Consider the following 57,671-nt stretch of genomic DNA (forward strand, 5'->3'; position numbering starts at 1 on the left):
CCGCTTTCGGCTGTGCATTGTGTTCAACAGTTGTTTCCGTAGCGGTTGGAGTAGCTCCTGCACTTTGTGGAGTGACATTGACAACTACATCTACTTCGTCCGTTGATGTGTCTGGATAAGTTACGATAACTTTTCCTTTCTTCGCTCCATGTGTGCCTGTATCTGGTGTCGCATCTGGCTTCCATGCATAACTTGTTCCTGCTGGCAAGGCGTCCTTGTTACCTATGCTATCTTCCGCTTTCGGCTGTGCATTGTGTTCAACAGTTGTTTCCGTAGCGGTTGGAGTATAATCATCTCTCTGTTTTCTCACTTCAACATAAAGAGTCAACTCATTACTTTCTCTTCCTTGGCTATCAGTAGTTTTTAAAGTAACTGTGTAAATGCCAGGAGCTGTTGCTTTTCCTGGTGTTTCTGTTAAACCAGATACGATTTCTATTGTTGATGAGCCGTATGGTTTATTATTCGCATCTGTCGCATTATCTTCTGCATCTGTTACTGTCACTAAATCTTTTAGTAAATCCGCTGTTAATGTCGTACCTGACTCATAAACTTTTCGATTAGCTTCAGTAGTTCCTTCTGTTCCTCTATGTGCTAGAACAGGCGCTGTATTCGTAACATTAGCGACTTTCCAGTTTCCAGCAGCCGTTGGGTCTTGTCCTGCTTCTGGTTGATATTCTACACGCAAACCTAGTCCTTTGCCGTAGGTTGCTGTATTATCCCCGTTAGCAGCTTCTTCTCTAATGTGAAGTTTCTTACCGTTACTTTCTTCATTAAGAGGAATAGTAATAATACTTTCTGCTGGATTAGTAGCGCTTGGAGTAGCTGTAATTGTTCCGACATATCCAGAAGCATCTGTCACCGTTGTATTATCAGCACGAGTTGCATCTGTGTGCCAAGTACCATCTGCGCCACGTACAAGAGTGATACTATTTGGTTTATCTCCTGTTTCCACACTGTTATGGAATCGTAATTCAACTCGTTTGGCATCATGTGGCACTGTAATATCAATATGCTTGCTACCAGCAATTGCAGGTGATACAGAATAAGCACCCATTGCAACTTCTTTTTCATCACTTGTAGTAGAGATTGTCATACCTGCAACCTTATTCTCTACTGTAATACCTGATGGTTTGGCAGTTTCTCCATTTTTAGCAACTGATTGGCGAAGTTTTACAGTGTCTGGAAGTTTAGCTGTCCATTTATCTCCGGTGATTGTCACTTCTCCAGTACGTGCACTTGATAAGACTGTATTATTCTCATCATTCAAATGGACTTCGACTACTTTATTAGGGGCGTCAAATCCACCTAATGTACCGCTTAGTGTACGACTTGTTGAAGTCACTGTTGCAGTATCAAAGGTTGGTTTTTGAGGAGTGACTTGTTCACTGTTGCTATTATTAGAAACTAAAGAATAAGCAGTTGGGACTTGGCTTGTTCCAGTATCCGTTTTTTCTGTTTTTTGATAAGTTCCTGAAACAACCACATTAGCTGTTAATCGTTGACCTAAATCTACCGTTCTCTTGTAATCATTTACAGTAAACGTTGTACTTCCTGTTCCATCTGCTACAGTTTTTTCTGCGACTACATTACCATCTGCATCTTTCAACTGTACTTTTACAGTTGAGCCTGTTGTCAACTGTGCAGTTGTTGGAAGATTGCTCACTGTAATCTCAGGTTTAGTTCCTGCCTTACCTTGGAATTGATTTGCAGTTAGTCTTGGTGCTTGTGGTTTGACAGTTAGAGTGACTTTAATGTCTTGATGCGTGTATAGATAACTACCATCACCGCGTAATTTAGCAACTTCCGACGTGTAATAAACATTAACATTTTCTTCACGCATTCCTATTGTAGTTTGAACTTTAGAAACTGGATTTGCAGAACTACTATATCCATTCCCCCAAGCTATCGCAGTTCTAGGTGGATTAGGTAATTTAGGATCGCTTAATTTAACATAATCACTAGCACTTGTTTTCTCAAATGGACTACCAACTATTGTTTCTACAGAATCCTTTCCATCCTCATACTTCGGTTCATTTCCATAAGTCTTGAACGTAACTGTTTTCTCAACAGTTCCTGCTCCATTTGGATAAGCTACAACGATAGTTTTAGTCGTTGTACCTGCTGTTGTGCTTGGGCTAGCTGGATTTCCATCTTTAAATGTAATAGCTGTACCATCTGGTTTATTTCCGCCTTCAAATTCTACATAAAAGTCCGGTTTAACAGTTGTTGTTCTTCCACCAGTTCCCGTTACAGCAGACGTCAATGGTTGTCCAACTATTTCATGGTATTCTGTCACTTCTTTGCCGTCTACCTTACGAAGTGTCACAGTTGGATATACCGTCACCGGAACATCTACTTCTGTCGAAGTATAACCATTCGCACTAACCATCACAGTTTTAGTCGTATTCCCCACTGCCGCTGTTGTTGGTTTGTTGCCATCTTTCCATGTTGCAGTTAAAGTAACCCCTTTAGGCATTTCCACAAAGTTACTTGGAGTGTCTACATTGTCGATTGTTCCGTCTTTAATCGCATAAATCGGCTTAGCTTTCACAGCAGCTATAGAGATTATTTTCTCAGCTTTATTCCCATTCTTATCTAGGACTCTTACTGTAACATCATGTTTAGCGGCTGAACTTAGTGTTCCTTTTATTGATTTTGTTGCTGAATCATAAGTTAGACCAGTTGCTCCTGTTGGTAAAGTAACCTTGATATTTGAATCGTCTACACCTACACCATCGTCTGATAACCCAAGAGAAAAATCAAATGTTTTTCCAACACCTACAAGCGTATTGTTTAAACCGATAGTTGGCTTATCTTGTTCGCCATTATTAGCATCCGCTTGATTACGATTACTTAAAACATCTTGTGCTGAATCAGTTGAACTCACACTTGTTCTATCTTTAACGATATAATCTTTCAGTGTAATTGCACCTGTATCACCATTTATAGTAACGCCAACTTTATCACCTTTTGTAATCGTCCATTTATTGTTAGCTCCCTTACTAGCAACAATCCTTGTAGCTGTATGCGTAGTTTTTGCGACATTTCCATTATCTTCTAATCGATTTGTGTCCGCTGGAGTGTACATCACTTCCACTTTATTGACATTGGTTTCATTCGCTGGAGTTACTGTAACATCACCGTTAGTTGCTGGAGTTACCGTTGGAGCTGTTGGCTTAACCTTAACCGTCACATCAATTGTCTTAGAAGATCTTACTTGAGTTGCGGCTGGTTGTGCATCATTACCTGATTGAGATACTGGTAACGTTACTCTTACTTTATAAGTTCTTACTCCCGGTGTATTTGTATCTGGAGTGCCTACCCATTCGTAAGTTGTTCCAGATGGTAAATCTTCCGAACCATCAACTTTTTTGACTGCAGCCTCAGCTTGATTAACAGTTAGAGCCGCTCCTTTATCCACTGTAACTCCATTACTATCAGTAATATCAAACACTTTATGAACAACTTGCTCTGTATATTCTAGATTACCTGTTGTTGGACTATTTGTAAAACGACCATAGTTATACTTACCACCAAATTCATAATTCGTCGTTCCAACTGAATCATTTGCAAGAGCTGCTGTGAATCCATCTCCAGGTTTTGTTGCTTTATCACTTCCTTTATAAATCCAAGTCATTCCATCAGGAATAGTTCCTCCATTATGATAATATACAGATGAATCTCCACTACGTGCTGTATCTGGATTTTTAAAATCATAAAGCGTACGAGCAATTGGGAATGTATTTAAAACTTTATAAGTTAAAGTAACTTTTTGAGTTCTATTTTCTCCGAAATTAACAGTCGCTTCTACCGTTTTTGTCTCTTCTTTTCCATTTCTTATACTGTTAGTTTCGAGAGCTGCTGTGACAGTTGCACCTTGTGGTAAATCTTGAAGCGTATTACCCTCTCGAACTTGAATAAATGTCTTCAAGTCACCTGTAGAAATACTTTCCCCACGTACAACATTAATTGTTTGACGCGCAACTAAGTTATATCCAACTCTAAAGAATCCAAGACTTGCACCATCACTGTTATCCTCGTGACTCTTATTACCAGAAGCATCTGTTGTTTTTGCATATACTTCATAGGTTGCTGAATTAACTTCTTTTTTCAAGTTATTAATAACATCCGTTTTTTCAACACCATTTTCGACAATCTGTACTTTAGTGTCACCTTTCTTAACCCACATATTTAATTTATTACGAACAGTATTACTTGAAGGATTTGTTACGTCATCCTTATCGTAGTTATCTGTCACTTTGGCTAAGCCAGCAAAAGAAGTATTATCTGCTAGGCGGCTTGCTTGAGCACTTGTAGTCGCTAAAGTATTTGAAGTCGAACGTTCAACTTGAGGAGCTGTTGGATCAACAGGTACAAAGTAAACATTAATCACATTTGTATTTTCAGCATTTGTAGTTCCACGATCTGCTAGTAATTCATTATTTGTATATTTCGGCATTAGATATAATTGTTTTCTTACAATTAACGAATTACCGTTTTTTCCTTTAACAACATTACTTAAAGTGATTGATGCTGCACCATTTGCTGCAGGTATAGTTTCACTTCCTAGAGTAGTCCCTACAATGTTACTATTATTTATGTCTCTACGATTATTCTCAACAAGCTTATTCGCAGTATTATCTACTTGCTCTCCTCCAGCATAATTTGATGGGTTTACTATATCCATAATATTGACAGGTTTATTGTTGTAATAAAAGTAACCTGTTCTACTATCACGTCTATAATTTTGCTGATTTCGTTCACCATTAACCTTATCACTGCCATTTACTGGATTTAGTGAAGCTTGCCCAGCAGTTTTATTCGCCTTAGGTATCGCAGTGAGTTTTTTCAATATTTCTCCTGTATTAATAATCCCCTCTCTCGAACCTGCTGTTGCATCAAATTTATAAATTAAACTCTTATGATCACTACTCCATTCAAATCCAGGATCTGTAGCTCGGTTAGGCAGTTTTGAATTGTCAGAAATTGAAACATCATAATCGTCACGAATATGTGCAAATCTTGTAACCACACCTGTCTTAGGATCAATTTGCAGTTCTGCGACTTTATTATCTCTTACAACCGCTGTGATTAAACCTGTTGCTGAAATATTAATATCATTAACACTCTTACCTTGTAATACACCATTTTTATTTGCTTCCAAGATTGCATGTTTAATCGCATTTTTTTCAGCTTCTGATAGTACACCGTTTCTATTCAAATCTTGTACTTGTACGATTTTTTTACCTTCAGCTAGATTATTAAGCGCAACTCTTCCAGTTACCCTAGCGCTATTACTACTATTCGAATTTACTGTATAAGAATTTGAATTTGAATTTCCTACTACTTTTACAACTGCATGAACTTGTTGCCCTTCTGTCAAGTTTGAAGAAAAATCTCCAGCAGAAAAAGTTGTCGAACCATTTCTCTCTGATACAGTCTTACTAGCAACTTTCGTATTTCCTTGATAAAGTTCAACCGTTACAGTTGCTCCGCTTTGTAATTGAATAGTTGTTGGAAGATTACTAACCGTTATTTCTGGTTTTCTTCCTGCTGTACCATAAAATTCTGTATTCGTTAATGTTGGAGTATTTGGACGAACGTTAAATTCAATCGTCCTTTCCAAGTAACCTCTTCTTGCTACTGGGCTAGTATCACCTGTTAGATCATTTGGGTTCGTTGGTAATTCTTTAGCCCTAGGATCATCAGGGAAATACGCTCTAGCCTTAACCGAGTGTTTACCAATCTTATCAAAAGAAACTGTTTCACTAAGATTTTTACCGTTTAAATAACGGAATTTCATGCCACTAGGGAAATAACTATCATTATGAACATTTTCTCCATCTGTTGTTCTTAAATAATTATTTGGATCTACACTATTTTCACCCAAACCTAAGACATCCGCACGAGTAGTAGCATTAACTTCTGTACCTCTATTTTCAAATTCTAAATCGACTACTTTCACCTTGAATTTAAGAGTAGCTTTATTCCCTTTATCTACACTTCCTGTCCCATCGTCTGAAACTTTTAATGTCACAACATGCTCACCAAGAGAAGCATCCGCAGCAACCTTTCCACTAATATTAACAGTTGCTTCATGCCCTTCTGTCGCTCCTGTTTTTTTAACAACAGGACCATTTTGCAGACTTACACCACTTGGCAATCCTGAACCTACTGTTAAATTAACATTCCCTTTTTCTCCATTATCAGAAACTTTAAGTGGAACATTAAAAGTAGCCCCTCTAAAAATAGTTACCTCTGGAATGCTAGTCTGATTTTCAGTCAAAACAGTTTCTGCATTATTAGACGGTTGAACAAACTTCACTTTCGGTGGTAATAAATCCTTCGGTTTTACTGTAATAGTTAATTCTTTCGGAGTTGAAGTCGCCGTAGTCCAGTTTTTACGCGGGCTATTATCTCTAGCTTTTATAGTGACTGTAAACCCAGTTGACGGATACTCGTATTCTCCATTAGCTTTTCTATTTAGTTTTAATGTAAGCAGTGCTGTAGCGTCTTGATCTTTTCCACTATAGTTAGTACCAGAGAATATTGTTGAACCATCATTATAACTTCCACCACTAATGCTGTAGTCAACGGTTTTGTTCTCTCCGACTACACTGAACTCACCAAAACCACTTCCACCTTTATTATCTTCAATTTTAACATTTAACTTGATTTCACCATTTACTTGATCTGCTAATAGAGTCAACTCTCCATTTGTGTTTCCTTGTTTCCATGTAGTTCCATCTTTAACACTAATTGTTGGTGGAGTTCTATCTTCATTTTTTGCTGTAGCTTCAGCTTCAACACTCAACGCTTCTCCGTTTGCTCGCGCTTGTGCTTTTACTTTTGTATTGTCAGCAACACTAGTTGCTGGAATAGTTACTAGCCCACTCTTTGAATTGATAGTAATAGAAGAATCGGAAGAAGAATCTTTAGAGACACTCCATATAGAAGTTCCTTCATTCTTGTTAGCAGTTATTGTTTTATTCGTATTTCTTTCATCAGTATAACTAATCCTCAAATAATTAGCGGAACCATTTGGAGTTACCGTTACAGAACCATCTTCTAAAGCATTAACTGTTGGTTTTTCAGTTTGTTTTAAAATATCACGTGTTGTTTCATCACTTGAGTCACTATTTCCAAAGTAAGATTTCGCCTTCACTGGCGTTCCAACTTTGACAGCATCTTTCTTGACAGTGAACGAATTTCCGGAAACTTCAATTCCATTATCATTACTTGACCAAGTTCCATCTTTGTGATTACGCGTTAAAGTTGCTGTCTTCTTGCTTTGATCAGAACCGATGTAAGAAATTTCCACCTTATCTGCTTTTTCGGTATTCGGTGTTACGGTAACTGTACCTACATTATTATCTGAAATTGTCGGAGCATTCGGCTTTTCTTGTAGCCCGTGTACCATGAAGTACATTTTACCAGATGAAAATTCATACGATCTCATACCAGCACCGTAATAAAGTGGGGCAAACTTATTATCTGTATGCGTCCTGTAAGAAATTGTTACAGTACCAGAACCATTATATTTTAAATAATATAATTGGTCACTATGCTCTTTTAACCCATCTATATTTCTAGTTGCTTTATTTTGAATAGCACTGGAAATAGCTGTATCTCTCATAGGTTGTCGAGTAAATTTATGAAAAGTTGGTCCTAAATAATAATATGCTGATGAAGACTGAGTTTCATTTGGTTTTGATTGAACCCTCTGAGTACTACCTATGATATAATTAGTTGCCGTAACGTCAGTTACACTATCAAAAGCTTCAGTAAAATGATGATTTTCAGCATTCCCATAGTCAGCTTCAGTCGCACTCAAATGTTCTTTTATCTTACTACGCCAGTCATCATTTAGTAAACCTCCACCATATGACTTACTACCTTGTGTTTTTCTGGTCACCGCAAGAGCATCTTTCATGATATGTCCCTTAGGCATAGTAAACCAGTAAAGAGCATTTTGATGCTCTTTATTATGTTCATTAAAAGTGACCGTCCAGATGTAGTCTCCTTCGACTCTAGGATCTTTTTTAACAGTTATCTTGGCTTCTTTTAAACCCTCCTCCACTGTTACTTGATTATCTTCTGTAGGTAATCTATCGACAGTACCTCTTCTCATTGCATACAAATAAGTTTCCGCAAGTAGACCAGAGCCATCTCCATTTTGAACAATATACGCTCTTTTTGTAGTAAGTGCTGTAGGGGTAGTTCTCAGGTCCGATCCTTGTTTCATTGGTTTGCTATTTCGCAAATCACGTTTACCAGAGTTTTCACGAGTAAGTGCTAAGGCAAGTTTCTTCTCAGCTTGCTTCCCTTTTTTGAGGAGTTCTTCAATTTCAGCTGGTGTTAACTGAGGTTGTGATACACTAGCTTCAATTGATTTAACAATTTCTTCCACTCCTTCTAAAAGTTTCTTAGTCTCAGGACGTGTGATTTCATTTGCCTGTATCAGATAGGAAGATAAATCTTTTGAAATCGTTTTCAATTTTTCTTTGTTCTGATTATCACTAACTTCTGACTGTGAAAGTTTAGTTGATGGAGTCCTAACTTCTCCATTAGTTGATGCTACAGGATTCTTCTCTAGGACTTTTGTAACAGCTTCCTTTGGAGTTAGTACAGTCCCCTCTGGAGCAGCCAGCCTAGTGTTTGTCAGACCTGCTTTTTCTAAAACTGGAGGAGTTGAAACTTGAGGTGACAAAGCTTCCCTGACCCGGCGAATCAGGTCTTCCATGAGTTTGACTTGCTCATCAACCTGTGCTTGCGTCGCTTTTGGATTCTCTAAGACCGCCTTAGCCTTTGCGAGACCTTCTTCCACTTCAGTGTGGAGAGCCTTCATAGAGTCTAAGGTCAGATTTGCCAACAAAGCTTCTAGGGTGCTTTGTGTCGATTTGGCTGCACTTGTGTCAGCTACTGGCGCTGACACTTCCTGATCCTTTTCCTTCGTCACTTGAGGAACTTCTGCGTTCTCATCTATCTTAGTCTCGGGCTGAGGACTTTTAACTTCAGCTTCTGATTCTTCTTGACTTCCTTCTTCAGTTTTAGCTTCTGGAGCGCTAGATTCTCCTGCTGATTTGAGCTCAACAGGCTGTTCAACTACTGCCTTTTTCTCAGGACTCTCCTCATCTGAGTCCTGTGGATCCCCATCTGAATTTCCAGAAAGTCCAGCAACTACATCACTAGCTGTTACTGGAGACACTGCCGGGGTCTGCGCTTGCACCCCATTCGCAAAGAACATCAGAGCCGCCACCGCAACGCTAGCAGCCCCAAAATGATATTTCCTTATTGAATAACGGTAAATTTTTTCACCATTATCATCACGATATGATTTTCTCATTATCTTACCTCTCGTTTTCCCTTTCTGGAGGTACCAAAAAATACCCCCCCTTAAATATTTTAGGTATTTAAAGAAAGGATATGTTTCTTTTTATTCCCACACTTGTCAAAAGACAAATTCCGAGATAGTATTATTATATCCTATTTTCGCAAATTTGAACAGCAAAACGCGAAGTTTTTAGCGGTCTCGTGGAGACGTTAAAAAAGTAATAAAAAAGCCGATATAACAGTATTTTCTTGCGGTTATATATATATATATATGCATACCCTTATCTATCAACCTTATTATGGATAATATTTTAAATTTAATATAAATAAAAAACAGACCTTATCTATAGAAAGATAAAATCTGACATTTTTTCTATATAAAATCAACAGAAGCATTCTGCTGAAAATCGTGAAATATGATGTAAGTTTCCTAGCACTCTGATAATATTTTGAGGGAAAAGCTAGATACATCCCCTAACTTACAAAAGCGCCTCAAACTCAGCGATAGTCATACCCAGTTGCTGACTGGCAACCTCAGGTACCAGAAGACCTTGACGAACGAGATTTAGTAGCATGAACAAACTTCCTTCAACTTTCCCACGTTCAAGTCCCTGTTCAACTCCCTCAGCTCGTCCACGCTCTAAACCCTCTGCACGACCACGTTCCAACCCTTTTTCCTCAGCTTGTTCCAAGGCATAGTCCTGTGCTAACAAGGCTTGTTCTTCGCGTCTGCGTTGTTCACTAAACATTCTCCTGTCCTCCTCGGACCAGCTCTTGTAGTCCAGCAGTTGGTCTGCCTGGCTGATGGCTCGCTCAGGTTGCTGGGTAAAGGGTTTATTCCCGAAAAACTCCAACCACGGCTTGCGAACCTCGTCTTTGCTGGTTTCTCTATATTTTTTTAATTCCAAGAACGCCATCTTAACCAGATGGTTTTCTTGTCCGTTATTTGTGATAGTTAAAACCTCACCTGTCGTATCTTCTCGCATACTAAAGCTGTGAAAAGCCAAATCGTCCGAGAAGTAGTTGCTATCTACAATTGCGATTGCGTAAACTGGTGCAATGTATTTGTAGCTCTGGTGTGTATCACCTTCTCGTTGACGGATTTTTTCAAGGTTTTGATTAACCTGACTGCACAGGTAAGCCCACAGGCGATTGATGAAAAAATTCTGATGATGAACCTGAATCTCAATGATAACCTGTGTCCCATTGTCCAACTCCGCCAAGACGTCTATACTGGTATAGAAATCCTGCGCTGAATAGGACATGGAAGGCAAGACGTGAATATTGCTTCCCTCCAAAATAGTTACATTTTTTGCTGGCAAGTCCAGCATATCGCGAATAAATTGACAAGTGATCTCTGGATTACTAAAAATCTTCTTAGCAACCAAGTCATTGGTTGGGCTAATGCCCGGATGTCTTAGAATCATCCTTTTCCTCCTTCTATTATAGCACATTTTTTAATCTAGGTTTGCTAGATTCACTGCTACTATCTATTTATTCGGAAAAGAAAGGAGAAAGTTAAAAATTTTTAGACTTCACAGGTTGAAATTTACATAAAAAAGCAGCTGATTCTTTTTTTGATTCTACCATATTTCTAGCGATTACTACTATAAATAGGATACATTCCAGTTTCTAGTAGAAAAGGACTCTGAAAAGCAAATAAAACCCAGTATTAGGAAGAGTTAAATCTTATCTGAAAATGACTAGCTCTCAAGCTATAGTTTTGTGTCTAGATATAAGTATCACTAAGAAAAACTCCATAAGTAAACATACCGAAATTGGATGTTCCTACTATTCGAAAACCTCTTCAAACTACGTCAACTTTGCCTTACCTACAGCTTCAAAAGGACGTTTTGAGTCATCTGCTGGTAGATTTATTCATTGATTTTCAATCTTCTAATACTAAACAAAAATCAAACAACTATAGTAAAATAACATAAAATTTGCATAAATAGATTAGGAAAATCAAAGCAACTTCTAAGAATGCTTTAGCAGTCACAGTGTACTTTCCCAGCCTCAATCCACTATAACTCTGCACATAAAAATGGAGAAGATGGCACTCCTCTTCTCCAAATATTAACTTCTTTACAAACCAACTATAGTTGACAAAGAACCTAAAATCAACTGATAACACAGGGTCAAGTCGGTCAATTCCTTCAATTGAAGCCCTGTCAATTCTTCCCATTTATCAATCTTGTATTGGAGAGAATTGCGGTGCAGATAGAGTTGCTGGGCTGTTTTTGTTAGGACAGCACTATTTTCCCAAAGGGAGAGAATGATTTCCTGAATCTGATCCTGGTCCAAAATCATCTGGTGCAGGCATTCCTTGATTGCCTTCAAGTCCACGAGTCTTTCTCCCATACTCCAAAGATAGAGCTGAGAAAAAGTATGAACGCCTTGGTGACCCTGACGCCACCAAGTCTTAAACAAATCCCGCTCCGCTTTGATTAAGTCTGATAGGGCTTGATGGCTTGTTTGAGACCAAACCTGACCCAACATGATAGAGAGACGCAGTCCAAAGTCATACTCAACCGCTTCAATCGTATCACTTAAAATAGCTCGTACAGATGTGTATTTGTCTTGTTGCAGCACGAAAACATAGTCCTGAGCTCCGACCTGAATCACCGTCTGACAATTGGGAAAAAGAGTCCGCATCATATCTAGCCAAGAAGCTAGATTTTCCTGCTGAAAATAGGAAAGATGGCAATAAACCAACTGAATCTTTTTAAAAGTTTTCGGTGCCTGTCCCTTCCCCTCAATCAGATAAGAATACCAAGGATTGAGCGAACGAGCCTGCTCCTGCTGGGTCAAAAGAGCAACCAACTGCTTTTCACGCTCACTGAGCCCAGCTTCCTCCAGCAAAATCCACTGTTGAGAAGCTAAAGGAAGAGTGAGATAACCCTCTTTCTCTACTGGTTGGTCTGAAATCTGAGCTTCAGGAAACCAGTCTTGTAGTTCTTTTGCCATCATGTCCTAGCCCTCCACTTTTTGGATGCACCACGAAATCAAGCTCTCAAGACGTTCCAGATTTTCAGTCATATGGAGATAGCCCATCACGGCTTCAAAACCTGTGGACATACGGTAAGTCACCACATCGGCATTTTTGGCCTTGGTGTGGCTATTGGTATTACGACCACGTTTGTAGATTTCTTCTTCTTTTTCCGTCAGGACTTGCTCCTCTAACATAAGGGAAATCAGGCGAGCCTGAGCTTTGGCTGAGACATACTTGGTCGCTTCTTGATGGAGTTTATTGGGTTTGGTCATACCTTTTAGAATGAGGTGACGACGTATATACATAGAATACACCGCATCCCCCTCAAAAGCTAACGCAATCCCGTTAATGAGATTGACATCAATCACGTGTCCACCTCACTCCATCTTTGGTGTCAAGGAGCTTAATCCCTTGAGCAGCCAATTGATCACGGATCTGGTCCGCTATTGCAAAGTCACGATTGGCACGCGCTTCTTGGCGTTTTTGAATCAAGGCTTCAATCTCTGCATCCAAAACTTCCTCAACAAAGACAATTCCAAAAACTTCCAACATATCCGCAAGAGCTTGCTTGACACTTGCATCATAGTTGCCGGAATTGATCCACTTGGCCATTTCAAAGACGACTGTGATGCCATTGGCAGAGTTGAAATCCTCATCCATTGCTGCTACAAACTTATCTTTAAAGGCCTGTAACTCTTGAGCATCTACAGTTCCAGTAAACGGTTTCTCGTAAGTATTTTTAAGATACTTGAGATTGGTCTCAGCATCACGCACTGCTTTTTCCGTAAAGTTGATAGGCTTGCGGTAATGCTGAGTCGCAAAGAAGAAACGAAGCACTTGCCCATTAAGAGTTTTAAGGGCATCGTGTACGGTGATAAAGTTCCCCAAAGACTTGGACATCTTGACATTGTCAATATTGACAAAGCCATTGTGCATCCAGTAGTTGGCAAAGGTCTTGCCTGTTTTTGCTTCTGACTGAGCAATTTCATTGGTATGATGCGGAAACTCCAGATCGGCTCCGCCACCGTGGATATCAATGGTATCGCCCAAAATCTCTGTTGACATGACCGAACACTCAATATGCCAGCCTGGGCGACCAGGTCCCCAAGGACTGTCCCAAGAAATCTCGCCTGATTTGGCAGCTTTCCAGAGGGCAAAGTCTACAGGATTTTCCTTACGAGCCGTTTCTTCATCGGTACGACCTGAAGCCCCCAGCTCCAAATCTTCTAAGGTTTTATTGGCCAACTTGGCATAATTGTGGGATTTTTCCACACGGAAATAAACATCCCCTTGACTCTCGTAGGCAAAACCTTTTTCAATCAAGTCTTCCACAAAGCGGATAATGTCAGCCATAAACTCCACCACACGCGGATGGCGAGTTGCAGGCTTCACGCCTAAGGCCGTCACATCCTCACGAAAGGCAGCGATATACTTGTCCGCAACCTCCTGAGGTGTGATACCCTCTTCCTTGGCACGGTTGATAATCTTATCATCCACGTCCGTAAAATTGGAAATATAGGCAACCTCGTACCCACGGTACTCAAAATAACGACGAATAGTATCAAAAGCCACCGTTGAACGGGCATTCCCCACGTGGATATAGTTGTACACGGTTGGCCCGCAAACATATATCTTTACTTTGCCGTCCTCAATCGGGACAAATTCTCGCAAATCACGAGACATGGTGTCGTAGATTTTAATCATAAAATAATAGTCAGGAAAGCCAAAATCCGAGAACAGTTAGTTTCATCACTAAGAGTTCAAGTAAATTTCAGTCCGAATCTCTCTACACTTCGGAATCCCTTGCTCCTTTCTCATTCAGATAAACCACCTGGGTCTGTTTGACAAAGCCAATTTTTTCATACAAACGTTTGGCACCTACATTGCTATCTTCCACTGCAATCTGAAATTCCTTATCATTTTGCTCAATTAGTTGGTTGACAAGGGATTTTGCTAAGTAGCTTCCATAGCCTTTTCCACGTTCAGGTTCCGATATTGCTAAACCGTAGAAGTAATTCGTATCGCTCGATAAATCAACCGTGCAAGTTCCAATAACCTGACCGTCTTTTAATAAAATATATAGGCGGCTTTCTGGATCTTTCAGAGCTTCAGCGACATATCTATCTACAACTTCTCTAGACTCATGTTCCTCTGAGAATGCCTGAAATTTTAATTGACCAATTTGATCCTGATGCGAACTATCTGCTAACAAAACTTCAAGATGGGAAAGCTTTGCTAACGGATAAGGTCTTCTATCCTTACCTAACCAAGTTTCTGTCTCTTCATCCTCGACCAATCCCCAGTTGCTAACAAAATTAGGATGGCGGTCTAGAAAAACACGCTCTGTCTGAAAAGTGACTGAACAAATAGAGAAAGAAGCTGTTTCTCTCTCAAAACTAGTAAACAATGCACGCGCAATTCCCTGACGGCGATAATTGGGATGAACCAGTATCGTCACTTCTACATCTTGATCATCTGCATAGACAGTTAATAAACCAACAAGTTCGCCTTTTTCATAATAAAGGAAAAAGGCGGGCATGTTTGGGTCAAAATTAAGCATGTTAGAAAGATAGGGATCACGATAGGTACCGTCATAGTTTTGGCAACAGTTAATTAGTTTTTTCGCCTCAGATAGCTCCTCTTGGCTTAACTTGTTTCTTGCTTGAATCATATAGGTATCCTCTACAACCCAGACGATCTGTGACTGGCTTCTTTAGCCTGCTCAAGTTTATTGACGTAGTATTCTCGTTTTTCTTCGACTTCGTGAATGACCGGTTCATCCTTTTTACCATGAAGGCGGACAATCTTAGCCGGAATACCGACTACTGTCACATCACTAGGTACGTCTGCCACGACAACTGCTGCTGCACCAACCTTGGCATTTTCACCGATTTCTACAGGTCCAATAACTTGGGCATGGGCTGATATGAGAGCTCCCTTTCGTACAGTCGGATGGCGTTTGCCACAGTCTTTCCCTGTTCCACCAAGAGTCACTCCGTGGTAAAGCATAACACCTTTTTCAACAATAGCAGTCTCTCCGATAACCAGGCCTGAACCATGGTCAATAAAGACTCCAGAGTCGATTTGGGCACCTGGATGAATCTCAATCTGAGTCCAAAAGCGCCAAAACTGACTGTGCATACGAGCCAAGAGTTTGAAGCCATGCTTCCAGAGAAAATGCGAGAGACGGTGGGCCGCCAAGGCCTTGACACCTGGATAAGTCAGCAAAACCTCTAAAGTGGTGCGGGCCGCTGGATCATTTTCTTTTACGATATCAATGGTTTCGCGCCACCATCCCATACATTTCTCCTTTTCTTATTCTGAATCTTTTGGTGTTTCTGTAAATTCTTTCTTAGGTTTGTGATCCTTGTGATGACGTGGGCGGTGAGGACGCTCTGATTTTTCACCTTTTTCATCACGTTCAGGTTTTGGAGGACGAGGAAGAAGGGCTTTCATAGAAGCATCCACACGTCCTTTTTCATCAATCTTGATAACCTTAACATCAACTTCGTCTCCGATGGCTACCAAGTCTTCGACATTATTGGTACGCGTCCAAGCCATTTCAGAAATGTGAACGAGGGCATCTGTCTTGTCAAAGAGGTTGACAAAGGCACCAAATTTCTCGATACGAACGACTTTAGCACGGTAAACTTCATCCACTTTGGCTTCACGAACCAAACCAGCAATAATCTCTTTAGCACGGTTAATAGCATCTTGGTCGCTAGAGTAGATAGACACATTTCCTTCTTCGTCGATATCAATCTTAACGCCTGTTTCAGCGATAATCTTGTCGATGGTTTCTCCACCCTTACCGATGACAATCTTAATCTTGTCCACATCAATCTTGATGGTATCAATTTTCGGAGCAGTTGGAGCCAATTCTGGACGAACTTCTGGAATGGTTGCTTCAATCACATCAAGAATTTCAAAACGGGCTTTCTTGGCTTGGGCAAGAGCCTCAGTCAAGATTTCTGCTGTAATCCCTTGGATCTTGATATCCATTTGAAGGGCTGTAATCCCGTCACGAGTACCTGCAACCTTGAAGTCCATGTCTCCAAAGTGGTCTTCCAAACCTTGGATATCTGTCAAGACTGTATAGTTGTTTCCATCTGAGATGAGACCCATGGCAATCCCTGCTACTGGCGCCTTGATTGGCACACCACCAGCCATAAGGGCAAGCGTTCCCGCACAGATAGAGGCTTGAGAAGAAGAACCATTTGATTCCAAGACTTCTGCCACCAATCGGATAGCATATGGGAATTCTTCCAAACTTGGCAAGACTTGAGCAAGAGCACGCTCACCAAGAGCACCGTGACCGATTTCACGACGACCTGGCGCACCGTAACGACCAGTTTCCCCTACAGAGTATTGTGGGAAGTTATAATGGTGCATAAAGCGTTTCTTATACTCTGGATCCAAACCATCAATGATTTGAGTTTCTCCCATCGGAGCCAAGGTCAAGACTGAAAGAGCCTGAGTTTGTCCACGAGTAAAGAGACCGGAACCGTGCACACGAGGAAGGAAGTCAACAACCGCATCCAAAGGACGGATTTCATCAACCTTACGACCATCAGGACGTACCTTATCTTCTGTGATCAAACGGCGCACTTCAGCGTGTTCCATTTGTTCCAAGATTTCAGCCACATCACGCATGATACGGTCAAATTCTTCGTGGTCCGCATATTTTTCTTCGTAAACAGCAGTTACTTGGTCCTTAACTGCTTGAGTTGCAGCTTCACGAGCCAATTTTTCTTCTACTTGGACCGCTTTTTGGAGGTCGCTGTTGTAGGCTGCGATGATTTCAGCTTGCAAGTCAGCATCCACATGAAGCAATTCTACTTCTGCTTTTTCTTTACCAACAGCTGCAACGATTTCTTCTTGGAAGGCAATCAATTCTTTGACTGCTTCATGCCCTTTAAGGAGAGCTTCCAGCATGATTTCTTCTGACAATTCTTTAGCACCAGACTCAACCATGTTGATGGCATGTTTGGTACCAGCTACTGTCAATTCAAGGAGAGATTGCTCTGCTTGTTCTTGCGTAGGGTTGATAATGATTTGACCATCTACATAGCCCACTTGTACCCCAGCGATTGGGCCGTCAAATGGAATATCTGAAATGGAAAGTGCCAAGGATGAACCAAACATAGCAGCCATTGGTGCAGAAGCATTTTCATCATAAGAAAGCACAGTGTTGATGACTTGTACTTCATTACGGAAACCTTCCGCAAACATAGGACGGATTGGACGGTCAATCAAACGCGCTGTCAAAGTCGCATCCGTTGAAGGACGTCCTTCACGTTTCATAAAGCCACCAGGAAATTTCCCAGCCGCATACATTTTTTCTTCATAGTTGACTTGGAGAGGGAAGAAGTCCCCAGTTGCCATCTTCTTAGACATCACGGCAGCAGTCAAGACAGTTGACTCACCGTAACGCACGACAACAGAGCCATTTGCCTGCTTAGCAACCTGACCAGTCTCTACAATTAACTCACGACCCGCAAAAGTCGTTTGAAACACTTGTTTTGTCATTTTAATCCCCTTTGGATTGATGAAATTATACGCCTTGCCTACAAAAATCAAGATACTAAGGGCGTGAAGAATCCCGTATGAAAATAGGAGATTGACGCAGTGTACCATGTACACCAGGAAATCTATCTTTTTCACTAGGGATTTAGCCCGTGTTCAATTACTCAAGATACAAATCATTAGAAAGGTTTGATGCTAAGCCTTCAGTTTAAATTCATTGTATTATTTAATACCCTCATCTTTGTATCAAGTACGTACAGAGTCTATTTTATCATATTTTTCTTAAAAAGTGCGGTCTTTACCATGAAAAAGGAACCATTCCCCTCACTTGAGAAGAATGGTTTGCTTTTTATTATCCTAGAGACTGATGATTAAACAAGGCATGGGTCGCTTGGTGGATGTATTTTGCTGTATCCGCATTGTTCATGGTGTAGAGATGCACACCAGCCACATCCTGAGTTACCAAGTCCACGATTTGGTCCACTGCATAGGCAAGTCCTGCTGCTCTGAGCGACTCAGGGTCATGCTCATACTTGTCTAAGATGGCTTTAAATTTACGTGGAAGGTGGATATTCTCACAAGTCTTCAAGAGGCGGAGAGCCTGATTTCGATTCAGAATTGGCATAATCCCTGCATGAATGGGAACATCAATCCCAGCCAAGATGCACTTGTCTTGGAAATCATAGAAACGCTCATTGTCAAAGAAAAGCTGGGTTACAAGGCTCGAACAACCTGCATCTACTTTCTTCTTAAGATTTTGAATATCTGAAATCTGATTTGGCGAATCCGGGTGACCTTCTGGATAACAAGCACCAACAATATCAAAGTGAGGAGCTTGTTCCTTGATGAACTCAATCAAGTCAGTTGCGTAGCGGAAATCCTTTTGAGGTTCCACATCAGGAATAATATCCCCACGAAGAGCCAAGATTTTCTGCACCCCAACCTTGTCCAAGTCGGCAATCGTTTCAGCAACCTTGTCCTTAGTCAAATAGATGGCTGGCAAGTGAGCAATAGTCGGAATCGCCAAGTCATTTTGGATAAAGTCAGCCAAACGAACCGTCGTTTCCTTGATATTAAATTTATTATTGCTAGCAGTTACACTGATAAAGTGAGGAGCCAACTCCTGCATATCTTGAAGAGCAGAAATAATGTTATCATTACCCACGGCTGGGTTTGGAGGGAACACTTCAAATGAGAGTGACGGTGTTTGGCGTGACATAGTCATTATCCTTTTCTAGTTGATTTTTTTCGTTAGCTGAATTCCTAGAATCCAAGTGAAACAGGCAGATTGATCAAACAGCGCTTCTTGAGAAATCCTTATCTTACAATTTCTCACGCGCAGCTTTAGCTGCTTCAACAAGGCGGATCAAGCTTTCTTTTGTTTCTGGAATACCACGTGTTTTCAAACCACAGTCAGGGTTGATCCAAACTTTCTTGCTTGGCACTTTAGCAAGGATGGCTTCGATTGTGTGGTCGATTTCGCCTTCATTTGGCACACGAGGTGAGTGGATATCGTAAACCCCAGGTCCCACTTCTGTTTGGAAGTTTTTCGCTTTGAGTTCGTCCAAGATTTCAAGGTTTGAACGACTAGCTTCAAAGGAAATAACGTCTGCATCCATGTTATCGATAGCTGGGATGATATCTGTAAATTCTGAGTAACACATGTGAGTGTGGATTTGTGTGTCTGGCGCTACTGTTGAGTGTACCAAGCGGAAGGCAGGAATTGCCCAGTCAAGGTAGTCTTCGTACCAGTCGCTACGACGGAGTGGCAATTTCTCACGAAGAGCAGCCTCATCGATTTGGATGATCTTCACACCAGCAGCTTCAAGGTCAAGTACTTCATCCTTGATGGCAAGGGCGATTTGAAGAGTAGAATCCTTGATAGAGATGTCTTCACGTGGGAATGACCAGTTGAGGATGGTAACAGGTCCAGTCAACATACCTTTAACAGGTTTGTTTGTACGGCTTTGTGCATAGCTAGACCATTTAACAGTGATAGGGTTGAGACGAGTGACATCACCCCAGATGATTGGTGGTTTCACTCCACGCATACCGTATGATTGTACCCAACCATTTTTAGAGAAGAGGTAACCTGACAAGTTTTGACCGAAGTACTCAACCATGTCATTACGCTCAAATTCACCGTGAACAAGGACATCAAAGTCAATATCTTCTTGCCATTTGATCCATTCATCGATCGTTTCAGCAAGGAAAGCATCGTACTCTTCTTGAGACAATTCATCTTTACGGTAAGCCAAACGTTTAGCACGAACTTCTTTAGTTTGAGGGAATGAACCGATAGTAGTTGTTGGAAGAGCTGGAAGTTTGAAAGCTTCTTCTTGGATGGCTTCACGTTCTGCAAAGGCTGGCAAACGAGTGTAGTCTGCATCCGTCAATCCAGCGATACGAGCACGAAGCTCCGCATTTTCACCAACACGCTCAGTCGCAAAGAGTTCTTTGTTAGCTGCAAGTGCTTCTTCACCTTGACCATTGCGGATAGCATCCAAATCACGAATCTCATCCAATTTTTCAACTGCAAAGGCAAAGTGGTTCAAGATTGCTGGCTCAAATTCTTCATTAGCAGTTGTAAATGGTACATGAAGAAGTGAGCATGAGCTTGTCAATACGATGTTTTCAGCTGGGATTTGCTCAAGAACAGCCAAGCTCTTTTCGTAGTTGTTACGCCAGATATTTTTACCATTGACAATACCTGCATAGAGAGTCTTGTCAGCTGGGAAGCCACCTTTAACGAGTTCAAGAGTTTTCTTACCTTCAACGAAGTCCAAACCGATAGCATCTACTGGCAAGTTTACAAGGTCAGCGTAAACGTCACGAACGTCACCGAAGTAAGTTTGAAGCAAGACTTCAAGACCTTTTTTGTCAGCCAAGAGTTTGTTGTAGAGGTTCAAGAAGAGAGCTTTTTCTTCAGCTGTCAAATCTTTGACAAGAGCAGCTTCATCCAATTGGATACGAGTCGCACCAAGTTCTGCCAATTTAGCAAAAACTTCTTGGTAAGCAGCCACTAAGCTATCTACGAAGTCTTCTGCTTTCACACCTTCTTCAAAGTCTGACAATTGAAGGAAAGTGAATGGACCTACAAGGACAGGACGAGTGTTCAATCCAAGTTCTTTGGCTTCTTGGAACTCATCAAAAATCTTGTGACCTGCAAGTTTAACTTGAGTATCTTTTTCAAATTTAGGAACGATGTAGTGGTAGTTAGTGTTGAACCATTTCTTCATTGGAAGGGCGCGAACGTCCCCTTTTTCTCCTTGGTAACCACGACCCAAAGCGAAGTAGCGCTCAAGGTCAGACAAGTCCAAGTTTTGAACTGAAGCAGGTACCACGTTGAAAAGGAAAGCTGCATCTAGGAAGTTGTCATAGTGAGAAAAGTCATTTGATGGAATTTCAGTGATTCCTTTTTCTTTGACGATGTTCCAGTGTTTAGCACGCAATTCTTTTGCTGCTGCCAAGAGTTCTTCTTCTGAGATTTCTTTTCTAAAGTATTTTTCAGTTGTAAATTTTAATTCGCGGAATTCGCCCAAACGAGGGAAACCGATGATTGTAGTTGACATGATGTGTCCTCCAAAATTTGTTGTTGAAACTATCTTAACAGAAAAGAAATCATCTGTATAATTGTAAAAAATTAGGCTTTGATATAGTTTGAAACTATATCTCTGTTTTAAACAAAAGAAAAAGACTTGAAACAAATGCCTCAAATCCTTTGTGTAGCTTGTTTTTTAACTATATTTCCGTTAGACTGGCCAAACGCGTTATTAGTAATTCTTATAAGTGACTATGACTTGTTATTAGAAAAGACTATAATACTCTTCGAAAATCAAATTCAAACCGCGTCAACGTCGCCTTGCCGTACTCAAGTACAGCCTGCGGCTAGTTTCCTAGTTTGCTCTTTGATTTTCATTGAGTATGAGTCTACTCTAATCAACTCTTTTCCTGTTCGAGGGGGACGACTGCTAGTGTCTTTCCTAAACTGGCTAAAACTTTCAAGACTGTATCCAACTGAGGACTTGTCTTGCCTGTTTCCATCCTAGCTATGACAGGCTGGCTTACTCCACTGAATTCTTCCAGCTTTTTCTGGCTGATTCCTTGGTCATGCCTAGCCTCAATCAGCTCACTCATGATAGCCACTCGCATATCACTTTCAAGAATTTCCTCCTTTGTAAAGAGTTGAGATCGGACATCCTTCCAGTTACTCCCAATAGCACTATTCTCCATCACTTAGCCCTCTTTCTTTTACGTCTATGTATAATGAGCGAATTATGATTCGATAGATTGACCAGCGGGTTTAAAGTTGGAACTAGCTTGTTTCTTAAGCGCTTTTCCTTTTCTAGGATAGAGCAGATCCTGTTTTGATAATCCTAATTTTCCATGATGAATCCAATAGTAAATGGTTGAAATTCCCACGTTAACGCCCTTAGCCATCACCATCATTTCAGGCGAAAATTTTTGGTTATGATAGTGGAGAATCTTTTCCTTTAGTTCCTTGGTCAAGCTTGATTTCTTGACCGAGCGCTTGCGATTATTTTCATAAAATTGTTGAGCGTAGTCGGCAGAGTAAAGCTCTTTACCCCCCTTTCCCAAGACATTTTCGGACTGTCCCACGCTTGATTTCAGTATGGATGTTTGAGGAGCTTTTCCAAATAGAGAGGCAATTTCTCTATTTGATTTTCCTTCTTTTTTCCATCGTTCGATTAAGCAACGACTATCGATTGTCAAATGTTTGCCTTTTGTAGTATAATTGTCTTGCATTTCTGTGCCTTTTAATCATTTCAATCTTAAATTGGACTTTTTTTACTTGGGTTGTACTTAATCTATGAGGAAGACAAGAAAAAGAATATCAATCAAGTAAAGTCACAAAATCACATTAGCTCCGAGCAACCATTGCAAATTGAGGTACTCATACAATGATTAAAACATTTCTTTCTGCCCTTTCTGTCATTCTCTTCGCTATCCCTATCATAGCTTATTCTTTTTTCCCATCTTCTAATCTTAATATTTGGCTATCTACCAGACCTATCTTGGCACAGATTTATGCCTTCCCCTTAGCTACTGCAACTATGGCTTCTATTTTAAGTTTCGTATTTTTTTCCCTATCTTTTTACAAGAAAAATAAACAAATACGGTTTTACTCTGGCATTTTGCTCTTATTATCGCTCATATTACTATTATTCGGAACAGATAAAACCCTTTCTTCCACATCAAATAAGACTAAAACCTTAAAATTAGTAACTTGGAACGTCGCTAATCAAATAGAAGCACAACATATTGAGCGAATTTTTAGCCATTTTGATGCTGATATGGCTATATTCCCTGAACTAGCTACCAATATCAGAGGTGAGCAAGAAAACCAGAGAATCAAACTATTGTTTCATCAAGTTGGACTTTCTATAGCCAACTATGATATTTTTACTTCTCCACCTACTGACAGTGGAATAGCTCCTGTGACTGTGATTGTCAAGAAAAGTTATGGTTTCTATACAGAAGCTAAAACTTTCCATACAACACGGTTCGGGACAATTGTATTACATTCGAGAAAACAAAATATACCAGATATCATTGCTTTGCATACTGCTCCTCCTCTGCCAGGTTTAATGGAAATCTGGAAGCAAGACTTAAACATCATTCATAATCAATTGGCTTCAAAATATCCAAAGGCTATTATTGCAGGTGATTTTAATGCAACTATGCGTCATGGAGCACTTGCAAAAATAAGCTCTCATAGGGACGCATTAAATGTACTACCACCTTTTGAAAGAGGAACTTGGAATAGCCAAAGTCCAAAACTTTTTAATGCAACGATAGATCATATCTTATTGCCTAAAAACCACTACTATGTTAGAGATTTAGACATTGTAAGTTTTCAAAACTCTGATCATAGATGTATTTTTACAGAAATCACATTTTAATTATTTTATACTCTTCGACAATCTCTTCAAACCACGTCAGCGTCGACTTACCTTAGACATATGGTTACTGACTTCGTCAGTCTTATCGTAACCGCCCAATAACGAAGTATATTGAAAAATCTCCAGACTAGAGAACTCACGGATAGTTCCTAATCTGGAGATTTCTTATTTGCACTTTTCTTGTACAACTTTAGTCCATGGTAAATAAGCCTCTAAAACCTCTTTGTTTACGAGAGTTTCCTCGTTTGGAAGACATTCTAGAAGATAGGATAGATATTTCTCGCTATTTAATTGATGACGTTTAGCTGTTTCCAACAAACTCATAATAATAGCTGTTGCTTTAGCTCCTTCAAAACTTTGAGAAAACAACCAATTTTTACGTCCCATAACCAATGATTTAATGGCGCGTTCAGCTAGATTATTGGAAAGGACCAGATGCCCGTCTTTCAAAATGGTCTTAAAGGTTTCTTCATACTTGAGACTGTATTCAATTGCCCTTCCTAGTTTTGAACCAGGTAAAACTGACTGACGCCGACACCAAGCAAAGAAGTCTTCCATTAGGGGTTGGAGCTCTTCTTGACGTTTCTGTAGTCGTTCATCAGCTGGCAAAACCTCCCAGTCTCTCTCCAAGGCAAATAACTGGTCACAATAAGCTAAACCTTTAGCTCCTAAGGATGACTTATCTGCTTGCTTGGGGGTGGATTCAAAAAACTTCCTTCTCACATGCGCCCAACATCCAACAAGTTCAGCTTCTTCCAGTTGACGATAAGCAGACCACATGTCACAATGCACATATCCAGAATAATCTCCTAGGAATTCTTGTACTACTGAACCACTTCGACGCTGATCATGGTGGTACAGCGTGATTGCTTGCTTCTCAGCTTTCCCAGACAAAAAAGTCCAATAGTAGGTCAGATGGCTATCACTCTCTAGCACTCTATAAGAAGTTTCATCCGCATGAAGTAAGGGCTGAGTCAATAGTTTCTCTCGCAAGAGGTTATAGAGGGGCTCCAAATAGTATTGACTCGCCTTGATATGCCAATTAGAGATTTCCTTACGTGTGATTGGTAAACCCATCCTAGCCCAATCTTCTTCTTGGCGATAATTGGGGACCTTCAGATTGAACTTCTGATGGATGGTGTGAGCGATTATAGAAGCTGAGCCAAGGCTATGCGCCAAAGGGGCTTTAGGAATAGGAGCTTTCACAATTTTATCACTCGGATTTTTCTCACTGCATGCTTGGCATTTGTAAGAGTGTTGGATATGATCTATGCGTTTTAATTGCGCAGGAATAAAGACTAATTCTTGGCCTTAAAGACTCGCTCCAATCTCTTTTAGCTCTCCCTGACAGTCAGGGCAAATGCAATCCTCTAAGCGATGATGGAGTTCTTCTGAATCGAATTGGGCAAGAAGAGCTTGACGTTTCCCTTTAGCTTTCTTACGTTTATAGGTGATTTCTTCTCTTTCAACTGGGAACATCTCCATCTTCATCAGATGAAACTTCCTCCTCAAAAAGGCTGACTTGTCCAGATGGACAAACACTTTTCTCAGAGGATTTTCCATAGAGCTTTTGCGTTAGATAAGCCACTTGTTCACGCAGAAGGGCAAGTTCATTGGTGAGACTATCAATTGTAGCACTCTGTTGTTGAATGATTTTTAATAAGTCTTTCATCATCTTCCCTCTCTGTTTTCTAACTTTATTATACTAAAAAGAAAGTCCTCATTTCAATAGAAATCACGACTTTCTGATGAATTTATTTTTGGAGTGATAGAAAAGCCCTTCATCAGCCAGTCTACTTGTTCAGGTGTGAGAGCTTTGACATCCTTTTCTGTACTTGGCCAAGTCAACTTACCGTTCTCAAAGCGTTTATATAGTAGCCAAAATCCTTGACCATCCCAGTAAAGAGCTTTAAAGCGGTCTTTACGTCCACCACAAAAGAGAAAGACTTGACCTGAGAAAGGATCCAATTCAAAGTGGGTTTTAATGAGATAAGCCAGTGAATCAATGCCTTGTCTCATATCCGTTTTCCCACATACGAGATAGACCTGCCCTAGACTAGATAGATGAATTGTCATAGAGCAACACCTTATCCAAAAGCTGCTCTATCATTTCGAGATTGAGAGATTGAAAAAAACTTACTTCAAGCTTGCCAATACGAATTTTAAGCAGAATATCATTTCTCTTTTTAGAATCAAAACGACGAGATTGTGGAATCTCTACAGGAACAATAGGTTGTGGCATTAAAATATCCTCCAATAGTTTTACTTTACTAATAGTATACAGGAGGTCTTCCATGAATGATAGATACCTTGTTATGACGCGCTTACACTGTTTTGAGCTGACTTCGTCAGTCTTATCTACAACCTCAAAACAGTGTTTTGAGCAACCTACGGCTAGCTTCCTAGTTTGCTTTTTGATTTTCATTGAGTATTATATAAAATCACCCCTCTAGTGTTCATAAACTAGAGGGGGAATTTGTATCATACTATCGTTTAACGCACTTCTGCGTTCACTTTTTCTTCAAGTGATGCTTGGATTTTTTCCATGTAGCGTGCGACTTCTTCGTCCGTTAAGCTGTCTTCTGGATTTTGGAAAGTCAAGCTATAAGCCATTGACTTCATACCAAGTCCCAATTTTTCGCCTGAGAAGACGTCAAAGAGTTTGATATCTGTCAAACGTTTCACACCGGCAGCTTGGATAGCATCTACAACTTCTTGGTGAGTCACTTCTGCCTTGAGAAGGAGGGCAACGTCACGGCTAACTGCTGGGAATTTAGTGATTTCCACAAATGGAGCAGCAGGTTGAAGAGCAGCCTCGATGGCTGAAAGGTTGAGCTCAGCTACATACGTTTCTGGAATATCGTAAGCCTTAGCAGTGACTGGATGCACTTGGCCAAGGAAACCAAGAACTTGGTCACCGAGTGAAATGACTGCTGTACGACCTGGATGAAGGCTAGCGATTTCAGATGTTGCTGTATAGGTCACTTCTAGTCCCAAACGAGCAAATAGCGCTTCTAGGATTCCCTTAGCATAGAAGAAATCAACTGGAACTGCTGCTGTTTGGAAATCTTTTTCAGCAACCAAGCCTGTCAAGGCAAAGGCAAAGCTGTTGATTTCATTTGGAAGTTCTTCTTTTGGATTACCTGTTTGTTCAAAGACTTTTCCAATCTCGTAAAGGGCCAAGTTTTTGTTCTTACGAGCTACGTTATAAGCCACCGTATCAAGGATACCAGAAATCATATTTTGACGGAGGACAGAACGGTCCACTGTCATTGGCCACATGAGTTCAGTAAGGTTACTTGGTTGAGCCGTAAACTCAACTGCTTTTTCAGGAGTTGTTAGAGCATAGGTGATGATTTCTGTCAAACCTGCTCCTTCAGCAATCGTACGAACTTGGCGACGGAGTTTTTGTGTGGCAGTCAATTCACCAGCTGTACCATCGTCTTTTGGAAGGCTGGTTGGCAAGCGGTCATATCCATAGATACGAGCGATTTCTTCAAAGAGGTCCGCTTCGATGGTGATATCCCAACGGCGACGTGGGACGCTGACTGTAAAGCTGTCTGCATTTCCAGAAAGACCAAAGCCAAGACGACGGAAGACGTCTTCTACATCAGCATAAGAAAGCTCAGTTCCAAGGACACGGTTAACGTCTGCAAGAGTTGAAGAAACTTCCACATCAGAGATATCAAGTTCACCCGCTGAAACGATGCCCTTACGAACCGTCGCACCTGAAAGTTCTGCCATCATGCTAGCTGCCGCATCAAGGGCTTCGTTAACAGTTGCCACATTGATACCTTTTTCAAAGCGAGAAGATGACTCAGAACGAAGATTGAGACGTCCGCTAGTCTTGCGGATTGATTTTCCGTTGAAGACTGCAGCTTCAAGGACGACACGACTAGATTTCTCAGAGATTTCTGTTGCTTGACCGCCCATGACACCTGCAAGGGCTACTGGCTTGTCTGCGACAGTGATAACTAAGTCATTCATGTCCAAGTCACGTTCTTCACCATCTAAAGTCACCAATTTTTCACCAGCACGCGCTTCACGCACACGGATGTCTGTCCCTTCAAAGGTATCCAAGTCAAAGGCGTGCATAGGTTGACCAAAGTAGAGAAGGATATAGTTGGTCACGTCCACTACGTTATTGATTGGACGGATACCTTCGTTCATGAGAAGGTTTTGCAACCATTGTGGACTTGGTGCGATAGTCACATTGTCCAAGATACGAGCGGCATAGTAAGGCGCCTTGTCTGTCTCAATGCCCACAGAAAGAGCATCTGCTGCAGCTTGGTCAGTTTCTGAAAGAGTAAATTCTTTAAAGTTGACTGCCTTGTCATAGATGGCCGCAACCTCGTGAGCCACCCCACGCATAGAAAGAGCGTCCGCACGGTTAGGTGTAATTGAAAGTTCGATGATTTCATCATCCAAGTCTAGATATGAGAAGACTTCCTCACCTGGAACGGCATTTTCTGACAAGATTTGGATGCCATCTGCGAATTCCTTAGGCACAACTGAGTCAGAAATTCCCAATTCGCCAAGCGAACAGATCATTCCAAGTGACTCTAAACCACGGATTTTTCCTTTTTTGATTTTGTAGTTGTCAGCGATGCGAGCTCCCGGAAGAGCCACCATAACCTTGATACCAGCACGCACATTTGGGGCACCACAGACGATTTGACGGGCTTCTTCTTCGCCAACGTTAACCTGACAAACATGGAGGTGAGTTTCTGGCACATCTTCACAAGACAAGACCTCACCGACGACAATTTTCGAGAGACCAGCAGCCGGTGATTCGACACCTTCTACCTCGATCCCTGTAGTTGACATTTTTTCAGCCAACTCTTGTGATGGCACATCAATGTCCACCAATTCTTTTAACCATTTATAAGATACAAGCATAATTTAGTTCTCCAGAATGACAGTTGCCACTCTAGTTCTTTTCCTTTCCTATCATTTCAATAGAAGAATCATCTTCTTACCTTAATTTCTTTTTCAGTAACCAATCTGTATCTACTTTTTGACCAACCATAAAATGATGTTGGCTAAATTTTTCAAAACCATATCGATTATAAAACGCTTGAGCTTTTGTATTATGCTCCCAAACACCTAACCAAGCCCAGGAAAAACTATTTTTGGTAGCAAGTTCAAGAGCAAATTCAAACAGTTGCTTACCGAATCCAAATCCTTGGAATTTTTGTAGCACATAGAGGCGTTGAATTTCAAAAGCATCCTCTAATTCTCTCTCACTCTGAGCACTTCCCCAGTTGACTTTGAGAAAACCAGCTATCTCCTCTTCATGCATAATGAAATAGGTTTCAGATTCTGGATTTTCCAACTCAGTTGACAAAACTCTCAAACTATAAGCATCTTCAAAGTATTCCTGTAACTGCTCTTCCGTATTATCATGAGCAAATGTTTCACGAAAGGTTTGTTTGGCAATTTTAGCCAACACCTCAACATCTGCCATTTCTACTTTTCTAATCATTATTTAAACTGCTCTGAGAAGCGAACATCTCCTTGGTAGAAGCCACGAATATCGTTGATTCCGTAACGGAGCATAGCTACACGCTCTTGTCCAAGACCAAAGGCAAATCCAGAGTAAACAGTCGCATCGATACCACTCATTTCAAGGACACGTGGGTGAACCATACCGGCCCCCATAATTTCGATCCAACCAGTTTTCTTACATACGTTACAGCCTTCTCCACCACACTTGAAGCAAGAAACATCCACCTCAACAGATGGCTCTGTGAATGGGAAGTAGGATGGACGCAAACGAATTTGACGCTCTTCACCAAACATTTTTTGGACAATCAACTGAAGGGTTCCTTGAAGATCAGCCATAGAGATATTTTTCCCAACAACCAAGCCTTCAATTTGGTGGAACTGGTGACTGTGGGTCGCATCGTCCGTATCACGACGGAAGACACGCCCTGGCGAGATCATCTTCAAAGGACCTTTTGAAAAATCATGGGCATCCATAGCACGCGCTTGAACTGGAGACGTGTGAGTACGGAGTAAGATTTCTTCTGTGATATAGAATGTGTCCTGCATATCACGGGCTGGGTGGTCTTTGGGAAGGTTCATACGTTCAAAGTTATAGTAGTCTTGCTCCACTTCAAAACCATCCACGACTTGGTAACCCATCCCAATGAAAATATCTTCGATTTCCTCACTGGTTTGTGTCAAAACATGACGGTGACCAGTCGCAACTGGACGACCTGGAAGTGTCACATCGATACTCTCGCTAGCCAGTTGAGCCGCGACTTTCTTTTCTTCCAATAGTTTAGCTGTTTCTTCAAAAGCTGCTGTCAAGACATCACGAGCTTCATTGACGTGTTTCCCAATGATTGGACGCATCTCAGCAGAAACATCTTTCATCCCTTTGAGGATTTCAGTAAGCGAACCCTTTTTACCAAGGACAGAGACACGCAAATCTTGCATCTCTTTTTCATTTTCAGCAGTAATCTGCTTCAAGCTAGCCAGCGTTTCTTCACGAAGTGCTTTTAATTGTTCTTCAATAGTTGACATAATTCCTCCATCAGTCGCTCGTAGATAAAAAGAAAACCACATGCCAAAAACTCCACTCGGAGCGTTGACACGCGGTACCATCCGTTTTCATCTGACAAGTCAGACCTTCATTTCTAAATCCATGCGCAAGTGAATTCACCCAGCTTTCATATAGAGAGCTTGCAGTCACGGCTCTCCTCCCTGATATACTTCCCTTGAGTTACTAGTTTTGCAGATTCCTATTCAATTACTACATAGTTTATCAGATTTTTACCATTCTTGCAAGACCTATCTCACTTCTGCTTGTTAGATGTGATTCGAATGTGATAATGGCAACAGTCTCACTAAAGAAATGAAAATCATACATAGAAATTTTTAAAAATTTTCTCTATCGTAAACCTGCCACTAGTTCAGAAACTATACTAGCTGATTCCAAACGTAGTATGGTCATTTCATCTACCTTCCCTAATAATGGCATTGCGCCATACCAAACAATGGTCTTGTTTACCAAAAGAATGGGCGTGACTATTTTTGATTGAGTAAAAGATACTTTAATTTTCTGGCTCTTCAACTGGTCTAGCCATGCTTTATTTGCAACCGTCTCTGGTATACATATCTCAATTTTACTAATCCTAAATTCTTTTAGAAATTTCATCAGTTTTGTCTGGTGCACATAAGGTAAAATAAGCATACATTCCTGTCTTTCCCCTGCCAAGTCCTCTCTCAACACCTTCTCATATCTACTATCAACATAAACGAATGGTTTCTCCTCACCCTCGATGACACGATAATCCATTTTTCGATAAGCTACTTGTCGTTTCTGAAACATCTTTTCTAAATAAGGAACATGAATATCCACATAATCGAAAATACGCACCAAAGACTTATCCTTGTAGTTTCGATGAATCCGACCTGCATACTGAATCAAATTATTTTTCCAAGAAAAGGGCGCTGCCAAGATAAGCGTGTCTAGCTGAGGCAAGTCAAAACCTTCGCCAATGTATTTTCCAGTAGACAACAAAACAAACCCTTTATCTAGCTGTTCTAATGTCTTCAATAAACTTGTTCTCTCTTGGACTTTGGTTTTTCCGCTAATAATGTAACAGTCATCAACCTCTTTCTCTTTCAATAACTTTTCAAAGACATCTATCTGTTGAATTCGATTGACTAGAACCAAGATATTCCGCCCTTCTGCCACTTGGTCTAGAATATCCTTGAGAATCATCTGATTCCTCACTGAGTCTGTCGCAATCCAATCACTAAGCTGTATAAAATTACTTGCTTTGGTCTTTTCAATCTCCAAATGACCAAAAGAAGTGAATCTTAATTGCAATTGCCGTTTAAAATCCGTTTCCCTCTTATCAGCAGTATGGAGTATCTCACCAATTCTCTGAAAAACAATAGGTTCATGACCATTCTTACGTTCAGGCGTAGCCGTCAAACCGTAAAGATACTTCCCTCTAAACTGTGCCACAACTTTTTCAAACATCAAAGCAGAGACATGATGACACTCATCCACAATCATCATCTCATACTTATCCAAAAGACTTTGACTATTTTCCAACTTAAATAGAGATTGGATCATAACGACATCAACCAGTCCACTCAGCCATTTCTTAGTCCCACCGTACTGCCCAACATAGCCTATTACCTTTTCACGACCTGATGCCGTATAACGGGTAGCTTCTTCCTCTTCGAAAGTCAAAAAATGGTTTAAACGATCCAGCCATTGGTCTAAGAGTTGCTTATTATGAACTAGGATAATTGTTTTGGCCTTCCTTTCAGAGATGAGAGCAGCACCTAAAACGGTCTTCCCAAAACCAGTCTCCGCATGGAGTAAGCCATTTTCTTTGGAAATCATATCTGACAGGGCTAACTCTTGCTCAAAAGTGAGTTCTCCCTTAAATTCCACTCTAATAGACCTTTGTACCTTTCTCCTATCTTCCACAGATACCTGCTTAAATTTATCTTGCAATGGATACAGCAAGCCTCTTGGCAGCCATAAATAATGATAAGATTCTCCAAATAAATACATTCGCTCAGGAATTTGATAGGTTGGCTGTCGCATAGCCTGCTTTAAATAAAATTCGGGATTAGAAAATGAAGCCATATTTTTCAAGAAAAACAGTGTCTTGGGTGTCACAGACGATTTTTCAAGTTGGATCATATTGGATAAGACGACCTTCAACTCCTTATCCAATTCTTGCTTGCCTAACTCCTCTTGGATTAACAATGCCACTTTAGCAGTTGAAACCCTCTGAATTTCTTGTAGATACCTCCATTGGTCTTCATAAGGCTGAAACTGTTCATCCACAAAGACCGTTCTCCCTTGATGGTAAGCTTCTCCTTGAAAAGGCAAGGCAATCAAATTTCCAAATCCCCCCTTAGGAAGGACATCCTGATTTGGAAACATGCGATCAAAAGAATCAAAGGACAGTTGCATACTTTCCTGCATTGCCAGTTCTAACAGTTTCTTTCCAAACAAGCGAGCCTCTCGACTCGGAATCGCTTCCTCAAAGAAGAACCAAATATGGAGTCCGTGACCCGAACGAGAAATCTCTAAATGGGCTTCCATCTGGCGTTCCCTGGCTATTCTTCGAATGGTTAAACCAGCTTCTTTCCAATCTCCTTCATCAAAATCCAGTACCAAAAAATAACAGCTATCATCTAAGTGCATAGGAAAGATACCGATAGCTGTCTCCCCACGAAAATGAGATTTCAAAACGGAGTCCGTTAATGTCTGGAAACTCCGTTTTTCAGGCGGCAACTGCTTCCAACCATAATCATAGGATGGAAAATACTGAATTTTCCCTTGATCATTGATAAAACTCTTAGCATAAACATCATAACGGCCAGCAAACACGGAGGTAAACAATTGTAATTTTTCTTGCGTCGTCAAGCGACTACGTTGAAGTTGGAACATCTCCTCGAACTGAGAGCGTTCCATAACAAACTGACTCTTGTCTTTAAGACGTTTACACAAGAAAAACTCACTATCCCCATTAAAAGAAGAAAAGACATCAAGTACTTCTACCACAATTCCATCCAAAGACACAAAAACAGCCATAAGAGTCACCTCCTTGATTCCTATAGGCTGATTATAACAAGAATAGCTGAAATTGTACACGAAAATAAAATCCGAATAGCACTGAAAGTACGAGATAAATAGAGTTTAAACGAGCAATCTATAAAATTAAAAAAACACATATTATCAAGCGACCTAAATCTTTGATGATATGCGTTTTCTTGTAGGAATATTTACTTCATTTTTTTCCTAAAATTCAATGTTTACTCAGTATTAGGATTTTTAAAGATCGAGTTCTAGATACATCTTTTCTGATGACAGATCATTTTGACCACCGAGCAAGAGATTTTCAAAAAAAGCTGTTAAAAACTCAGGACGTCGCTGTAAAATCTTTGCATTATCTAATACCAAGGCATCACGAAAATACTTGGCATGTTGCTGAAATGGTGTATTATCAATATCAAAACCAAACTCACGAAGATACTGAATCAAAAAAACCGTTACTGTCCGGGTGTTTCCTTCACGAAATGGATGAATCTGCCAGATTCCTGAAATAAAATGTTGGATTTTTTTAATCACATCCGCCTGAGTTAGTGTCGCATATGCAACTTGTTTTTCCTGATTAAAATCATAATCCAAGGTCATTTGAATCATAGAGTAATCAGAGTACACAACACTTTCACCACTCAAAACAGGTTCATTCTTTGTGATATTGGTCTGACGAAATTGCCCCACTGGAATAGAGGACTCAAATATATCTTGAAACAACTCCTTATGAATAGCAAGTAAGGTCGCAGGACTAAAGCTAAAGCCTCTTCGAGATAATAGTTCCACGATACGAAGAGAAACCAAGTCTGCCTCCTCCGTACTTGCATCAATGGTATGATGATAAACCGTTGCATCCTCATAAACCTGCTCATAAGTCAGTTCTCCCCGAGACTGTTTCTCAGCCAAAGATTCCATATACGCTGATGGCACTAGATTATCAACTTTCTGCAGACCAAAACCAATCTGCCATAAGTCACGCTTAGCTTCATAAGACAAGTTTGGGTGGTCAATGTTGTAAGTTGGTTGCATAGAAAGTTCCTTTCAATTGTTTTTCTTCAGCGACTGAATAATATGATTATCAAGATATATCTGAATAAATGGGCCAGTAAGTCTGACGCGCAGACTTATCGAAGTCATTGGCATACACCACTCTGAACTCATTGGTCTGTTCAAATCCCAACTCAATTCTCCCAACACCTGAGAAGAATGCAGCAATCTTATACTTCTCAGGTCGGTTCGAACTTAGAGGTTTTGTTGTGTAGTGAGTTGCTTTCTAAAATGTTAGTTATATTAGTAGTATTTTGATAATTGTAAATAATTGTATTTTATCTTTTTATTGGATATTAAAATATCTTTTTGGCCCTATGTTTTTACTTACTCCTATGGATTTATCAACAATTTCCTTTTATACAATTAGGTACTTTCATCATCAATGTGTGTTATTGATTATTCTTTTTGGTTTTGCTCTTATCAATGCTTTCACTTGTTCTGATAGATGTATCAATGATTTTCTCTCTTCGTTAATTTCCTCTTCTACAATTTGTATACTTTTATCATCAAGGTTTGATATTACATAGCCTTTTACATCATTAAATTCTTCTTTAGAATGAGCTAATGAATTGCGTTTATCTATCATTTGCATCCAATCATTTAATAATGATGTATTGTGGGTTATATCACGTTTACTAAGATGATTATTTTTAAAATCTCTATAGAGAGATTTATAATTTCTAGAATCTGTTAAGTCAACATTTAATATTTTTTTTAACTCATATTCTATCTCAGCATTTTCACTCATATACTCTCCTCTAAGAGCATTTAGTTCATCCCACTTTGATAAACTAATTTCAATGGCTTTCTGAAATTCATGTTCAATTACTTCATCGCTGGGAGAGGATAAATTGATAATCATAGTATTATTTAATAATCCTAGATTATCTTCCTCGTTAATTTTTGTTATTACTGTCTCCTTTATCTCATCATAATTTTTTGAATAAAGAATAAAAAATTGCTTATATTTTTCTCGACTTCTTACATCGTTTAAAAATTCAATACCATTATCAATACCATTCTCATATTCTTCTCCTAAATTAAAATCGGATATAAAGAAATCGATTCTTTTAGAAGTATCATCCAAAATTTTTCTGGCATCTCCAATACTTTCACATAAATAACAATTATCTCCTAATAATTGATAACCTTTATCTTCTATAGCTTTTTTTACTATTTTTAAATAATCGTGAAAAGCATCTTCCATCTCATCTTCTAACCAAATAATACTAATATCTCTACGCATTTTCTAATTATCACCTAATTCAATTATAAAGCTTGTTTCTTCTGTATTTGAAACCACTTTAATTTCCCATTTAAATTTTTTACAAGTTTGTTTAATTATATACATCCCAACTCCTGTCCCATTCTCTTTAGTAGTAAATCCTAATCTAAAAATATCGTCCTTATTGACTATTTCAGAAGATAATGGCTTGTTAGAAGATATAACTAATTTATTTTCTTCATCAATAAATTTAAATATAATTTTATCTGCTAGTTGATCCATAGCATTTATAATAAAATTATCTAGTATCATACCTAAATCAAAAATATGTACTCTGGAAGTATGAGGATTATTTGAAAAATCAATTATAATCTCTAAATTTTTATAAGACAGACTGTTTAAATAACTCTTTATATAACTTTTGACATTAATGTATTTCCTTCCTTTTACTTCAGAAGTATTTAATTTTAGCACTTGATTTTTTATTGTAAATAATTTTCCAGAAGATTTTTTTAGACTAACAACATACTCGCTCACTCGTTCAAAATCATCTGTCGATTTAAAATCTGCAACAATTTTTTTATTTACTGAATCTATGTTTTTATACACTCCAGTTAATTCATGAGCCAACAAATTTTGTTGCGCAGAATTATTGCTTCCAATTAAAACATCCTTTCTTTTACTTTCCTCCTCTGCTACGTCTCTAGCTATTTCTGCTTCTTTCTGTTTTGTCTCTGCCAATTTTCTAGCTAACTCAGCCTCCTGACATTGCTGTTCTGCAATTTTTTTATTTTCTTCTGCTTGCTTTCTTTTTTCCTCTGCAAGTTGTTCTTTTCTTTCTATTTTCTCCTTCTCTTCTTGTCGAATCTTTTCAACTTCCTTACGCACTACAGTACCAATATTAACACGCTCAATTATCAACTTATTGATAATTGGTTTTAGCAACTCAATCAATAAAGTTATTCTTTCATCATTTCCTGATAATCCTTCACGATTTGAAGTTGAAATATCTTCCAAACAATCATTGTCTAAAATATCAAATGAGATTTCCCCTTCAATATAGTTACTGAAGGCTTGTGTGTTATTTAACTGTGGCATAAAATTTGATACTGCTAATTTATCTCTGACATAAAGTCTTAGCTGATTAGCCTTGTAAACATCATTCCTTATAAATCTATTAGTGGGATCATCTTTTGTATTTTCGGATGCTTCCGTCATATTAATTGTACTATGAATTCCTATCCAACCAGTCAATTCATAATCAAACTCTTTGGTTATTCCATGTATAGTTAAAAAATTTCTCTTTCCTTTCAAATTTATTTTAGTAACGTCTGATGGACTTAATTTCTTTACCTGACGTAACTTATTGGATACTTCCTTTAAATCTGCGTTTATTTTCACTGAGTCATTTAACAATTCGTTTTCAACGATACCATCAGAAGTTTGAAAAAAAGCATACAAATTTTTAAATCCAATTATTTTAGAAACTTTTGAAAATTCTATCTTCTGTTTTGATTTAGTCTTGTAAGCCACTTCGATAACTGCACCAATATTGTTTAACAAATAATAGTTAGCTAAAGTCATCTTCAAAGAATCCAACTTTCCCTCTGCAAATCCAGTCAAATCAACTCCAACTGATTTTATTAAAGTTCCTGATTCGAATGAATCCCAAACACTTTTATTTTCAATAGACACATCATTAATATCAACACGAATTAATTCAGGAATATCACTATCAGATGCGTTTGTGGAGTCTAGCATCCACGCTGTTTCAATTCCTCCTTTTTTAGAAACTATATAATATTTTTTTGACAAAAATAACGTTGCTAATTTTCCTATACCTTTTCTTCCCTTTGTCTTCTCAGATGACTCTTCTTTCGATAAGCGTCTGTTTCTCCCAATCAATGCGTATTTAGTAGATAAATCAACATAGCTCATTCCACTACCATTATCTAAAATTTCTAAGGTTGATTTCGATTTATCAATAGATTCTATATAGAGCTTAACATTTGTTGCACCAGCATCTAAACCATTAGCTATTAATTCAGATATTGCACTCCAGTTATTACTATACATTTGCTTTCCTAACAAGTTTAAAGCAAAATAAGAGAAGTTAAATGGGATACTGTTAGTTTCTATCATAATTAAACGCCTTTATAATTTATTTTCCTCGAAAAATTTCTTTATTCTATTAGCTAAATGAATACTTAAAATTGGAGGAACAGCATTACCAATCTGGGTATTAATTGCTTGTAGACCTCCGACAAACTTATAATTATCTGGAAAAGACTGTATTCTTGCACCTTCCCTTGCAGTCAAAGCTCTATTTTGACTAGGATGAATGCACCGTAAGGAGGATGGAGTTGATAAATTATTTGTTATGGTCGTTGAAGGTCTATCCCACCACAATCTACCGTAAGTATTACTATATCCTGAGGTTAAATAAAGTGCTCTATCTAACAATCCATCTTCTACCATTCTATTTATATCATTCTTACCTTGTCCTTCCTTAAGTGCAGCCATAATTTTCTGCAATCTTTGTCCATGATTACGACTTACATGATTAAATAATTGATCTTGATTACCTCTCATTAAAATTTGATAATCTGTTTGCGGATCTTCCACATATTGGTCCGCTCTGTCATTATTTCCTAAACTAGGTAAATCTCCAATAGCATCTCTTAAATTGAAGGGATTTTCAGAAGTACACTTTTCTGGAAAATTCCATTCAAACTCAATATTTAAATCATTTCTTACACCAATTAAAAAGACGCGTTCTCTATTTTGTGGAACACCATAATCCTTAGCATTAAGTAATTCTGTATAAACGTTATATCCATGAACATTTCCAAAGCTAGATAAATCTTTAAAACTTTCTTTTACATTTCGAATAATTGGGCCATTTTGCTCGTTTTTCATGGTTAGCAAACCATAAACATTTTCAAATACAAACATTTTAGGTTGGATAAATGAAAGTATCCTTCTATATTCACGATACATTTTTGCTCTCTTATCATACTGTCTCTTGCCAACCGTACTAAAGGACTGACAAGGTGGGCCACCAATAACTAAATCAACTCTTTTTGAACTGATTCCTTTGGATTTTAAAAAATGTTCGTCTATATTAGCAATATCTTCCTCAATCATAGTAACTCTAGGATAATTTTGTCTGAAAGCTTCTGCTGCGTCATGATTGAATTCATTTGCAAATCTAATGTTAAAGTCATTTCGGGAAACAAATTTATTATTTTTAATTGTATTCTGAAAGCCAAAAGTCAATCCTCCAGCACCAGAAAATAAATCTACAACTTCTATCATTTCTTACCCTTTTCAAAAAATATTCTCAGTTTCCATTATACCAAAAAACACGGCTCATCACCGTGTTTCTGTGTTTATTTAACGAGTTTCTTCATCTCATCAATACGTGCGACGGTCGCGTCGTATTTCGCTTGGTAGTCAGCTTGTTTGTCGCGTTCTTTTTGGACGACTTCTGGTTTGGCGTTGGCTACGAAGCGTTCGTTAGAGAGCTTCTTACCAACCATATCCAGTTCTTTTTGCCATTTAGCCAGTTCCTTATCGAGACGAGCCAGCTCTTCTTCGACATTGAGAAGATCAGCCAGTGGCAAGTAGATTTCTGCTCCTGTGATGACGCTTGACATAGCTAGTTCAGGCGCAGGAATATTTGAGGCGATCTCCAAGTGTTCTGGATTTGTGAAGCGTTTGATGTAGTTGACATTGCTGTTAAAGAAGGCTTCCAAGTCACTATCGCTGGTCTTAACAAGGATTGTGATTGGCTTGCTTGGAGCTACATTTACCTCCGCACGCGCATTACGAACGGCACGGATCAAGTCTTTGAGGCTTTCGACACCAGTGTGGGCAACAAGGTCTTCAAAGGCTGGGTTAACAGTTGGGTATTCTGCTGTAACGATAGAGCCTTCTGAGATTTGTCCAAAGATTTCCTCTGTCACGAATGGCATGATTGGGTGAAGAAGACGAAGGATCTTGTCCAAAGTATAAAGGAGAACAGAACGTGTGATGACTTTCTCTTCTTCGTTATCGCTATAAAGGACTTCCTTAGTCAACTCAACGTACCAGTCCGCAAACTCGTCCCAGATGAAGTTGTAGAGGATGTGTCCAGCAACACCAAATTCAAACTTGTCAAAGTTTTCAGTGACTTTGCCGATCGTTTCATTGAGGTTGTGGAGAATCCAGCGGTCTGTGACATTTCCAGCTTCCTTGTTAACCACTTTTTCCACATTAGCCGTTGCTTGCTCAAGGGTCAAGCCTTCATTGTTCATGAGGATGTAGCGAGAGATGTTCCAAATTTTGTTAATGAAGTTCCATGAAGCATCCATTTTCTCGTAAGAGAAGCGCACGTCTTGCCCTGGTGCAGAACCGTTTGAAAGGAACCAACGAAGGGCATCGGCACCGTATTTCTCGATAACATCCATTGGGTCAATCCCGTTACCGAGAGATTTAGACATCTTGCGTCCTTGCTCATCACGAATGAGACCGTGGATAAGGACGTTTTGGAATGGCTGACGACCAGTAAATTCCAAGGATTGGAAGATCATACGAGACACCCAGAAGAAGATGATGTCGTAACCTGTAACCAAGGTTGAAGTCGGGAAGTAGCGTTTGAAGTCTGCTGAGTCGACATCAGGCCAGCCCATAGTTGAGAACGGCCAAAGAGCAGAACTGAACCAAGTATCCAAAACGTCTTCGTCCTGAGTCCATCCGTCGCCTTCTGGAGCTTCCTCGCCGACATACATTTCACCCTCGGCATTGTACCAAGCAGGGATTTGGTGCCCCCACCAGAGCTGACGAGAGATAACCCAGTCGTGGACATTTTCCATCCATTGGAGGAAGGTATCGTTGAAACGAGGTGGGTAGAATTCAACTTTGTCCTCTGTGTCTTGGTTGGCAATAGCATTTTTCGCCAATTGGTCCATCTTAACGAACCATTGTGTAGACAAGCGTGGCTCAACCACTACACCAGTACGCTCTGAGTGACCAACACTGTGGACACGTTTTTCGATTTTAACAAGGGCACCGATTTCTTCCAGCTTAGCAACGACTGCCTTACGAGCTTCGAAACGGTCCATGCCTGCAAATTCGAAAGCCAAATCGTTCATGGTTCCGTCGTCGTTCATGACGTTGACTTGTGGTAAGTTATGGCGTTGACCAACCAAGAAGTCATTTGGATCGTGGGCAGGGGTGATTTTCACAACACCTGTACCAAACTCAGGGTCTGCGTGTTCGTCGGCAACGATTGGGATGAGTTTATTAGCGATTGGAAGGATGACATTTTTTCCGATCAAGTCCTTGTAGCGTGGGTCTTCTGGATTGACCGCAACGGCAACGTCCCCAAACATAGTCTCAGGACGAGTTGTGGCAACTTCAAGGGCGCGTGAACCGTCTTCCAGCATGTAGTTCATGTGGTAGAAAGCACCTTCAACGTCCTTGTGGATCACCTCGATATCAGAAAGAGCTGTGCGAGCTGCTGGATCCCAGTTGATGATAAACTCACCACGGTAGATCCAGCCTTTCTTGTAAAGGTCCACGAATACTTTGCGAACCGCTTTTGACAAACCTTCATCAAGAGTGAAACGCTCACGAGAGTAGTCTACTGAGAGCCCCATCTTGCCCCATTGTTCCTTGATAGTAGTGGCATATTCGTCTTTCCATTCCCAGACCTTCGTCAAGAAAGATTCACGACCTAGGTCATAACGTGTAATGCCCTCTCCACGCAAGCGCTCCTCAACCTTAGCCTGAGTGGCAATCCCAGCGTGGTCCATCCCCGGAAGCCAAAGCGTATCAAAGCCTTGCATGCGTTTTTGACGGATGATGATATCTTGCAAAGTCGTATCCCAAGCGTGACCAAGGTGAAGTTTACCTGTAACGTTTGGTGGTGGAATCACGATCGAATAAGGCTTAGCCTTTTGATCGCCTGAAGGCTTGAAAACATCAGCGTCAAGCCATTTTTGGTAACGACCAGCCTCAACCTCGGCTGGATTGTATTTAGGTGAAAGTTCTTTAGACATGTGTTTGTCCTTTCTAGTTAGTAACAAGATTGTAAAATTCTTCTAATAATTTATCGCGGCGTTCTGTTATATTTTTTTCTTCAAAATTTTCTATGTTATCTCGTATATCTTTAATAAGATTTACATTAGAATTCTCGTACATACTTTTCTTATCAGTAGAATTGGTGTGTTCAGTATTCTCTAGTAGAACAAGATTTCCTAAATCATAAACAATGTCACCAAGTTCATTTTGATTTTCTCTATCAACAATGTGCTCAATTGATAAATCATACACATATTTCAAAGCTTTATTTGCAGTGTTTTTACCATCTAACCTAATTCTCTCAGTTTCAAGAGAAACTAGAATATATTTCGCTAAATCTCTCGCTTTTAAATCTTTTGCTCCTTTTATTTTATTACCTTTGTCAAAAACTTTTTTACTTTTCTTTATTAATTCTATGCTAGGAGAAACTGTGTCTAATTGATCTTTTATAAAATTATTTAAAGAGGAAGTGTCTAGCTTCTCTGCATTAAATTTATTTGCCATTTGTTTATAAATAGCTTGAATTTTATTGGTTGTTGAAGGACCTCCCGTAGCTTTTATAGAATTAAGAACATTGTATTTTGTCACCATTGAAATAATTGATTTAAATTGTTTACTTTTTATACGGTTATCATTCATAGCATTAAATAAACTCAAGAATGCCATTCTAAACTGTGAGTATCCTGATGCTTTCAATATCTCCAAATTTTTCTTAATAATAAAGTTATCATCCTGATTAAAATATTTTTTAGTTCCAAAAAGATCATCATCTTCAGATGGATTGCATATAACTCTATAGAATTCTACATACTTTATACAATTATCTAAAAAATTACTATATTCATCTTCAGAAATTTTCTTCGTAAAAGTTTCGAATAATTTAGTTTGAGTTGTGTTAATTCCAAGAGAGTTAAAAAAATAATAGAAATAATCCGAAATATTTTCGTCAAGTTTATAAAGTATATCTGTTATGTGATTCCACTTTCTAGATGTCTCATCATGTTCATCATCTAAAACTTCAAAAATCCGGCTCTTAATTAGATCAATTTCACTTAATCTTAATCCCTTAGAATTGAAATTTTGATAAATTTTATTAACATCTTTTTCATCAACAGAATAAATACAAATAACTGTTGAATTAAGCAATTGTTTCCCTAAATAATCTATGTATTTGATGTAATCCTTAGGATCCCATATAATATCAGGTTCTTTACTATTTAACCCTTCCAAAAGCCTTTCTTGTAATAATTGATCTTTTATGAAATCAAAAGCTTTTCGTAGAGTCTCTTGAGAAGTATTTGTTGTTTCTTCTTTAGAAGCATCATGTGTACCTAGCTTCAGAATATCATAAGGGAGAATCGGATTCAGATTTTTATTAACTAATCTAGTTTTTGTCACTGTCTTTCCATCAGAAAAATGAGGAAAAATTAAATTAGTATTATAACCATGTGAATAAGATTCATCATCTCCTGTATTAACATTATATGATTCTATAATGTCTTTGATACATGCTAAAAATAAAGTCATGGTTGTAAGACGTTGCTGACCATCAATAACCTTATATGGCTTTTCAACACTGGCTTTTGTAACATCTCCAACCAATAAAATTGTTCCAAAAAAATAATCTGTTATTTCTGTTTCAAAAACTACTTTTTTTCCACTTACTGACAATGAGAGGTTCTTTCTTATATCAGAAATAAAATCCCTATATTGCTCTTCTTTCCAAGAAAAGTCCCTCTGAAAATTTGGCACTTCATATATATTTCGTTCAGCGAATACTTGTTCTATTCTTTGATCTTTTGTTCTAAAATTCATAATTCCCTCCTGTTACGTAAATCCTAAAATAGCCCCTGCCATCTACATGACAGGGACGAATGTATTTATCCGCGGTACCACCCAATTTCGGGCAGTTGCCCGCAACTCTCGTCTTTAAAACAAAAAGACACTTTTATTTCAATTTTTCATCCATTAGCAACTAGTTTTGACACATTTGTGGACTTCTCAGCACCGCCACTTTCTGTAAAATGCGGGATTCAAAACACCTCTAATGGCTCTATTGTAGCAAGATTTTGACGGAAATGCAAGGCACAAGAAAAATTACTTGAATTTGATGCCATTTTCTTTCAATTTCTTGATGGTAGCTGGGCCGATTCCTTTCAAGGCAAGGAGTTCTTTTTCAGTCCAGTTTTTGAAATCTGAAGCAGACTTAATTCCTTCATCATAGAAAGTCTTAGCACGATCAAGTGGAAGTCCACCCAAGTTTGCTGCAAAATCTTCTACAGAATTGGCTACTTTTTGAGCTTGCTCTTTGGTAGCTTCCACTGCTTGTTCAACTTTTTTAGAAACAGCCTTACCAGCTTGGCTTGCTGACTGTTCTGCACGTTTCACGACTTTCTTTGTCTCTTCTACAACCTTAGTCACAGTACTTGAAAAAGCGCCTGCACGACGGAGGCTATTTCGTAATTGTTTTTTACGATTGAGTTTCTTTGACATGATAAAATCCTTTCAATAAAAAACCCCTGTTCTGACAAGGATTTAATATAAATATTCTATCAAGATTTTAGTAAAAAATCAAGAATCTATCTCATTTAATAATTCCGCTCACCAAACAATCCCTCTGGTAAATCATGGAATCCCTTACCTGCCTTGAAGTTTTCAAACTTACCAAGCAAGAACTGATAAGCATCCAAGCGGCTTTCGTAGCGAATTATGGCATCTTTGGCACGTTCGTCTTGGTCTTCTTCGTAGACTTTTTGGCTTTCCTTATGCGCCATGTCGTTGATCATAATCTGGGTATTGACCCAAGCTTCAAATTCCTTCATAAATTCTTGTTCGTAACTCATTTTTTCTCCTTATTCTAATCCACGGAAATAGTCCGTGTCAATCTCACGGTAGGGTTGAATATCCTGAACATACTCCAGCACTCCTTGGAATTTTCCCTCTTCATCGTGCACTGCTGCGTAGGTGATGTGGACAAACTTACCTCGCGACTCAGACTTGAACCACATTTCATACTTATCCTTGGTCCCCTCACGAAGCCCCTTCATGATAGTCTTGACCTTGTCCAAATACTTAGGCGGATGGCAGAGTTCAACATTGCGTCCGACTTGGGACGGCGTCCGTTTGAAAATCATCTCATCAGCTGGCGTATTGTCATTGTAATACTGGAAAATATCGTCTTTATTGACAAAGGTAATCTCCATAGGGAGGTGATTGAGGATGAGATTGGCCTGCTCGACCGATAGATAGCCATTCCCAAAAGTCTGCTGACTATGACGGTCCAGCACTGTTTCCTTTTCCTTAGGGGTAAAGGTAATGGTAAACTGGCCTTCTGGCGTATCGATAACTTGCTGAACTTGACCCTCTACCGTATCTAGCTGCACAGGCTCCCCTGCACTCTTTTCCTCAACAAAACTCTGGCGTTCTGGCATCCATTTCTCAGACGGACGGATGATGGCATAACCATAGGCATCGCTCTCCTCCGCAATCTGAAGCCAGTCATCCTGAGTAAAGGACTCAAGGAGAATCATGAGAAGGATGGACTCTTCCTTGAAAATCATACTTTCAAACTCTGTCGCAAAGGCTTCAAAATCTTCTTTCACAGTGGAAATCGGCACTTCAGGTAGTGACTTGGCTGTCGCTAAAGCTGTTTGAAAGAGTTCCCTAATCTGGTCATCCACTCCCCACATAACTTTTGGGGGTGAATCGTGTCCATAGCGCTCCATGATAGGAAAGAAGAGTTCTTCTTTACGTTGGTAATGGATGTCAAATTGCCCCACAAGTCCCATCTGACGCACCAAGCCCTTGCGCATCTCCACCAGCATTTCTTCATCTTCCATAGACTCATAGGTATCTAACAATCTCCGAATGCGAATCAAGGCCGCACGGAGGGCTAGATTTTCTTCTTTGAAAATCCAAACTGGGTGACCTGGGTGCTCGGTATCTGCAACTTCGACATCCTTAACAGCATTTTTAAAAAGATTGGCATGGACATCACAGAGTTCCATGACATCTTCAAAGGTGACACCTGAGTCTGAGTTCATCAGCTCGTGCTCCATGAGGGAAATCTCGATGGCTGAAACACCTGTAAAGGTCGCATCAAAACGCTCCTGAACCGACTCAGGAGAGGCGCCATTATGCAATTCTAATAAAATATCCCGCAGGACATGAATCCGTTCATCTGCCATTAGTCTAATCCAATCACTTCGTAGCCATTTGCTTCCAGCGTGCGGACAATCTTGTCCATAGGAGTTCCTTCCAGCTTAGAACCCTGCTTAAGTGATACTTTGCGACCGACTGTGTTGCGCATCAAGGGATTGGCAAGGGGTTTAAAACCCAACTCCACTAGAATCTCTAAGACTTCTGGATGCTTGTCCACCACTTCTGCAACAGGAATTGACACATCGATGATATTGTCCATAACGACCTCCATTGTATGTTCTAAAATGATTTTACTGCTTATATTATACCATATGGAAAGAGATTAAAAAACTAGCAGTGGAGTTCCTGCTAGTTCTCTGCGACTTGAATTACGGACTAAATAAGTTTAAAGAGCCAATCCAATAGTTTAAATAATAGCTTGTAAAACAGCAATTGGACTGCAAAAGAGATGATCATCCAAAAGAATTTCACAATTCCAATAATCGGTTTAATAAAAAGAATGGCAAGAAGTCCCCAGAAAAATTTCATTCTCTCTCCTCTGGCTTGATGAGCCACCGAGCCGTATCCATTAACTTGTCTGCAATAAAAAGTTTCCCTAGACCGACAACGGCGTGGTCATCTTTCTTTATCGTCTTCATTACTTTTACACCTTGCACGGTCAAAAAGTAATTCCCATAAGTTTTAGCTAGAATTTTTATGAGTCCCATATTACTCTCCTTCGATGATTTCAGCCTCTTTTCGGATTGTTTCAACATCTTCTTGATATTGAACTTCACTATAGTTGACTAGCTTGGATAATTCTTTCTGCAAGCTTTCACCCATCGGTTTCATAGTTGCAAAGGTTAAACCACCTGAAATGATACCTCCCAAGATAGGAATAAATTTCCCCATTCCTTTGGCCAGCCCTCCCTTGGTCAGATTCACACCAAATATTTTTAAGACTTTTTTCAAAATAGGGTACCAAAGCGTCTTTGTTAAAGCTTTATTAGGTACTGTTTTCATTACCTGTTTGGCAATTGTTATACCACCTGCACGTAGCAAGGCAGCGGTTCCATTCACCCCCAACATGACACCTAGATAAAGCAAGAGGGTATTTTGAGCATCTTCGCTCAACTCATCGCGTGAAGCCCAAAGATCCTCATAACCATAAATATAACCTAATTCTTGAGCTAATTTTAAAGAAAAAGCATAAAATTGAGCTACATCCGCTGGTATGGTAATTGCCATGGCAAGTCCACCTGGTAATCCAGCAACAACAGAAGTTCCACTCGCTAATAAAACATTATCCCTAATACAGGCATTAGCCACTCGATCTAAGATTTCTTGAGATAAGAGAGACGTTGGGCCTTGTTCTAATAAGGTAGGAATGTCCTGTGGATCCAATTCTTTGGAAAACTTATCCACTAAAAATTTCGAACGATCAACCTTAACAACAGGTAGTTTCACCACTTGTTGCAATACTTGCATAGCCAACTCTTGTTCAGCCATATACAAACTCCTTTTACTTCTGTAAGTTATATTCTATGATAGCATACTCTTTTAAAGTATTTTCAAATTCCCCTCAAAAATTTTCAAAAAATCCTTAGCAACTTATTTGTTAAAGATTTTTAATAGTCTTTGTAGAGACAGCTAAAATATTCCACTCCTACCTTTACAACATGATATTCTATCTATGAACGATAGTCTATTATTGTTTTACCTAGAATGTCCCTTGAATAGGTACTAGCTATGAACTTTCGAGTTTCATTTTATAAATCCATAATTTCTTTTTTCTTTCGATCAAATTCTTCCTGAGATAGTATCCCTGCGTCTAAAAGAGATTTTAGTTTTGTAAGGGCTTCGATTTGTTCATCTAATGATAAACTTGGTTTCATTGCTTTTTCGTCTAAAGCTTGTGCCATATTCATACCAAAAATCATCCCTGCACCATCACCTAGACCATGTTGCTCCACTCCTGATGCAATTTTTTGTTGTGCTGCAATATTAGAAGCTTTCTGCGATACATCATCATAAGCTTTTAAATTCATCTTATTTGATGAAAATTGTTTAACCAATTCCTTAGATTCTGATGAGAACTCAATATTAGCAATGGCAACTTTTACAATCTCAAATCCAAAACGTTCTTTCCAAGTCCCTGCATACTGTCCATCATTCGATACTTGGGTTGCAAGAACTGAAGCTTGTGACGGCAATTGTGAAATACGATAAGTTGTGGACAAAGAATTAAGTGCAACAATAAAAGATTGGAGAAACTCTGTCACTATTTGTGATCTAGCTTGAGCACTGTCGAAAGTATAATAAGTCACATTGGCAGGAAGAAAATTTCTGATAAATTGCTTAGCATCTGTAATTTGGATAGAAAATGTTCCAAAAGCACGTACTTCTAAATCTGTCCCATAAAATAAATCATTATACATGACTGGACCGCGAGTCCCAAATTTAATATCACGAATTTCTCTCAAATTAACAAAGCAAATCTGTTTTTGCTGATCACTTTGACCACCGAATCCAACACGATGAACAACATTGTCAAACAGTGACTTTTTCAATCCATCACCGTTAAAAACACTGCTCTCACCATTTTGGTATTCATATCCACCTGGTTCTGTAATAATTTCCTCGATACCAGATTGACTAAAGATAAAGGCAGCAGTGTTTTCTGGAATAAAAATCTTGGATCCATTCGAAATAACACCTACAGATCCCTTCGTATTGACACCCCTACCATTATTACTTTCTTGAACAATACCGGGACTTACAGCTGTATGTTCATCAAAAGCTTGAACTGTGATAATTTCTTTCCACTGATCTGCAAATGTCCCACCGATAGAATCTGTGATGGCTTTTATCAACCCCATTTAATTGCCCCCTTATAAACTCTGCTCCATATCACAATAGGCACATCTTACTGTTTGCTTCACTTGACCTGACAAAGGTGCTCCACAAAAGCTACACTTGGTTGAAATCTTTTCTGGCTCTGCATCCTTAATCCCAAGCCCTGCTTTAAAAGTGTCAAATGTATCCTTAAATGTTTCTGCTAAAACATCTGCTCCAAACAAGCTACTATCCCCCAAGGTTTCAAAATTACTTGTATCCCCTGAAATCAATTTAATAATGTTTCTAGCCCACTTGTCAGTATCCTTAGTATTATTAAATGCAAAGATAGCTTGTCCGCCATTATAATAAATTTCCAGCCGTTTCACACCATTGGTTTTGGTTACTGAAACTTGAGGTTTCCCTTCAAAAATTTTAATCTGGTTAATGGGTATGGTAACTTGGTCTTTTTTTCCTCCCCACAAACCTTTTTTGATATATATTAAGTGTAGATTCGTTAAAATTAATTCATCTGTAGACAAACCATTTTTCCCAAAACTCACATGGTCACTATTCATAACCATATATTCATGTGGCAATAATTGATAATCCATATTGAACTCCACTCTTCCTATTAAAGACTAGCTTTCCACTGCTCCACTTGTTCATGTAGATTATCACGATAATCTTTTAGAGTCTTAATCACTTCTTCTTTCCCTTGAATCGGTGCTTTCTTTAATGGACCATATTGTTTTTTCAAATCTTCCATTTCTTTTTTAGTGCTATCTTTTAGTTCTTGGATAGCAGCGCTATCTTCTAAAACAGTTCCTTTAAAGGCTTCGTCTGCTTCTGTATAGTAATTATCAATTATTTTCTCATTCATAATCAAGTAATCTTCATAGGTTTTTATAGACTCAATTGTCGTATCACTAACATCTTGTGGATTAAAATCGCTTGAACTGAGTTTTTCTTTTGCTTTGGCAAACAACCCTTTCTTTTCAGAACTACTAGATGAAGCTTCTGTTTGATTCTCACTAGAAGAGCTACTTGTTTTTTCAGAAAGAGAACTACAAGCAACTAGAGTAGAGACAGAAAGACATAGCAAAGCTAAACGACAAACTTTTTTTACATTATTCATTGATAGAATCTCCTTTTATTTATGAAATCATCATATCATATTTCCTAAAAAAAAAAAGCATTTTCTAATTAGATAACATTAAAAAATACAGAATCCCTTTTTTAAAAGAATATTTTTCCATTTCAAATTCCACCTATTTTCCCCACCAAAAAAGAGGGTTGCCCCTCTTCTTAGTTCTTATCCAGATTGCGTAGCATCTCGTCAATCTTGTTTCCATATTCGATGGATTCGTCTTTGACGAAGGTCAAATCTGGGATTTTGTACAATTTCAAATTGCGACCAAGTTCACGTTTGATAGTACCAGTTGCTTTTTCAAGTCCGATTTGGGCTTTTTGATTATCTGAAGCAAGGTTACTCAAAATGGTGTAGTAAACCTTGGCAATAGACAAGTCACCCAGCATCTGAACATCTGTGATGGTCACGCCTTGGACACGCGGATCACGGACTTTCTTTTGCAAAATCTCATTGACTTCACGCTTGATTTCCATGCCCACACGATCCGTACGGAAATGATTTGCCATGATATTCCTTTCTCTACTTTGAACCAAAAGCTAGGCCAGCAGACCTAGCTATTTCTATTAGATAGAGGAACTAGAGCCATTTGAATCTAGGAAACAAGCCTTAGATAGAACTGAAGTTCATCAAGGCGATGTTGACAACGAGTCAAATGAGCTATCGTTTCTCTATTATCGTTTGATTTCTTCCATGACATAAGCCTCAATCACATCATCCATCTTGATATCATTGTAGCCATCAATCATCAATCCACCTTCACGACCGTTTGTAACTTCTTTGACGTCGTCTTTGTAGTGTTTCAAGCTTGCAAGTTCACCGTCATAGATAACGACACCATCACGGATAACACGGACTTTTGAGTCACGGGTAACCTTACCGTTGATAACCATGAATCCACCGATGGTTCCCACTTTAGACACCTTGAAGGTTTCACGAATAACTGCTTCACCGATAACTTTTTCTTCAAATTCTGGATCAAGCATCCCCTTCATGGCTTCTTCCATCTCTTCGATAACCTTGTAGATAATGCTGTGGAGACGGATTTCCACATCGTCAGCTTCTGCTTGTTGACGAGCTTGTGGTGTAGGGCGTACGTTGAAACCAACGATAAAAGCATTTGAAGCTTCAGCAAGGGTCACGTCTGATTCATTGATGGCACCAACCGCTGAGTGAACGATGGTAACTTTAACACCTTCCACATCGATTTTCTGAAGTGAGGCAGAAAGGGCTTCAACTGAACCTTGTACGTCGGCCTTGATGATAACGTTAACTGACTTGAGTTCACCAGCTTTAAGGGTATCAAAGAGGTTTTCAAGGCTGACGCGTTGGGTAGCTTGACGTTGTTTCATAAGGGCACGTTTGGCACGTTCTTCACCTGCTGCACGCGCAGATTTTTCATCTTCGTAAACGGCAAAGTGGTCACCTGCCATTGGCGCTTCATTCAAACCTGTGATTGAAACTGGTGTTGATGGTCCAGCAACCTTAACACGACGACCAAGGTCGTTAGTCATAGCACGGACACGACCGAAGGTATTTCCGACAACGATAGGGTCTTGGACATTCAAGGTACCTTGTTGAACAAGAAGGGTTGCGACCGCACCTTTTCCTTTATCCAGGCGAGCTTCGATAACTGTACCGATCGCACGAACTGTTGGGTCTGCCTTGAGTTCTTGGATTTCAGCCACAAGAAGGACTGTTTCCAATAATTCTTCGATATTTTGGTTGAATTTAGCTGAGATTTCAACAAATTCAGAATCTCCACCCCAAGCAGTTGACATAACTCCATGCTCTGCCAATTCACCTATAACGCGTTCTGGGTTAGCACCTGGTTTATCAATCTTGTTGATGGCTACGATGATTGGAACGTTGGCCGCTTTTGAGTGGTTGATGGCTTCGATAGTCTGAGGCATAACCCCGTCATCTGCCGCTACGACCAAGATCGTAATATCGGTAACAGAAGCACCACGCGCACGCATAGATGTAAAGGCCGCGTGTCCTGGTGTATCAAGGAAGGTAATCTTCTTACCATTTTCAACAATTTGATAGGCACCGATATGCTGAGTGATACCACCTGCTTCACCTGTCGCAACACGAGAGTTACGAAGGGTATCTAGGAGTGTTGTTTTACCATGGTCAACGTGTCCCATGATAGTTACAACTGGTGGACGCTCAACCAATTCATCTTCATTGAGATAACCATCTTCGACAAAGAAACGTTCGATATCGGCATTATCCACTTCAACCTTTTGTTTGGCTTCGATACCATAATCCACCATGAGGAGTTCAATGGTTTCCCCATCCAAGGATTGGTTTTGTGTGGCCATGACACCCATCATAAAGAGTTTCTTAACGATTTCAGCTGGTTCACGTTTGATACGTTTTGCGATTTCCGCAACGGTCATACCATCTGTATATTCAAATTCTGTTGGCAATTCATGGAATTTACGCTCCGTAACAGGTTTTGGAGTCTGATTACGGTTGTTCTTGTTATTGCCTTTTTTGTTCTTTTTGTTGTTATTCCAGTTACTATTCTTTTGATTTCTCACTTGATTTTGACTACTTCGATTCTTTTGTTGTTTTCTAGGACCATCTTCTTCATGATCATAATCGTCACGATTTTTGTCTGGTCGAGCTTGTTTTTTACGACGTGTATCCACTGCAGGTTCTTTTTTCTCAGGGACGATTTCAACCACTGCTTGAACTTGCTGTGCTTGTTGCGCTTGTTCAGCTAACTTAGCCGCTTCTTCAAAGATTTCCTCTGGTTCCTTGCGTTTGTTAGCTTGAGCCAAGGCTTCTTTAGCAGCCTGATACTGCTTGAAGCGTTCCTCACTTGAACGTGCGTACTCTGCATTTTGCTCTGCTTTTAGGGCTGCTGCACGGGCTTTAAAATCAATGCGTGGAGCCGCTTGATTTGGACGTTTATCCCCTTGTTGACGGCGATCGTTTCCACGATTTTGCTGACCTTGCTGTTTCTTAGCTTGGTCATTAAAGCGACGATTATCGCGGCTGCCTTGACCTTGTTTTCCACCATTACGGCCGTCGTTTTTCTGACGGTTTCCGTTTTGTTGTTGGTCACGGTTATTGCCCTTATTTTGCTTGCGTCGTTCTGCCTGCTCTTTGGCACGTGCTTCACGCTCAGCCTTGAAATTACGGCTTTGTGGTTTAGCTGCTACTTTTTCTGCCTTCGGAGCGACTGCCTCAGCTGGTTTTGTCTCTTCCTTAGCTACAGCTGGTTTAGCTGACTCAGACTTTTCGGCTTTCTTTTCTGCACTTGCTTTTGGGGCTGCAGGTTTTACCTCTTCCTTAGCTACAACTGGTTTAGCTGGCTCAGATTTTTCGGCTTTCTTTTCTGCACTTGCTTTTGGGGCTGCAGGTTTTGCTTCTGATTTCGGAGCAGCTACAGACTTAAAGCTGGCAGCGATTTTTGCAGCGACAGCTTCTTCCACACTCGATGAGTGGCTTTTCACATCCAAGCCCAACTCTTTTGCACGCGCTACAACTTCTTTGCTTTCTTTTCCAAGCTCTTTTGCGATTTCGTACAATCTTTTCTTAGACAAATCATGTCCTCCTCTTCTATTCCATAAGAGACCTCATTTTCTTTGTAAATCCAGCATCTGTCACAGCCAAAACCTTTCTCGATTTCCCGACTGCTATGCTTAATTCCAGTGTTGAAAACACGGTTACAATTTCCACTTGATAATAATGACTTTTATCTTGAATCTTCTTGGTCAGATTGGGTCCAGCATCATGTGCTAGAAAGACCAACTTAGCCTTGCCGTCTTGAATGGCCTTGACCACCAATTCTTCACCCGATATAATCCGCCCTGCTCTCTGAGCAAGTCCCAAGAGATTGCTTATCTTTTGCTTATTCAAGTCCTAACTCTCTTCTTTTCACTTTGTGATCCACATAAGCGATCAACTCGTCATAAAAGCTTTCTTCCACTTCCATGCTAAAGCTGCGGTTAAAGACTTTCTTCTTTTTCGCCTCTAAGGCTTCTGCATTGTCTAGCTTGATATAAGCGCCGCGGCCATTGGCCTTGCCTGTCGGATCGATAAAGACTTGTCCTTCTTTGTTTTTGACAATGCGGAGCAAATCACGCTTATCAATCACTTCATTGGACACGACAGATTTGCGCAAAGGGATTTTTCTCGTTTTCATCTTTCCCTCCTCTAGCAGCTTTTATTCTTCTACAGTATCGTTTTCTGCTTCCAAATCTACCGAACCAGCTTCTTCCATAGCTTCAAATTCACTAGCAGACTTGATATCGATACGGTAACCAGTCAAGTGAGCTGCCAAGCGCACGTTTTGTCCACGACGACCAATGGCAAGGGAAAGCTTGTTATCAGGAACAACCACCAAGGCACGTTTGCTGTCGTTTTCGTCAAAGATAACTTGGTCAACCTCAGCAGGAGCGATGGCATTGTAGATAAATTCAGCTGGATCTGCTACCCACTCGATAACATCGATATTTTCTTCGATTGGCACCATACGATCATTCTTAGCATCGTAGCGAGCTGGGTGGAATTTGCTAGTGATTTTCTTGATATTCGCTCCACCGCGTCCAACGATTGTACCAATAGCGTCCACGTTTGGATTATGGCTACGAACTGCAACCTTGGTACGGTCACCTGCTTCACGAGCCACGCTCATGATTTCAACAGTTCCATCATAAACTTCTGGAATTTCTTGCTCCATCAAACGTTTGATCATTTCTGGATGGCTACGGCTAACAAAGACGTTGACGCCACGAGGATTGTCTTCAACCTTATAAACATATACTTCGATACGATCGTGGGAAGCAAAAACTTCCCCAGGGATTTGGTCTTGTTTTGACAATTGGGCTTCGATGCTACCAAGATTGACATAGATGAAGCGGTTGTCAAAGCGCTCTACTGTACCAGACATGATTTCTTGCTCATGTTCTTTGTAAGTATTGTAAGTGATGGCACGTGTTTGCTTGCGCATTTTTTCCATGATGGTTTGTTTGGCAGATTGGGCTGCTACTCGACCAAACTCAGCAGGTGCTTCTTCAAACTTGATTTTGTCACCAAGTTCATAGGCTGAATTGATAGCAAGAGCATCTTTCAAGCTGATTTCCAAACGGCTATCAAATACTTCATCAACCACTTCACGGACAGTATAAACTGTAAAGTCACCTGTTTTTTCGTTGAAGTCAATAGCTACGCTGTCTGATTGACCATAGCGTCTGCGATAAGCGGAACGAAGCGACTCTACTACTGCGTCGATGATGTCTTCTTTTTTGATTCCCTTGTCTTCTTCCAAAATGCGGAAGGCCTCTAGCATTTCTTTACTCATGTTTTCTTCACTTTTGAATCCTCAAAAGCTATCCTTTCTTTTTCTATAATTTAACTGCTAAACGTGCTTTTGATACTAAACTGTATGGAATTTGGACAGTTTTCTTACGTGTCTTGTCCATATATTCCATAGTCAACTCATCCTCTTCAAAGGCCAACAAGGTTCCTTCAAAGACCTTTTGCTTATCGATGGCTTGGTAGAGCCCGACATGGATGTATTTCCCAACCGCTCCAGCGACGGCATCTTTGTTTTTCAAAGGACGTTCCAAGCCTGGACTGGTGATTTCTAGGAAATATTGTTCTGGGAAGGGATCTGGCTTGATGGTGTCTAGGACAGGACTGATCATTTCTGTCAAGTCCGCCGTGTCGTTCAAGGTAATTCCTTCAGGTTTATCTACAAAAATACTGAGAATCATGTCACTGCCAATCTTTCCATACTCGATATCCACGAGTTCGAAAGGAGCTTCTATGACAGGTTCTACAACTTCTCTGACTAATTCTACGATTGTTGCGATTGCGTCCACCTCCTCATAAGCAAGAGGCGAAGATATTTCCCCGCCTCTCTTTCTCATATTCTTACTCTTAGTATAGCACGTTTGCCAACTTATGTAAAGCAAAAGCACTTATACAGCCTGATTTCAGGCTAATTCTTAAAATTCTGCCTCAACTCGGTAGATAACTTGACCCTTGTTGGAGAATTTTTGCTCGTATTCTGTCATGACATTGCCTTCAAAATCACTGGCATGTAAATCAAGCCAGACACCATTGAGCTTCATGCCATACTGAGAAAAGCTCACTAGGCTGTACTCAAACAAGCCACGGTTATCCGTCTTGAAATGAATTTCTCCATTTTCAGGCAAGATACGCTTGAAGGTATCCAAGAAGGTCTTGTAGGTCAAACGACGCTTTTCATGACGTTTTTTAGGCCAAGGATCTGAAAAGTTCAGATACAAACGATCGATCTCACCGTCTTCAAAGTAATCAGTCAAGTCAGAACCATCCACCCACAAGAGCTTGATGTTAGGCACTCCAACTTCAAGCACCTTGTCCAAAGCGTAGCTCAAAACAGACTTTTGAATATCAATCCCGATATAGTTGATGTCAGGATTTTGCTTTGCCATACCTGAAACAAAGGCACCCTTTCCACTTCCAACTTCCACATGAATGGGATTATCATTGCCAAACAAATCCCGCCATTTCCCCTTGGCTTCTAAGGGATTGAGGACCACATACTGGGGATTTGCCTCTAGTAATTCTGTCGCCCCTTTACGATTTCTAACTCTCATCTTCTCTTTCCATACTTGTCTCGGAAGTGACGCAAGCCATGAATCTCCCGATTGACATTTTCTAAATCTTGGTTCATATAATACTTGGAAATCTGGCTCAAGTAAGACAATTGACCATACCAATACAATTTACTTAATACCGTCTGATTGTACTTGTAACCGTAGTAGGTCAACCATTCCTTCCACTGATGTTCTGGAATATAATGGCAGAGCATATGGGCCACATCAAACATGCGATCGGTCAAACGAACCGAATCCCAATCTACCAAATAAATCAAGCCACTATCTGTCTCAATCCAATTACTATGTCGTACATCTCCATGGACAATGGTCGCATAGTCCTCTCTAAATCCTGGAATAGTCTGACGTAAATCAGCCATCACTTCACTGATAAAATGATTTTTACGCAAAGCATCTGGAGCCGTTTCCTGCCAAGACTGTAGTAAATCTACAGGTGTTTCCATGGCATAGCCCAAACGACTCAACTGTGTCATCAACGGACGTGAGCGATGCAGACGGATTAAAATATTGACGATTTGCTTACGATTCATATCATAGGGGGTCAATATCTTGCCTGTCAACCATTCTTGAGCACACATATCACGCCCATCTGCCAAACGGCGACTCCATAATAATTGTGGAGCAATTTGTTCTCTAGCTAGACCAGGTAGGATTGGAGAGGTGTTCATTTTTACAAAGATACGCTTCCCATCAGGATAGCTACCCATATAAGCTTTGCCACTTTTCCCAGGTATGGGAGTCAGTGTTAGCTCATTATCACCCAAATCCATTTCTTTCCTCCGTATAAAGTTTCCTTACTATTCTACTAGTTTTTGGCCTATTCGTCAACCGCTCCACACCCGATTCTCAAAGAAAAGCCTCTGGATTGACTTGGGTATCATTGTAGAAAGAAAAGGCAAGCTCTTTCTTCTGCTTCCCTTTCATGATTTTTATAAATAATATAAGAGTGGCCAAGCATTGTAAAACATGTGAACTAGAGTAGAAACCCATAAGTTTTGGCTCTTTTTATAAGCAAAGCCCAGCAACAAGCCCCCAAGTAGATAAAAAATAAACGAAGGGACATTAGAAGGACCATGCATGAACGAAAAGAGAGAGGAAGTTAGCACAAGCCCTAACCAAGAATTGTCAAAAACCGCACCTTGAAGAAGTCCTCTGAAAATGAGTTCCTCCTGGATGGGGCCAAAAACTGAGGAAGTCAAAACCAAAGACAGGGAAATTCCT

44 protein-coding genes and 3 pseudogenes (1 of these 47 running past the window's edge) are annotated in these 57,671 nt (G+C 39.7%); 1 reads left to right on the forward strand and 46 read right to left on the reverse strand.

The window, feature by feature from the left end; all coding sequences use genetic code 11:
• The 12 genes and pseudogenes from HT679_RS11520 to HT679_RS02335 form a co-directional block, all read right to left on the reverse strand.
• A partial coding sequence (locus HT679_RS11520; RefSeq protein ID WP_173212685.1) for a Rib/alpha-like domain-containing protein occupies positions 1–9,346 on the reverse strand: 9,346 nt, incomplete at its 3' end.
• 466 nt (positions 9,347–9,812) lie between these two features.
• Positions 9,813–10,760 carry an Rpn family recombination-promoting nuclease/putative transposase gene (locus tag HT679_RS02285; protein WP_173212687.1) on the reverse strand — a complete coding sequence of 316 codons (948 nt, stop codon included), beginning with the start codon at positions 10,758–10,760 and terminating at the stop codon, positions 9,813–9,815.
• Between the two features lie 658 nt (positions 10,761–11,418).
• A complete protein-coding gene (locus HT679_RS02290) occupies positions 11,419–12,303 on the reverse strand; it encodes a PucR family transcriptional regulator (protein WP_173212689.1) in 885 nt (294 codons plus the stop codon).
• 3 nt (positions 12,304–12,306) lie between these two features.
• Positions 12,307–12,693 (reverse strand): Mini-ribonuclease 3, encoded by a 387-nt coding sequence (locus HT679_RS02295; RefSeq protein ID WP_000567927.1) that lies wholly within the window; start codon positions 12,691–12,693, stop codon positions 12,307–12,309.
• On the reverse strand, positions 12,686–14,029 hold the full coding sequence (gene cysS, locus HT679_RS02300) for a cysteine--tRNA ligase (RefSeq protein WP_173212691.1): 1,344 nt from the start codon (positions 14,027–14,029) through the stop codon (positions 12,686–12,688). The genes HT679_RS02295 and cysS overlap by 8 nt, the downstream gene beginning before the upstream one ends.
• 82 nt (positions 14,030–14,111) lie before the next feature.
• On the reverse strand, positions 14,112–14,996 hold the full coding sequence (locus tag HT679_RS02305) for a GNAT family N-acetyltransferase (protein WP_173212693.1): 885 nt from the start codon (positions 14,994–14,996) through the stop codon (positions 14,112–14,114).
• A gap of 11 nt (positions 14,997–15,007) precedes the next feature.
• A complete protein-coding gene (gene cysE / locus HT679_RS02310; RefSeq protein ID WP_120164262.1) occupies positions 15,008–15,625 on the reverse strand; it encodes a serine O-acetyltransferase in 618 nt (205 codons plus the stop codon).
• A gap of 15 nt (positions 15,626–15,640) precedes the next feature.
• Positions 15,641–17,854: a polyribonucleotide nucleotidyltransferase gene (gene pnp / locus HT679_RS02315; RefSeq protein WP_000166424.1), complete on the reverse strand. Its 2,214-nt coding sequence runs from the start codon at positions 17,852–17,854 to the stop codon at positions 15,641–15,643.
• Between the two features lie 349 nt (positions 17,855–18,203).
• Positions 18,204–19,070 carry a methylenetetrahydrofolate reductase [NAD(P)H] gene (gene metF, locus HT679_RS02320; protein ID WP_000089966.1) on the reverse strand — a complete coding sequence of 289 codons (867 nt, stop codon included), beginning with the start codon at positions 19,068–19,070 and terminating at the stop codon, positions 18,204–18,206.
• 103 nt (positions 19,071–19,173) lie between these two features.
• Positions 19,174–21,423: a 5-methyltetrahydropteroyltriglutamate--homocysteine S-methyltransferase gene (gene metE, locus HT679_RS02325; protein ID WP_173212695.1), complete on the reverse strand. Its 2,250-nt coding sequence runs from the start codon at positions 21,421–21,423 to the stop codon at positions 19,174–19,176.
• 367 nt (positions 21,424–21,790) lie between these two features.
• Positions 21,791–22,084 (reverse strand): helix-turn-helix transcriptional regulator, encoded by a 294-nt coding sequence (locus tag HT679_RS02330; protein ID WP_112445038.1) that lies wholly within the window; start codon positions 22,082–22,084, stop codon positions 21,791–21,793.
• A 48-nt stretch (positions 22,085–22,132) separates the two neighbouring features.
• Positions 22,133–22,618 (reverse strand): annotated as a pseudogene (locus HT679_RS02335) (helix-turn-helix domain-containing protein); the annotation flags it as partial.
• A 155-nt stretch (positions 22,619–22,773) separates the two neighbouring features.
• On the opposite strand from HT679_RS02335, the gene HT679_RS02340 reads away from it, so the two are divergent.
• The gene (locus tag HT679_RS02340; RefSeq protein ID WP_173212697.1) at positions 22,774–23,775 is read left to right on the forward strand and encodes an endonuclease/exonuclease/phosphatase family protein; all 1,002 of its coding nucleotides are present in this window, start codon (positions 22,774–22,776) and stop codon (positions 23,773–23,775) included.
• Positions 23,776–23,940: 165 nt separating this feature from the next.
• Here HT679_RS02340 and HT679_RS02345 read toward each other — a convergent pair.
• The 34 genes and pseudogenes from HT679_RS02345 to HT679_RS02510 form a co-directional block, all read right to left on the reverse strand.
• Positions 23,941–25,266 (reverse strand): annotated as a pseudogene (locus HT679_RS02345) (IS66 family transposase).
• The gene (locus HT679_RS02350) at positions 25,241–25,447 is read right to left on the reverse strand and encodes a transposase (RefSeq protein WP_050167145.1); all 207 of its coding nucleotides are present in this window, start codon (positions 25,445–25,447) and stop codon (positions 25,241–25,243) included. Before HT679_RS02350 ends, HT679_RS02345 begins: the two are co-directional and overlap by 26 nt.
• Positions 25,448–25,500: 53 nt before the next feature.
• Positions 25,501–25,851 (reverse strand): IS66 family insertion sequence element accessory protein TnpB, encoded by a 351-nt coding sequence (tnpB, locus tag HT679_RS02355; RefSeq protein WP_023941878.1) that lies wholly within the window; start codon positions 25,849–25,851, stop codon positions 25,501–25,503.
• On the reverse strand, positions 25,832–26,017 hold the full coding sequence (locus tag HT679_RS02360) for a hypothetical protein (protein ID WP_001136123.1): 186 nt from the start codon (positions 26,015–26,017) through the stop codon (positions 25,832–25,834). Before HT679_RS02360 ends, tnpB begins: the two co-directional genes overlap by 20 nt.
• Before the next feature lie 251 nt (positions 26,018–26,268).
• Entirely contained in the window at positions 26,269–28,674 is a 2,406-nt protein-coding gene (pheT, locus tag HT679_RS02365) for a phenylalanine--tRNA ligase subunit beta (RefSeq protein ID WP_173212699.1), read from the reverse strand.
• A gap of 76 nt (positions 28,675–28,750) precedes the next feature.
• Positions 28,751–29,260, reverse strand: coding sequence for an N-acetyltransferase (locus HT679_RS02370; protein WP_173212701.1), 510 nt, complete (start codon positions 29,258–29,260; stop codon positions 28,751–28,753).
• On the reverse strand, positions 29,260–30,306 hold the full coding sequence (gene pheS / locus HT679_RS02375; RefSeq protein WP_000103743.1) for a phenylalanine--tRNA ligase subunit alpha: 1,047 nt from the start codon (positions 30,304–30,306) through the stop codon (positions 29,260–29,262). Before pheS ends, HT679_RS02370 begins: the two co-directional genes overlap by 1 nt.
• 367 nt (positions 30,307–30,673) lie before the next feature.
• Positions 30,674–33,352 (reverse strand): DEAD/DEAH box helicase family protein, encoded by a 2,679-nt coding sequence (locus HT679_RS02380; RefSeq protein ID WP_173212703.1) that lies wholly within the window; start codon positions 33,350–33,352, stop codon positions 30,674–30,676.
• 240 nt (positions 33,353–33,592) lie between these two features.
• Entirely contained in the window at positions 33,593–34,387 is a 795-nt protein-coding gene (locus HT679_RS02385; RefSeq protein WP_173212705.1) for a Fic/DOC family protein, read from the reverse strand.
• A 48-nt stretch (positions 34,388–34,435) separates the two neighbouring features.
• Positions 34,436–34,574 (reverse strand): annotated as a pseudogene (locus tag HT679_RS02390) (DNA cytosine methyltransferase); the annotation flags it as partial.
• Between the two features lie 213 nt (positions 34,575–34,787).
• Entirely contained in the window at positions 34,788–35,654 is an 867-nt protein-coding gene (locus HT679_RS02395; protein WP_173212707.1) for a hypothetical protein, read from the reverse strand.
• A 3-nt stretch (positions 35,655–35,657) separates the two neighbouring features.
• Positions 35,658–37,709: an ATP-binding protein gene (locus HT679_RS02400; protein ID WP_240149569.1), complete on the reverse strand. Its 2,052-nt coding sequence runs from the start codon at positions 37,707–37,709 to the stop codon at positions 35,658–35,660.
• 78 nt (positions 37,710–37,787) lie between these two features.
• Positions 37,788–38,951: a DNA cytosine methyltransferase gene (locus HT679_RS02405; protein ID WP_173212711.1), complete on the reverse strand. Its 1,164-nt coding sequence runs from the start codon at positions 38,949–38,951 to the stop codon at positions 37,788–37,790.
• 74 nt (positions 38,952–39,025) lie between these two features.
• Positions 39,026–41,677, reverse strand: coding sequence for a valine--tRNA ligase (locus HT679_RS02410; protein WP_173212714.1), 2,652 nt, complete (start codon positions 41,675–41,677; stop codon positions 39,026–39,028).
• Between the two features lie 13 nt (positions 41,678–41,690).
• Positions 41,691–43,514, reverse strand: coding sequence for a DUF262 domain-containing protein (locus tag HT679_RS02415; RefSeq protein ID WP_050202754.1), 1,824 nt, complete (start codon positions 43,512–43,514; stop codon positions 41,691–41,693).
• A 282-nt stretch (positions 43,515–43,796) separates the two neighbouring features.
• On the reverse strand, positions 43,797–44,192 hold the full coding sequence (locus HT679_RS02420; RefSeq protein ID WP_000038635.1) for a helix-hairpin-helix domain-containing protein: 396 nt from the start codon (positions 44,190–44,192) through the stop codon (positions 43,797–43,799).
• A gap of 95 nt (positions 44,193–44,287) precedes the next feature.
• The gene (locus HT679_RS02425; protein ID WP_000119703.1) at positions 44,288–44,542 is read right to left on the reverse strand and encodes a DUF1912 family protein; all 255 of its coding nucleotides are present in this window, start codon (positions 44,540–44,542) and stop codon (positions 44,288–44,290) included.
• A gap of 9 nt (positions 44,543–44,551) precedes the next feature.
• Positions 44,552–45,886, reverse strand: coding sequence for a DUF438 domain-containing protein (locus HT679_RS02430; protein WP_173212716.1), 1,335 nt, complete (start codon positions 45,884–45,886; stop codon positions 44,552–44,554).
• Positions 45,886–46,119 carry a DUF1858 domain-containing protein gene (locus HT679_RS02435; protein WP_000368739.1) on the reverse strand — a complete coding sequence of 78 codons (234 nt, stop codon included), beginning with the start codon at positions 46,117–46,119 and terminating at the stop codon, positions 45,886–45,888. The genes HT679_RS02430 and HT679_RS02435 overlap by 1 nt, the downstream gene beginning before the upstream one ends.
• 116 nt (positions 46,120–46,235) lie before the next feature.
• Complete coding sequence (locus tag HT679_RS02440) at positions 46,236–46,388, reverse strand: hypothetical protein (RefSeq protein ID WP_173212725.1); 153 nt, start codon at positions 46,386–46,388, stop codon at positions 46,236–46,238.
• Entirely contained in the window at positions 46,385–46,567 is a 183-nt protein-coding gene (locus HT679_RS02445; RefSeq protein ID WP_049524272.1) for a hypothetical protein, read from the reverse strand. Before HT679_RS02445 ends, HT679_RS02440 begins: the two co-directional genes overlap by 4 nt.
• A gap of 1 nt (position 46,568) precedes the next feature.
• Complete coding sequence (locus HT679_RS02450; RefSeq protein ID WP_173212727.1) at positions 46,569–47,348, reverse strand: hypothetical protein; 780 nt, start codon at positions 47,346–47,348, stop codon at positions 46,569–46,571.
• Between the two features lie 260 nt (positions 47,349–47,608).
• Complete coding sequence (locus HT679_RS02455; protein WP_173212730.1) at positions 47,609–48,718, reverse strand: SPFH domain-containing protein; 1,110 nt, start codon at positions 48,716–48,718, stop codon at positions 47,609–47,611.
• Positions 48,719–48,730: 12 nt separating this feature from the next.
• Positions 48,731–49,288: a hypothetical protein gene (locus HT679_RS02460; RefSeq protein WP_000386258.1), complete on the reverse strand. Its 558-nt coding sequence runs from the start codon at positions 49,286–49,288 to the stop codon at positions 48,731–48,733.
• Positions 49,289–49,308: 20 nt separating this feature from the next.
• Positions 49,309–49,812, reverse strand: a complete 504-nt coding sequence (locus HT679_RS02465; RefSeq protein ID WP_001067003.1) for a hypothetical protein — start codon at positions 49,810–49,812, stop codon at positions 49,309–49,311.
• A 170-nt stretch (positions 49,813–49,982) separates the two neighbouring features.
• Positions 49,983–50,333, reverse strand: a complete 351-nt coding sequence (gene rbfA, locus HT679_RS02470) for a 30S ribosome-binding factor RbfA (RefSeq protein ID WP_173212733.1) — start codon at positions 50,331–50,333, stop codon at positions 49,983–49,985.
• 165 nt (positions 50,334–50,498) lie between these two features.
• On the reverse strand, positions 50,499–53,384 hold the full coding sequence (infB, locus tag HT679_RS02475) for a translation initiation factor IF-2 (RefSeq protein WP_173212735.1): 2,886 nt from the start codon (positions 53,382–53,384) through the stop codon (positions 50,499–50,501).
• 16 nt (positions 53,385–53,400) lie between these two features.
• A complete protein-coding gene (locus HT679_RS02480) occupies positions 53,401–53,700 on the reverse strand; it encodes a YlxQ-related RNA-binding protein (RefSeq protein ID WP_001041390.1) in 300 nt (99 codons plus the stop codon).
• Positions 53,693–53,986, reverse strand: coding sequence for a YlxR family protein (locus HT679_RS02485; RefSeq protein ID WP_000857562.1), 294 nt, complete (start codon positions 53,984–53,986; stop codon positions 53,693–53,695). The genes HT679_RS02480 and HT679_RS02485 overlap by 8 nt, the downstream gene beginning before the upstream one ends.
• Before the next feature lie 21 nt (positions 53,987–54,007).
• Positions 54,008–55,144, reverse strand: a complete 1,137-nt coding sequence (gene nusA / locus HT679_RS02490) for a transcription termination factor NusA (RefSeq protein ID WP_000032274.1) — start codon at positions 55,142–55,144, stop codon at positions 54,008–54,010.
• Positions 55,145–55,187: 43 nt separating this feature from the next.
• Positions 55,188–55,667 (reverse strand): ribosome maturation factor RimP, encoded by a 480-nt coding sequence (gene rimP / locus HT679_RS02495; RefSeq protein ID WP_173212737.1) that lies wholly within the window; start codon positions 55,665–55,667, stop codon positions 55,188–55,190.
• A 126-nt stretch (positions 55,668–55,793) separates the two neighbouring features.
• Entirely contained in the window at positions 55,794–56,429 is a 636-nt protein-coding gene (gene trmB, locus HT679_RS02500) for a tRNA (guanosine(46)-N7)-methyltransferase TrmB (protein WP_001266094.1), read from the reverse strand.
• Positions 56,426–57,220 (reverse strand): phosphotransferase family protein, encoded by a 795-nt coding sequence (locus HT679_RS02505; RefSeq protein WP_173212739.1) that lies wholly within the window; start codon positions 57,218–57,220, stop codon positions 56,426–56,428. The genes trmB and HT679_RS02505 overlap by 4 nt, the downstream gene beginning before the upstream one ends.
• A gap of 159 nt (positions 57,221–57,379) precedes the next feature.
• Positions 57,380–57,671 carry the 3' portion of a type II CAAX endopeptidase family protein gene (locus HT679_RS02510; RefSeq protein ID WP_112444996.1) on the reverse strand. The gene runs 320 nt beyond the window's last position, so the window shows 292 of its 612 coding nt (coding positions 321–612); its start codon lies beyond the right edge, outside the window — the gene reads right to left on this strand; the stop codon is at positions 57,380–57,382.

The organism is Streptococcus sp. 4886 (assembly GCF_013276485.1).
GTDB lineage: Bacteria > Bacillota > Bacilli > Lactobacillales > Streptococcaceae > Streptococcus.

What these genes read in the sequence shown, in the direction of transcription:
- HT679_RS02285 (WP_173212687.1), bottom strand. Translation starts at nt 10,760, where the DNA reads ATGATTCTAAGACATCCGGGCATTAGCCCAACCAATGACTTGGTTGCT.
- HT679_RS02290 (WP_173212689.1), bottom strand. Translation starts at nt 12,303, where the DNA reads ATGATGGCAAAAGAACTACAAGACTGGTTTCCTGAAGCTCAGATTTCA.
- cysS (WP_173212691.1), bottom strand. Translation starts at nt 14,029, where the DNA reads ATGATTAAAATCTACGACACCATGTCTCGTGATTTGCGAGAATTTGTC.
- HT679_RS02305 (WP_173212693.1), bottom strand. Translation starts at nt 14,996, where the DNA reads ATGATTCAAGCAAGAAACAAGTTAAGCCAAGAGGAGCTATCTGAGGCG.
- cysE (WP_120164262.1), bottom strand. Translation starts at nt 15,625, where the DNA reads ATGGGATGGTGGCGCGAAACCATTGATATCGTAAAAGAAAATGATCCA.
- pnp (WP_000166424.1), bottom strand. Translation starts at nt 17,854, where the DNA reads ATGACAAAACAAGTGTTTCAAACGACTTTTGCGGGTCGTGAGTTAATT.
- metF (WP_000089966.1), bottom strand. Translation starts at nt 19,070, where the DNA reads ATGTCACGCCAAACACCGTCACTCTCATTTGAAGTGTTCCCTCCAAAC.
- metE (WP_173212695.1), bottom strand. Translation starts at nt 21,423, where the DNA reads ATGTCAACTACAATCATCGGTTTCCCTCGTTTGGGCGAATTCCGCGAA.
- HT679_RS02330 (WP_112445038.1), bottom strand. Translation starts at nt 22,084, where the DNA reads ATGGAGAATAGTGCTATTGGGAGTAACTGGAAGGATGTCCGATCTCAA.
- HT679_RS02340 (WP_173212697.1), top strand. Translation starts at nt 22,774, where the DNA reads ATGATTAAAACATTTCTTTCTGCCCTTTCTGTCATTCTCTTCGCTATC.
- HT679_RS02350 (WP_050167145.1), bottom strand. Translation starts at nt 25,447, where the DNA reads ATGAAAGACTTATTAAAAATCATTCAACAACAGAGTGCTACAATTGAT.
- tnpB (WP_023941878.1), bottom strand. Translation starts at nt 25,851, where the DNA reads ATGACAATTCATCTATCTAGTCTAGGGCAGGTCTATCTCGTATGTGGG.
- HT679_RS02360 (WP_001136123.1), bottom strand. Translation starts at nt 26,017, where the DNA reads ATGCCACAACCTATTGTTCCTGTAGAGATTCCACAATCTCGTCGTTTT.
- pheT (WP_173212699.1), bottom strand. Translation starts at nt 28,674, where the DNA reads ATGCTTGTATCTTATAAATGGTTAAAAGAATTGGTGGACATTGATGTG.
- HT679_RS02370 (WP_173212701.1), bottom strand. Translation starts at nt 29,260, where the DNA reads ATGATTAGAAAAGTAGAAATGGCAGATGTTGAGGTGTTGGCTAAAATT.
- pheS (WP_000103743.1), bottom strand. Translation starts at nt 30,306, where the DNA reads ATGTCAACTATTGAAGAACAATTAAAAGCACTTCGTGAAGAAACGCTG.
- HT679_RS02380 (WP_173212703.1), bottom strand. Translation starts at nt 33,352, where the DNA reads ATGGCTGTTTTTGTGTCTTTGGATGGAATTGTGGTAGAAGTACTTGAT.
- HT679_RS02385 (WP_173212705.1), bottom strand. Translation starts at nt 34,387, where the DNA reads ATGCAACCAACTTACAACATTGACCACCCAAACTTGTCTTATGAAGCT.
- HT679_RS02395 (WP_173212707.1), bottom strand. Translation starts at nt 35,654, where the DNA reads ATGCGTAGAGATATTAGTATTATTTGGTTAGAAGATGAGATGGAAGAT.
- HT679_RS02400 (WP_240149569.1), bottom strand. Translation starts at nt 37,709, where the DNA reads ATGTATAGTAATAACTGGAGTGCAATATCTGAATTAATAGCTAATGGT.
- HT679_RS02405 (WP_173212711.1), bottom strand. Translation starts at nt 38,951, where the DNA reads ATGATAGAAGTTGTAGATTTATTTTCTGGTGCTGGAGGATTGACTTTT.
- HT679_RS02410 (WP_173212714.1), bottom strand. Translation starts at nt 41,677, where the DNA reads ATGTCTAAAGAACTTTCACCTAAATACAATCCAGCCGAGGTTGAGGCT.
- HT679_RS02415 (WP_050202754.1), bottom strand. Translation starts at nt 43,514, where the DNA reads ATGAATTTTAGAACAAAAGATCAAAGAATAGAACAAGTATTCGCTGAA.
- HT679_RS02420 (WP_000038635.1), bottom strand. Translation starts at nt 44,192, where the DNA reads ATGTCAAAGAAACTCAATCGTAAAAAACAATTACGAAATAGCCTCCGT.
- HT679_RS02425 (WP_000119703.1), bottom strand. Translation starts at nt 44,542, where the DNA reads ATGAGTTACGAACAAGAATTTATGAAGGAATTTGAAGCTTGGGTCAAT.
- HT679_RS02430 (WP_173212716.1), bottom strand. Translation starts at nt 45,886, where the DNA reads ATGGCAGATGAACGGATTCATGTCCTGCGGGATATTTTATTAGAATTG.
- HT679_RS02435 (WP_000368739.1), bottom strand. Translation starts at nt 46,119, where the DNA reads ATGGACAATATCATCGATGTGTCAATTCCTGTTGCAGAAGTGGTGGAC.
- HT679_RS02440 (WP_173212725.1), bottom strand. Translation starts at nt 46,388, where the DNA reads ATGAAATTTTTCTGGGGACTTCTTGCCATTCTTTTTATTAAACCGATT.
- HT679_RS02445 (WP_049524272.1), bottom strand. Translation starts at nt 46,567, where the DNA reads ATGGGACTCATAAAAATTCTAGCTAAAACTTATGGGAATTACTTTTTG.
- HT679_RS02450 (WP_173212727.1), bottom strand. Translation starts at nt 47,348, where the DNA reads ATGGCTGAACAAGAGTTGGCTATGCAAGTATTGCAACAAGTGGTGAAA.
- HT679_RS02455 (WP_173212730.1), bottom strand. Translation starts at nt 48,718, where the DNA reads ATGGGGTTGATAAAAGCCATCACAGATTCTATCGGTGGGACATTTGCA.
- HT679_RS02460 (WP_000386258.1), bottom strand. Translation starts at nt 49,288, where the DNA reads ATGGATTATCAATTATTGCCACATGAATATATGGTTATGAATAGTGAC.
- HT679_RS02465 (WP_001067003.1), bottom strand. Translation starts at nt 49,812, where the DNA reads ATGAATAATGTAAAAAAAGTTTGTCGTTTAGCTTTGCTATGTCTTTCT.
- rbfA (WP_173212733.1), bottom strand. Translation starts at nt 50,333, where the DNA reads ATGGCAAATCATTTCCGTACGGATCGTGTGGGCATGGAAATCAAGCGT.
- HT679_RS02485 (WP_000857562.1), bottom strand. Translation starts at nt 53,986, where the DNA reads ATGAAAACGAGAAAAATCCCTTTGCGCAAATCTGTCGTGTCCAATGAA.
- nusA (WP_000032274.1), bottom strand. Translation starts at nt 55,144, where the DNA reads ATGAGTAAAGAAATGCTAGAGGCCTTCCGCATTTTGGAAGAAGACAAG.
- trmB (WP_001266094.1), bottom strand. Translation starts at nt 56,429, where the DNA reads ATGAGAGTTAGAAATCGTAAAGGGGCGACAGAATTACTAGAGGCAAAT.
- HT679_RS02505 (WP_173212739.1), bottom strand. Translation starts at nt 57,220, where the DNA reads ATGGATTTGGGTGATAATGAGCTAACACTGACTCCCATACCTGGGAAA.